59 protein-coding genes and 6 pseudogenes (2 of these 65 running past the window's edge) are annotated in these 55,895 nt (G+C 63.8%); 33 read left to right on the top strand and 32 right to left on the bottom strand.

The window, feature by feature from the left end; all coding sequences use genetic code 11:
- Positions 1-808: the beginning of a cytochrome c/FTR1 family iron permease gene (locus NI18_RS00560; RefSeq protein ID WP_037527278.1), read on the bottom strand. Its footprint begins 1,148 nt before the window's first position; 808 of the gene's 1,956 nt are visible here — the first part of the coding sequence; the start codon lies at positions 806-808; the stop codon falls past the left edge of the window.
- Positions 808-1,434 carry a cation transporter gene (locus tag NI18_RS00555; RefSeq protein WP_037527274.1) on the bottom strand — a complete coding sequence of 209 codons (627 nt, stop codon included), beginning with the start codon at positions 1,432-1,434 and terminating at the stop codon, positions 808-810. The genes NI18_RS00560 and NI18_RS00555 overlap by 1 nt, the downstream gene beginning before the upstream one ends.
- A 76-nt stretch (positions 1,435-1,510) precedes the next feature.
- On the opposite strand from NI18_RS00555, the gene NI18_RS00550 reads away from it, so the two are divergent.
- Positions 1,511-1,930 carry a helix-turn-helix domain-containing protein gene (locus tag NI18_RS00550; RefSeq protein ID WP_084214890.1) on the top strand — a complete coding sequence of 140 codons (420 nt, stop codon included), beginning with the start codon at positions 1,511-1,513 and terminating at the stop codon, positions 1,928-1,930.
- Here the strand turns inward: NI18_RS00550 and NI18_RS00545 are convergent.
- Positions 1,890-3,059 (bottom strand): aspartyl protease family protein, encoded by a 1,170-nt coding sequence (locus NI18_RS00545; protein ID WP_306286132.1) that lies wholly within the window; start codon positions 3,057-3,059, stop codon positions 1,890-1,892. The two genes, NI18_RS00550 and NI18_RS00545, sit on opposite strands and share 41 nt — an antisense overlap.
- 677 nt (positions 3,060-3,736) lie before the next feature.
- Between NI18_RS00545 and NI18_RS00540 the strand changes: the two genes are divergently transcribed.
- From NI18_RS00540 to NI18_RS00460, 21 genes and pseudogenes are all read left to right on the top strand, one after another.
- The gene (locus tag NI18_RS00540) at positions 3,737-4,048 is read left to right on the top strand and encodes a hypothetical protein (protein ID WP_306286131.1); all 312 of its coding nucleotides are present in this window, start codon (positions 3,737-3,739) and stop codon (positions 4,046-4,048) included.
- A gap of 599 nt (positions 4,049-4,647) precedes the next feature.
- Entirely contained in the window at positions 4,648-4,773 is a 126-nt protein-coding gene (locus tag NI18_RS26095) for a hypothetical protein (protein ID WP_306286130.1), read from the top strand.
- Between the two features lie 127 nt (positions 4,774-4,900).
- Positions 4,901-5,167: a hypothetical protein gene (locus NI18_RS00530; protein ID WP_306286129.1), complete on the top strand. Its 267-nt coding sequence runs from the start codon at positions 4,901-4,903 to the stop codon at positions 5,165-5,167.
- Positions 5,168-5,192: 25 nt separating this feature from the next.
- Positions 5,193-5,675, top strand: a complete 483-nt coding sequence (locus tag NI18_RS00525; RefSeq protein ID WP_037527268.1) for a hypothetical protein — start codon at positions 5,193-5,195, stop codon at positions 5,673-5,675.
- 11 nt (positions 5,676-5,686) lie between these two features.
- Entirely contained in the window at positions 5,687-6,115 is a 429-nt protein-coding gene (locus NI18_RS00520; RefSeq protein WP_128082001.1) for a winged helix DNA-binding protein, read from the top strand.
- 678 nt (positions 6,116-6,793) lie between these two features.
- Positions 6,794-8,128 carry a plasmid replication protein RepC gene (gene repC, locus NI18_RS00515; RefSeq protein WP_037527266.1) on the top strand — a complete coding sequence of 445 codons (1,335 nt, stop codon included), beginning with the start codon at positions 6,794-6,796 and terminating at the stop codon, positions 8,126-8,128.
- 265 nt (positions 8,129-8,393) lie between these two features.
- Entirely contained in the window at positions 8,394-9,017 is a 624-nt protein-coding gene (locus NI18_RS00510; protein WP_306286128.1) for a replication initiator protein A, read from the top strand.
- A 37-nt stretch (positions 9,018-9,054) separates the two neighbouring features.
- Positions 9,055-9,297 carry a hypothetical protein gene (locus NI18_RS26090; RefSeq protein WP_306286127.1) on the top strand — a complete coding sequence of 81 codons (243 nt, stop codon included), beginning with the start codon at positions 9,055-9,057 and terminating at the stop codon, positions 9,295-9,297.
- A 177-nt stretch (positions 9,298-9,474) separates the two neighbouring features.
- Positions 9,475-13,694, top strand: a pseudogene (locus NI18_RS00505) (strawberry notch-like NTP hydrolase domain-containing protein).
- Between the two features lie 124 nt (positions 13,695-13,818).
- Complete coding sequence (locus NI18_RS00500; RefSeq protein WP_306286126.1) at positions 13,819-15,540, top strand: ParB/RepB/Spo0J family partition protein; 1,722 nt, start codon at positions 13,819-13,821, stop codon at positions 15,538-15,540.
- 11 nt (positions 15,541-15,551) lie between these two features.
- Positions 15,552-15,881 (top strand): hypothetical protein, encoded by a 330-nt coding sequence (locus NI18_RS26085; RefSeq protein WP_306286125.1) that lies wholly within the window; start codon positions 15,552-15,554, stop codon positions 15,879-15,881.
- A gap of 137 nt (positions 15,882-16,018) precedes the next feature.
- A complete protein-coding gene (locus tag NI18_RS00495; RefSeq protein ID WP_037527264.1) occupies positions 16,019-16,942 on the top strand; it encodes a zincin-like metallopeptidase domain-containing protein in 924 nt (307 codons plus the stop codon).
- On the top strand, positions 16,939-17,358 hold the full coding sequence (locus tag NI18_RS26080) for a hypothetical protein (RefSeq protein WP_306286124.1): 420 nt from the start codon (positions 16,939-16,941) through the stop codon (positions 17,356-17,358). Before NI18_RS00495 ends, NI18_RS26080 begins: the two co-directional genes overlap by 4 nt.
- Positions 17,334-17,909, top strand: coding sequence for a phosphoadenosine phosphosulfate reductase family protein (locus NI18_RS26075; protein ID WP_306286123.1), 576 nt, complete (start codon positions 17,334-17,336; stop codon positions 17,907-17,909). Before NI18_RS26080 ends, NI18_RS26075 begins: the two co-directional genes overlap by 25 nt.
- Positions 17,906-18,115 (top strand): hypothetical protein, encoded by a 210-nt coding sequence (locus tag NI18_RS00485; protein WP_037527263.1) that lies wholly within the window; start codon positions 17,906-17,908, stop codon positions 18,113-18,115. The genes NI18_RS26075 and NI18_RS00485 overlap by 4 nt, the downstream gene beginning before the upstream one ends.
- A gap of 72 nt (positions 18,116-18,187) precedes the next feature.
- On the top strand, positions 18,188-18,823 hold the full coding sequence (locus NI18_RS00480) for a hypothetical protein (protein ID WP_037527261.1): 636 nt from the start codon (positions 18,188-18,190) through the stop codon (positions 18,821-18,823).
- A 24-nt stretch (positions 18,824-18,847) separates the two neighbouring features.
- A complete protein-coding gene (locus NI18_RS00475; RefSeq protein WP_052148879.1) occupies positions 18,848-19,114 on the top strand; it encodes a hypothetical protein in 267 nt (88 codons plus the stop codon).
- Positions 19,115-19,601: 487 nt separating this feature from the next.
- The gene (locus tag NI18_RS00470) at positions 19,602-21,578 is read left to right on the top strand and encodes a reverse transcriptase domain-containing protein (protein ID WP_052148878.1); all 1,977 of its coding nucleotides are present in this window, start codon (positions 19,602-19,604) and stop codon (positions 21,576-21,578) included.
- Between the two features lie 42 nt (positions 21,579-21,620).
- Positions 21,621-22,010: a hypothetical protein gene (locus tag NI18_RS00465; RefSeq protein ID WP_198526912.1), complete on the top strand. Its 390-nt coding sequence runs from the start codon at positions 21,621-21,623 to the stop codon at positions 22,008-22,010.
- Entirely contained in the window at positions 22,003-22,266 is a 264-nt protein-coding gene (locus NI18_RS27675) for a hypothetical protein (RefSeq protein WP_347574773.1), read from the top strand. Before NI18_RS00465 ends, NI18_RS27675 begins: the two co-directional genes overlap by 8 nt.
- Positions 22,260-22,982 carry a hypothetical protein gene (locus tag NI18_RS00460; protein ID WP_347574772.1) on the top strand — a complete coding sequence of 241 codons (723 nt, stop codon included), beginning with the start codon at positions 22,260-22,262 and terminating at the stop codon, positions 22,980-22,982. The genes NI18_RS27675 and NI18_RS00460 overlap by 7 nt, the downstream gene beginning before the upstream one ends.
- Before the next feature lie 419 nt (positions 22,983-23,401).
- Here NI18_RS00460 and NI18_RS00455 read toward each other — a convergent pair whose 3' ends face one another.
- On the bottom strand, positions 23,402-23,710 hold the full coding sequence (locus NI18_RS00455) for a hypothetical protein (protein ID WP_128082000.1): 309 nt from the start codon (positions 23,708-23,710) through the stop codon (positions 23,402-23,404).
- 246 nt (positions 23,711-23,956) lie between these two features.
- Here NI18_RS00455 and NI18_RS00450 point away from each other — a divergent pair, with 246 nt between their 5' ends.
- Positions 23,957-24,916, top strand: a complete 960-nt coding sequence (locus NI18_RS00450) for a DUF2493 domain-containing protein (protein ID WP_037527258.1) — start codon at positions 23,957-23,959, stop codon at positions 24,914-24,916.
- A gap of 1,157 nt (positions 24,917-26,073) precedes the next feature.
- Positions 26,074-26,484 carry a single-stranded DNA-binding protein gene (locus NI18_RS00445; RefSeq protein WP_037527256.1) on the top strand — a complete coding sequence of 137 codons (411 nt, stop codon included), beginning with the start codon at positions 26,074-26,076 and terminating at the stop codon, positions 26,482-26,484.
- A gap of 81 nt (positions 26,485-26,565) precedes the next feature.
- Here the strand turns inward: NI18_RS00445 and NI18_RS22810 are convergent, their stop codons facing one another.
- Positions 26,566-26,988, bottom strand: coding sequence for a response regulator (locus tag NI18_RS22810; RefSeq protein WP_306286122.1), 423 nt, complete (start codon positions 26,986-26,988; stop codon positions 26,566-26,568).
- Between the two features lie 193 nt (positions 26,989-27,181).
- On the opposite strand from NI18_RS22810, the gene NI18_RS00435 reads away from it, so the two are divergent.
- Positions 27,182-28,381, top strand: a complete 1,200-nt coding sequence (locus tag NI18_RS00435) for an IS256 family transposase (protein WP_037527251.1) — start codon at positions 27,182-27,184, stop codon at positions 28,379-28,381.
- Between the two features lie 677 nt (positions 28,382-29,058).
- Here NI18_RS00435 and NI18_RS00430 read toward each other — a convergent pair.
- Complete coding sequence (locus NI18_RS00430) at positions 29,059-29,343, bottom strand: MerR family transcriptional regulator (RefSeq protein WP_306286121.1); 285 nt, start codon at positions 29,341-29,343, stop codon at positions 29,059-29,061.
- A gap of 69 nt (positions 29,344-29,412) precedes the next feature.
- Here NI18_RS00430 and NI18_RS00425 point away from each other — a divergent pair, with 69 nt between their 5' ends.
- From NI18_RS00425 to NI18_RS26070, 3 genes are read left to right on the top strand one after another with little or no spacing between them, the layout of a single operon-like run.
- A complete protein-coding gene (locus tag NI18_RS00425; RefSeq protein WP_037527249.1) occupies positions 29,413-29,787 on the top strand; it encodes a mercuric transporter MerT family protein in 375 nt (124 codons plus the stop codon).
- 8 nt (positions 29,788-29,795) lie between these two features.
- Positions 29,796-30,080, top strand: coding sequence for a cation transporter (locus tag NI18_RS00420; protein WP_037527247.1), 285 nt, complete (start codon positions 29,796-29,798; stop codon positions 30,078-30,080).
- Positions 30,077-30,325, top strand: a complete 249-nt coding sequence (locus NI18_RS26070) for a GDCCVxC domain-containing (seleno)protein (protein WP_306286120.1) — start codon at positions 30,077-30,079, stop codon at positions 30,323-30,325. Before NI18_RS00420 ends, NI18_RS26070 begins: the two co-directional genes overlap by 4 nt.
- Before the next feature lie 293 nt (positions 30,326-30,618).
- Here the strand turns inward: NI18_RS26070 and NI18_RS00415 are convergent, their stop codons facing one another.
- Both NI18_RS00415 and NI18_RS26065 read right to left on the bottom strand, forming a co-directional pair.
- Entirely contained in the window at positions 30,619-30,927 is a 309-nt protein-coding gene (locus NI18_RS00415) for a hypothetical protein (protein ID WP_037527245.1), read from the bottom strand.
- A gap of 171 nt (positions 30,928-31,098) precedes the next feature.
- Complete coding sequence (locus NI18_RS26065) at positions 31,099-31,221, bottom strand: hypothetical protein (protein WP_306286119.1); 123 nt, start codon at positions 31,219-31,221, stop codon at positions 31,099-31,101.
- A gap of 302 nt (positions 31,222-31,523) precedes the next feature.
- On the opposite strand from NI18_RS26065, the gene NI18_RS22800 reads away from it, so the two are divergent.
- Positions 31,524-31,649 (top strand): Abi family protein, encoded by a 126-nt coding sequence (locus tag NI18_RS22800; protein ID WP_198526911.1) that lies wholly within the window; start codon positions 31,524-31,526, stop codon positions 31,647-31,649.
- Positions 31,650-31,684: 35 nt separating this feature from the next.
- Here the strand turns inward: NI18_RS22800 and NI18_RS22795 are convergent.
- The 6 genes and pseudogenes from NI18_RS22795 to NI18_RS00380 form a co-directional block, all read right to left on the bottom strand.
- Positions 31,685-32,925 (bottom strand): IS3 family transposase gene (locus NI18_RS22795; RefSeq protein ID WP_128081999.1). Its coding sequence is split into 2 segments (ribosomal slippage): positions 31,685-32,578 and positions 32,581-32,925, totalling 1,239 coding nucleotides; the frame shifts between segments, so codons are not numbered across the junction.
- Between the two features lie 554 nt (positions 32,926-33,479).
- Positions 33,480-34,226: pseudogene (gene arsH, locus NI18_RS00400) on the bottom strand (arsenical resistance protein ArsH).
- A complete protein-coding gene (locus NI18_RS00395; protein ID WP_037527226.1) occupies positions 34,226-34,549 on the bottom strand; it encodes a YnfA family protein in 324 nt (107 codons plus the stop codon). Before NI18_RS00395 ends, arsH begins: the two are co-directional and overlap by 1 nt.
- Positions 34,546-35,830, bottom strand: a pseudogene (locus NI18_RS00390) (arsenic transporter). The gene NI18_RS00395 and the pseudogene NI18_RS00390 overlap by 4 nt, the downstream one beginning before the upstream one ends.
- Positions 35,830-36,273, bottom strand: coding sequence for an arsenate reductase (glutaredoxin) (gene arsC / locus NI18_RS00385; protein ID WP_037527223.1), 444 nt, complete (start codon positions 36,271-36,273; stop codon positions 35,830-35,832). Before arsC ends, NI18_RS00390 begins: the two are co-directional and overlap by 1 nt.
- An 11-nt stretch (positions 36,274-36,284) precedes the next feature.
- The gene (locus tag NI18_RS00380; protein ID WP_037527221.1) at positions 36,285-36,617 is read right to left on the bottom strand and encodes a metalloregulator ArsR/SmtB family transcription factor; all 333 of its coding nucleotides are present in this window, start codon (positions 36,615-36,617) and stop codon (positions 36,285-36,287) included.
- A 77-nt stretch (positions 36,618-36,694) separates the two neighbouring features.
- Between NI18_RS00380 and NI18_RS24010 the strand changes: the two genes are divergently transcribed.
- Together NI18_RS24010 and NI18_RS00370 are read left to right on the top strand one after the other, a co-directional pair.
- Positions 36,695-37,111, top strand: coding sequence for a hypothetical protein (locus NI18_RS24010; protein WP_128081998.1), 417 nt, complete (start codon positions 36,695-36,697; stop codon positions 37,109-37,111).
- Entirely contained in the window at positions 37,108-37,290 is a 183-nt protein-coding gene (locus NI18_RS00370) for a hypothetical protein (protein ID WP_037527217.1), read from the top strand. Before NI18_RS24010 ends, NI18_RS00370 begins: the two co-directional genes overlap by 4 nt.
- A 36-nt stretch (positions 37,291-37,326) precedes the next feature.
- On the opposite strand, the gene NI18_RS00365 is transcribed toward NI18_RS00370, so the two are convergent.
- The 15 genes and pseudogenes from NI18_RS00365 to NI18_RS27670 all read right to left on the bottom strand — a co-directional run bounded on the left by NI18_RS00365 (position 37,327) and on the right by NI18_RS27670 (position 51,387).
- Positions 37,327-37,572: a hypothetical protein gene (locus NI18_RS00365; RefSeq protein WP_128081997.1), complete on the bottom strand. Its 246-nt coding sequence runs from the start codon at positions 37,570-37,572 to the stop codon at positions 37,327-37,329.
- 52 nt (positions 37,573-37,624) lie between these two features.
- Positions 37,625-38,542: an NAD(P)/FAD-dependent oxidoreductase gene (locus tag NI18_RS00360; RefSeq protein ID WP_037527213.1), complete on the bottom strand. Its 918-nt coding sequence runs from the start codon at positions 38,540-38,542 to the stop codon at positions 37,625-37,627.
- 80 nt (positions 38,543-38,622) lie between these two features.
- Positions 38,623-39,093, bottom strand: a complete 471-nt coding sequence (locus tag NI18_RS26060) for a DUF305 domain-containing protein (protein WP_052148877.1) — start codon at positions 39,091-39,093, stop codon at positions 38,623-38,625.
- On the bottom strand, positions 39,090-39,776 hold the full coding sequence (locus NI18_RS00350; RefSeq protein ID WP_037527212.1) for a transporter: 687 nt from the start codon (positions 39,774-39,776) through the stop codon (positions 39,090-39,092). The genes NI18_RS26060 and NI18_RS00350 overlap by 4 nt, the downstream gene beginning before the upstream one ends.
- On the bottom strand, positions 39,764-40,144 hold the full coding sequence (locus NI18_RS00345) for a hypothetical protein (RefSeq protein ID WP_198526910.1): 381 nt from the start codon (positions 40,142-40,144) through the stop codon (positions 39,764-39,766). Before NI18_RS00345 ends, NI18_RS00350 begins: the two co-directional genes overlap by 13 nt.
- Before the next feature lie 29 nt (positions 40,145-40,173).
- Complete coding sequence (fliE, locus tag NI18_RS00340) at positions 40,174-40,530, bottom strand: flagellar hook-basal body complex protein FliE (RefSeq protein WP_037527334.1); 357 nt, start codon at positions 40,528-40,530, stop codon at positions 40,174-40,176.
- Positions 40,531-40,589: 59 nt separating this feature from the next.
- Positions 40,590-43,073 carry a heavy metal translocating P-type ATPase gene (locus tag NI18_RS00335; RefSeq protein WP_037527207.1) on the bottom strand — a complete coding sequence of 828 codons (2,484 nt, stop codon included), beginning with the start codon at positions 43,071-43,073 and terminating at the stop codon, positions 40,590-40,592.
- Positions 43,066-43,683, bottom strand: a complete 618-nt coding sequence (locus tag NI18_RS00330) for a cation transporter (RefSeq protein WP_052148876.1) — start codon at positions 43,681-43,683, stop codon at positions 43,066-43,068. The genes NI18_RS00335 and NI18_RS00330 overlap by 8 nt, the downstream gene beginning before the upstream one ends.
- Positions 43,680-44,051: a hypothetical protein gene (locus NI18_RS00325; RefSeq protein WP_084214887.1), complete on the bottom strand. Its 372-nt coding sequence runs from the start codon at positions 44,049-44,051 to the stop codon at positions 43,680-43,682. The genes NI18_RS00330 and NI18_RS00325 overlap by 4 nt, the downstream gene beginning before the upstream one ends.
- Complete coding sequence (locus NI18_RS21895) at positions 44,048-44,545, bottom strand: SRPBCC domain-containing protein (RefSeq protein ID WP_052148875.1); 498 nt, start codon at positions 44,543-44,545, stop codon at positions 44,048-44,050. The genes NI18_RS00325 and NI18_RS21895 overlap by 4 nt, the downstream gene beginning before the upstream one ends.
- Positions 44,546-44,605: 60 nt before the next feature.
- Positions 44,606-47,832, bottom strand: a pseudogene (locus NI18_RS00315) (CusA/CzcA family heavy metal efflux RND transporter).
- Positions 47,833-47,836: 4 nt separating this feature from the next.
- Complete coding sequence (locus NI18_RS00310; protein WP_037527202.1) at positions 47,837-49,009, bottom strand: efflux RND transporter periplasmic adaptor subunit; 1,173 nt, start codon at positions 49,007-49,009, stop codon at positions 47,837-47,839.
- Positions 49,006-50,318, bottom strand: a pseudogene (locus NI18_RS00305) (TolC family protein). The gene NI18_RS00310 and the pseudogene NI18_RS00305 overlap by 4 nt, the downstream one beginning before the upstream one ends.
- Positions 50,319-50,467: 149 nt before the next feature.
- Positions 50,468-50,707: a hypothetical protein gene (locus NI18_RS21890; RefSeq protein WP_306286118.1), complete on the bottom strand. Its 240-nt coding sequence runs from the start codon at positions 50,705-50,707 to the stop codon at positions 50,468-50,470.
- Positions 50,708-50,739: 32 nt separating this feature from the next.
- A pseudogene (locus tag NI18_RS27670) lies at positions 50,740-51,387 on the bottom strand (cation transporter).
- 70 nt (positions 51,388-51,457) lie between these two features.
- Between NI18_RS27670 and NI18_RS00290 the strand changes: the two are divergent.
- Positions 51,458-51,850, top strand: a complete 393-nt coding sequence (locus NI18_RS00290) for a helix-turn-helix domain-containing protein (RefSeq protein WP_037527198.1) — start codon at positions 51,458-51,460, stop codon at positions 51,848-51,850.
- 321 nt (positions 51,851-52,171) lie between these two features.
- Here the strand turns inward: NI18_RS00290 and NI18_RS00285 are convergent, their stop codons facing one another.
- The 3 genes from NI18_RS00285 to NI18_RS00275 all read right to left on the bottom strand — a co-directional run bounded on the left by NI18_RS00285 (position 52,172) and on the right by NI18_RS00275 (position 55,612).
- Positions 52,172-52,555, bottom strand: coding sequence for a MerR family DNA-binding protein (locus NI18_RS00285; RefSeq protein WP_037527196.1), 384 nt, complete (start codon positions 52,553-52,555; stop codon positions 52,172-52,174).
- Positions 52,552-54,882 carry a heavy metal translocating P-type ATPase gene (locus NI18_RS00280; RefSeq protein WP_306286137.1) on the bottom strand — a complete coding sequence of 777 codons (2,331 nt, stop codon included), beginning with the start codon at positions 54,880-54,882 and terminating at the stop codon, positions 52,552-52,554. Before NI18_RS00280 ends, NI18_RS00285 begins: the two co-directional genes overlap by 4 nt.
- Before the next feature lie 361 nt (positions 54,883-55,243).
- Entirely contained in the window at positions 55,244-55,612 is a 369-nt protein-coding gene (locus NI18_RS00275) for a hypothetical protein (protein WP_052148874.1), read from the bottom strand.
- A gap of 279 nt (positions 55,613-55,891) precedes the next feature.
- On the opposite strand from NI18_RS00275, the gene NI18_RS22785 reads away from it, so the two are divergent.
- Positions 55,892-55,895, top strand: partial view of a hypothetical protein gene (locus NI18_RS22785; protein WP_084214899.1) — the 5' portion only. Its footprint extends 212 nt past the window's final position; the window shows 4 of its 216 coding nt (coding positions 1-4); the start codon lies at positions 55,892-55,894; its stop codon lies off the right edge, out of view.

Genomic DNA, 55,895 nt, shown 5'->3' with positions numbered 1-55,895 from the left:
CGTCGGCCTTGGCTTCGCCGATTGAGGTGGCGAGCGCAGCCGGGGTGAGCGCGACCAGCGTTTTCAAATCCGGAATACGTCTACGAAGCGCCGCGTCCGACTTCCACAGCCGCGCGCCTTCTCGCGCCTGTTCGTCGGTAAAGGCAAAGCTGCCAGCGCGGAACGCAGCCGCCCAACGCTGATCGTTCGGCAGATCAGCGAAGCTCTGCATCGCCGTCCCGTCAATGCCCTGCGTCACCACCTGATAAAGCGCGAACACACTCCGTTGCCGGGCGCGGGTTACATCGGTGAACGCAATCGGAGGCGTGGAAAGCTTGGCTGCGTCAGGACCGTGCCCGTTCCCTGTCATGCCGTGACAAGCGGCACAGGTCTGCTGGAACAGGGCAGATCCCGATGCGAGATCCGGCACCTTGTCGGGCGCGAGCGGCACCGGATAGGCGCGCAGCAGATCGGCCGCGAGCCCATGCGCGAGGGTAGCGACCTGTTCGGCCGATCCCTTGCGGCCAATAAGCGCTTGGAGGTTGGCGGCGCCTTGAATGAGGCTTTGCCGTTCGGGCTTTGCCGGCAAGCTCAGAAGCCGTGTCGAAACCGATGCGGCAAACTCATTCATTTCGGAATATTCGGACTTGCTCTTGATCCTGCCGGCCTCAACGGCACCACCATAATCGACCGCCACATAGTCGAGCAGCCGCCACGCGGTTTGCACATCAGCCGGATCGGCCATCGCCGCGGTGGGGACGAGCAAGGCAACTATCGTGGCCAAAAACCGAACCAAGAGCAGCGCCCTGATCACGTCGAGGAAACGCATTATCGCTGCCCTCGTTCGCGCAACGCGCCTGTGACAATCTCATAAGCCGAGTGCAGGAACAGGAGTGCGATTACACCGGCGACCGCCAAGTCCGGCCAGGCGCTCCCCGTCCAAGCGACCAGCCCGGCAGCGGCGATCACTGCCACATTAGCGAGTGCATCGTTGCGGCTGAACAGCCAGATCGCACGGACGTTGGCGTCTCCTTCCCGGAAGCGTGCAAGCACCAATGCCGAGGCGACATTGATTGCCAGAGCGACGACGCCAATCGCGCCCATCAGCTCGGCATCAGGTGCGGTAGCGTTGAGGGCTCGCCAGATCGCTAAGCAGATCACGCCCACTCCGAGAGCCCCAAGAAACAGCCCTTGCGAGAGGGCAATATTAGACCGCGCCCGGGGCGCCCAGGCGAGTGCAAGCAAGCCAAGGAGGCTGATCGAGCCGTCGCCCAGAAAGTCGAGCGAGTCCGCTTTCAGCGCCTGACTGTCGGCGATAAATCCGCCGAATAGCTCGGCAACACCGAAGCCGAGGTTGAGCACCACGACGATCAGTAGCGCGCGACGGTAGGCTGGATCGTGTTGCGCGCGAGCCGGTTCGCCGGCGCAGCCGCAGCTTGCTTCATTGGAGGTCATAGCGTCCCCCTACATGCTACAGTAACTGTAGGATCAAGCGGAATCTGCGATCAGTTCGCATTAGCGGGATGACACTATGACGATTGCACCCATGATGATCGGCCAGCTTGCGCGACAGACCGCGACAAAGGTGACGACAATTCGCTTTTACGAGACGATCGGGCTGATAGCGGCCCCGCCGCGAACCGCGTCCGGACGTCGGACCTATGCCTCTGGGGACGCGCAACGGCTTCATTTCATCCGCAATGGCCGTAGGCTCGGCTTCTCAATCGACGAGATACGCTCGCTGATCCACCTGGCGGAGAACCCAGCCCAGGATTGCAGCGCGGCATCTGCCATTGCCGCCCACCACCTTGCTGATGTGGAGAGCCGTCTTGCGCAGCTCGCATCCTTACGCGACGAGCTAGCGGCCCTTACCCGAAGCTGCACGAACGAACAGATAGCGGATTGCCGGATTATGCATGCGATTGGTGAGGTCCGTGCGCCAAAGACTTAGTAATAATCCGCAAGTCGGAGCTGACGGTCATGACCGGCCGATCCTTGAGTTTTATGACCGTTCCGGATGGCATGAAGCGCCATCGCCAACGCGCCCCGTGTGTGTAATCCGCATCGATCGGGAAGCCATTCACTGCAACGATGCGGTTTCCGGGTATCCAACCGTCTTTCCCCGCAGGGCTGTTCGCCGCCACATGGACGACGTCGAGGCCCGTTGGGGAAGCTGCGAGCCCGAGGCCGCTTCGATCCTTCAACATGGGAAGGCGGTGTCCGGAGGCAGGTGGGCGGAGCCATACAAACCCGGCAGTCACATCAAATATGGCGTCGAACTGATCAATTAACGGCAATCCGATATTGCCGACCGTGCTGGTCGAGAGCCAGTTGCGGTTTCCCAACGTCGGAATGTTCTCGGCAGAGAGCCCGCCGATAGTCAACTTGGGCGTTGTGAAAACGTCGACGGTAGCAACACCTTCGACACCCCCAAGCGCCGCAGTCGATGTCGCTCGCCCGCGAGTCAGGTCATGCGCATCGACATAAGCCGAAGACAGCATGAGCGCCGCAGAGCTGCCAAGGTCGATCATAAGCGGCACCGCGCTCAAGCCTCCGATCGACGCAGAGACATACAGCTCCTGCTTCGCACCATGCCCCAAAGCGACCGGCGTCCAGTCTGCACCGCCCGGGAAACTGCCGGTCGGCATGAGTGCGAAGCGCCGATGCCCGAAATCCAAAGCTATGCAATTGTCGATGAACATATCTGCGCCAAGCAGCATGTTGATCCGTCTTCCGAACGCGGCTGACAGTGCGCCCAGATCCGCTACCACTGCGAACGGTAGTCGACGTGTTCGATGCCCGAGCTGCACCTCAAAATCATGGATCAAGCGGACCGCAGCTTTCCCGCCCAAACCGCTTATCGTGCGCCGTTCGCCGTCCGCCATCCCGAGTGCTCGCGCCAACGACACGTCGATGATGGACGCCCCGCTCCCGCTATCCAGCACCGCCTCAACTGGCGATCCCGCTACCCGAGCCTTCACCAGCAACGTGTCGCCCGTTGCGACTTCCAGGGGCTGCCAGTCAGGAGATAGCGGACCAAAACTCCACTGGCCAAAGAGATGCGGTGCGATGGTCGCCAAGCCAGGCCTGCCCACAGCTGCAGACACACCGAAACCCAACAAACGGCCGATCAACGAGCGCCGGGACGCGCGCGGGGTTCCCGGTTGTGCAAACAACACAAAGCGATCTCCAACCCTCGGTCGACGGAAGGTGTAGAAGTCGCCTACAAGCTACAGTCACTAGAGGAGCAAGCGCTTCTGTGCCTCTGTGCCTCTGTGCATGGTTGCGGCTGCCCATAGGTAAACAGCGGGCGCGACCCTACGGGCACGGCTCTATCGACGCAGTGGCGTCCACCGAGCCGCCCCTGGCGTCTCGTCCCATATAAGTGACGATCCTCGCGTGAGGTGTGCCACGTGGCACACCCGTGGACGCGCAGCCCAAGAGCAATACCGGATTGACGTCAAATTCGGCAACGAGCGCGACGTCAGCCTCCAGAATGCTGGGTTTGCTTGGATTTGCAATGACAGCGTGTTTTCGCCTGAGCCTTGTGCCATAGCGGTTTGGCTTAGGCATGGCTTGAACACCATCCTTGGCCCGCATGTGCGGTCGAATGCTGGGTCCCCGATTTCCGTCGGGCGGCCCGCGAAATACAAGACCTTGCTACCGCTTGTCGGTGCGGGGAATACGTGGGGCGTGGTTACCAGTGTTCCCGCGTGTTCAACCGTCCCGGCTACGGGCGGTTGATGGAACGCGCGCCATGTCCTTGATCAAAAGTTTGTTTACGAGGTTCCGCCGGCGCCAAAGCCCTTCACAGGGTTTCTCCGGCAGCGGTTCGGGAATACTTCAGATCGAAGCGCTGGTGCAGGCACATGGCGACTGGCTGGCCCTTCTGGCCACGATACTGGAACGCGAACACGTGATTTCAGGCGCCGAACTCGCCCGCACCCTGTCCGAATTTGCCGCGCATACAGCCGAGGATCGCCCTGCTGAGGGACAGATCCTTTCCTACTGGGCCTCGCGCTTGAACGACACAGCTGCAACTCTTGGCGAATTTCCGTCCGTTCACTAGGGCTTCAATCGTGCTGAGTGGCGGCCGCTTCTGATCGCCGAGGTGCGCATGGGTTCGGCCCGCTTCGAAACGAGAACTCGGCGAGGCGTCGTGGGCGCTTAAACGTGACCTCTTCGTCGCGTTCGAGCGCCGACTCAACCCATTCGCGATGTCAATTTGATCGACGGGGCCCGTCAGGAGTTATCGGTGATCTGGAGCCGAATCATTCCGCGTCGCGAGTATTTTCGAGAGCATGCTGATTAACGAACCGGGCAGACGTCCTGCCGACCAGACGCCCCCAACCCCGGCGCCCGATGCAAGCGCACCGGATCGCATTGCCCGCCTGACCGATCGTCAACGGTCTTATCTTCGCCTTGTGCTTCAGAACCGCAACTCGAAGGAGATCGCGGCGGCTACGGGTAGCAGCCACCGGGCGGTCGATAAGCAGCTGTTAAAGGCCAATAATATCCTCGGTGTGCCAACCCGTTTTGATGCCGCGCGGCTTCTGGCGGAGCACGACGGAGGGGTAGAGCCTTTACCCCCTGCAAACGACCTACCTTCCGCGCCACCAACGTTCCCGCTTCCCCTCCCCGTTGCCGACCGCTGGGGCGGCAGCGAATATGCTCACCTGGAAGCAGGTTGCCTTCTGGACCGCGATCATCTCGATCGTGACCCCCCTGGGCCTGACTGCGGCCGGCATGGCGATTGTAACGCTGCTTCTCCTGCTCGGGCTAAAACCACTGTGATGGGCGCTCGGAGCCCAAGGAGGCCTTATGCAATCCCTTTCGAACACAAGCCGGATCGTCGCGGACGAGCTGCGCAGAGCGGAGCGATCGATCAATCTAGCCACACGCGATACGGCGCAATTTTTTGGTGACCACGCTGGAGGCGACGGAGGCGCACAGCCTATCCGCCGCGATGACGCAGCGCACGGTGAAGGCGACGGTCGCGGCGCTGTCGGCCCTCGTCGATGGTCAGGATCATATGGCAATGCGAGCACATCTGTTTGTCGAGAAAGTCGGTCGCCAACTGGGTCTGACGGAGACGAACTGGGGCGAAAATTTACCGAAGCCTTCATCTGCTTCGCTCGAGGAGATCGCTCTTCCGCCGATTGTCGAGGTCACGTCAGCGCAAGGGTAACGGCGGGCGGGCCGGGAGAAATCCCATGAGCGCCCAGATAATCCTCGCGGTCATCTTCAACGTCGTCATGGTCGGCGTGCTGCTCTTCGCAGTACTCCGAGGAGGCAGGCCCGAGCGATTCGGCGCGCTCATCAACATGGCGGGGTTCGCCACGACTACGGCTATTCGATTGATCGTGGCGAGAGAAGGCTGGGCTCCAGGTGAGGTATCGATCCTAGTCATTGATGCGGGCGTCGCCGCCGGCTTCTATTGGCTGGGCGTGACGACGACCCGCTTCTGGCCGATCTGGGCTGCAGGGTTTGCGGTAGCCGACCTCTTCATGAGCATCTTCGGCGCCCTGCTGCCACGCGTGCCGCTCTTTGCCTACCACACCGGGCTTGGGATCTACGCCTACCTCGCACTCGGCGCGCTTGCGCTCGGCACGTTCCGCTTGCCGGCGAACGCCGAGCCCTACATCCGAAACGGATCAAGACGATTATGGGTGCAGCATCTGAAGGAGACGACCTGATCGACGTCGTCGTGCGGCTGCCGCGCAAGGCGATCGAGGACACTTTGCTGTCTATGCCGCCAGACGCGAGAAACCTGTCCGAGCGCAGGCTTGCCGAGGCCAGGGCGGTGTTGGTCGGCCGGCGTAGGCGGGCGACCCACTTCAACGGGGTCCGCTTCTATGATCCGAGCTGGGACATGATACTGGAGCTTTACGTGGCCACGTGCGAGCGGCGCCGCATCGCTGTGTCCCAGCTTTGTAAGCTTAGCGGAGGCTCGACGACCACCGCTTTGCGCCATATCGAGCATCTCGAGGCGCTTGGATACATAGTCAGGCAAACGGATCCCGATGACGGACGCCGCCTGATCGTCGGCACGCTCACTCCCCTTCTTGCGGCTTCGGAGCAGTGGCTCGATCTTCAGATCGCCGAGTCTCGAATACAGGATCGGAGATCGGGCTGACGATTTCTACGGGGCACACTCGACTCCGTTCTTTCGGTCACCAATGACATATCGAACGACCGAAAAAGTCCCATTCGATCTATCGCTAGGACAGAAGGCGGCAGCCAATTTCGAGCCTGAACTTGCAGTCCCTCGCCGCCTTAACTGCAATTTTCCCGCCACGCCTACCCGGCGCGGCGCTAAGGAGGATGCTCCCCTTCTGCGCTACATGGCACGTGAGACACCCAAATCGCCCGATTCTCACGCCGTTACCGAAAGCACGAGCGAGAGCGCCACGGCGTTACCGATAGCACGTGTCTCGGCGGCACGGCGTTATCGATAGCACGAGCGAAGATCGACGCTTCGTTACCGATAGCACGTGATTATTGCCCATTCCGTTACCGATAGCACGATTCATCGCGCACGACCGACCCGCCAGCGATGCTTAACAATCGACGTTGTGGATCGGCTCAACGCTGACCGCCGCCGTCCACCCGGGCGGGCGCCACAACGATCAAGGGGACGCTGTGCGGACATGAAAAACCCGGCGCGAGGCCGGGCTTTTCGGGACGCCTGCTAGGGCGGATGTGAGAACCCTCACTTAGCTGGCTTCCTTTCATATTGCTACCCCAAAGCGCCGACCGTGGCGCCACGGTGTCGCTTTGTTTGCACGGGCTCCCCTCCCAGGGAGAACGAACAATGGTTGCTGCCCAAAGCCCCGGCCGGGGACTTCGCCGGTTTGACGAGCATGCCGCCAGGGCGACGAAGCTTGTCGACGAATTTTGCGGGCTCGAGACTGGAATGGCGCCTTCCAACGCGCTTGCGGCGCTCAAACGGGCGGCTCCTTACATGGGCGTCCCCCTGCGCGTGGTCTCCGTCATCGATCTCCTGTTTGCCTGGACGAAGCCGCAGGACTGGCAGGGTGGACAGATCCCCGTCGTTTGGCCGTCGAACGACCTGCTCGCGCAAAAGCTGGGCGTAACCGTCCGACAGGTTCAAAAGCTCTTGAATCAGGCACAGGCCTTCGGTCTGGTCAGCTTCCGGGATAGTCCGAACGGTCATCGTGGTGGACGCCGCGGGGCCGACGGCTTCATCACGTGGGGCTACGGCATCGTGCTCGCTCCGATCGGGACCAGGCTTCAAGAATTTGCTGCCCGCGCGGCCAAGGGAGCCGCAGAGGATGCGGCACTGACAGTGCTCCGCAAGCGCCTTGCCGCTGCCCGCAGGAATATCAGGGCTCTGGCTCAAACGGCATTCGACGCCGATCTTCACGATTTGAAGGCGGGTGACGATCTCGCGTTGGCGTTGATGGCCACCGACCAGATGCGTTGCGTCCGCGATGCCGGCCTTCTGACGGCCTGCGTGGAGCAGATCGAAGAGCGGGCGCGGCGTCTTGCCGGGGCTGTTTCGGCCAAGATTGCCGTCCCCAATACGAGTAGCGATCAGAATGATAGTTCATGCTGGGATGGACCTGAAGACATCCACTCTACAACTACAAATCAACTCCAATCTGCTAAAGCAGATACCCGTAGTGGCTTGGCGAAAAAGAGTAGTGGGAATGGGGACGCCCTCTCCTCTCAACCGCAAACTGCCATCGACGAGGATCTGGAGAAACACGGTGTCGATCCGGAATTCATGATGTCGATAGCGCCGGAGCTCTGTTCCGGTCTGCTCTACCGCGATGGATCGTGGGGCGAGGTGGTCGCCACCGCGGAGCGGCTTGCGGGCCAGTCGGGGATCAGCACTAACGCGTTCAAGGAAGCATGTCGCATCATGGGCCAGCGAGGTGCTGCTGCCTCCGTCATCGCCACCATCCAAAAATACCGGCGCGGCGAGGTTCAGCGGCCCGGCGCGTATCTCCGCGGAATGAGCAGCAAGGCTGGCAAGGGCGAATTGAACCTTGGACGGACGCTCCACGGCCTCAAGGACACGAGCCGCGCCGTCGCCATGCGGGGGATGTCTGATGGAACCGATGCGACGCCGATCGGTAGCCTGATGTCGCGGCTGGTTTCTCGGGGAGCCGGACTACGATGACGGGATCTCGCCATCTTTTCAAAGGCCTGGAGCTCGTACTGCACACCTGGTCTTTCAAAGGCTTTCACGGCGTTACCGATAGCACGAGTCCCGACCGAGTTTGCGGTGACCCGCACCTACCGAAATGTGAAACACACCCCGATTTACCAGCTAAATCGCTCCAAATCCTCGTGCTATCGATAACGCGGTCGCTTATCCGACTGCAGGTTTGCGGCCGATCCGCTATAAGCGGCCTTTCAAAGTGAAGCTGGTGGGAGCCCCGACGATGGATTCGCGAGAAGTCGCTCTCACCCAGGGCAAGCTGTTCGACTATCTCGACAGCCCGCTGCACGGCAAAGTCCGTGGCGAGCAGAGTATCATGGACTTTCCACTGTTCTCGTTAGCGAAGCGGCCTCAGATGGAGGCCATGACCTACGAGATGGACGGCGTCAAAATCGAGATCAAGCCCAGTTCGAGCGGTATCGCGACGATGTGGGATAAAGAGGTGCTGATCTACGTCCTGTCGTTGATGGTGCAGCATATTGGTCGGACCGGGGGTGAAGTACAGAATGTCTTCACCTTCAATGCACATGACTTCTTCCGGGCGACCGGCGTCGGACGCCCATCGAAGCGTGATTACGATCGCTTCATCGAAGCGCTCGGTCGTCTGCAGGGCACGCAGATCCGCACGAACATCAAAACTGGCACCGTGGGGACGAAGGGCTTCTTCTCCTGGTTCGCGGAAGCGCAGGCGACCACTCGCGAAACGGCGAGCGGCGTCGATCAACTCATGCCGGTCCGCGTCCAGCTCTGTGACTGGCTCGTCCGCGCGGTCTCGCGTGACAGCCGTATCTATGACTACCACAACGACTATTTCCGTCTCGGCCCGATCGAACGACGCCTTTTATGAATTGGCGCACTGCTACTGTCGTGATGAAGAATATGAAATGCCTCTGGAAATGCTGGGTGCGAAAATCGGCTCCACGTCGCCGCTCCGCACGTTGAAAAGTCAGCTGAAGAAGATCGCGGCCGAGAATAAAATGCCCAGTTACTCAATCGAAGTGCGGGAAGTTGTTCCGGAAGTCCCTGCGCGGGATAAACTAGGCCGACGGGTCGGGAAGCCCGAGACGGTCGTCGTGATGAAGCCCAAGGATCGTTTGACAGGAGGTCGAGCCGCGTTGGCCGCCTGATATAGATCCATATGCCTGACGTCCTGCGCGACTAGCTGCGGCAGACGCGTCCCGTCCGGCTTTGGAAGATGGCTTAGCGGTAGCGATGCTTCGTCGGGCACAAGGCGTTCAGAGGAGAGGGAGCCTTCGGCTTGTTGCTCCGGTGATGATCACCGGGCGACAAGAAGGAAGCCCTCGATGCGCACCTCAGCCGCAGCTCTCGAACTCGACTTCACCGAACCCTCGATCACGGCCGCCAAGGCGGTCGCCGACACCATCGCCAGGAATGGTTCGCTCCAGCGCGACACGCTGCTGTGGGTCATGGAGCAAGCCTATGGCGGATCCTCGGCCGACGGTCGTTGGTCGCTACGCGACGCTTACGACATGCTCGAACTCGCCGAGGTCATGCACCTAGCGAAGGCCGACCTGCCATCCACTCCGGGCGATTGCCTTGGCGCACTGACCGCGCTGGTCGCCGGCCTGCCCACGCATACCGTTCGCAGCGAAGAGCAAATCGAGCTCCAGCAATTCTCCACCCCTGCCCCGATCGCCTACCTCGCTGCGCTCGCCGGTAGAATCGCGGCCACGGATCTGGTCCTCGAACCGTCTGCCGGGACAGGCCTGCTCGCCGCCTTCGCGCACCGCGCCGGTGCGCGCCTGATCCTCAACGAGATAGATCCGGCGCGCGCTGAGATGCTCGCTGCCGCGTTCCCGGGCGTCGCTGTCACGCGGCACGACGGCGAGCTGATCCACGATCTACTCGAACCAACGATTCGGCCAACGGCCGTCCTCATCAATCCTCCCTTCTCGCGCAGCATCGGTCGCCACGCCGACCGCCAAGCAGCGTTCCGGCATCTTCGCGCCGCCTTGATGCGTCTCGGCACCGGAGGCCGTTGCGCCGCCATCCTGCCCGGCCGCGTCGATACATCGAGCCGCGCCTGGGCCAAGGCGACCGAGGGCTGCACGCTGACGCTGCACCTCGAACTGCCGGCGAACGCCTATGCGAAGCATGGCACCAGCCAGACCGTGAAGATCATGGTGTTGGAAAAAGGTACCGGCATGCGGCCGAACTGATCCGCTGCGCGACGCTCGCCGAGGCGCTCGCGGCGATCGCGGCAAAGGCCGCTTCCCCCGTATCCGCGCCTGTCCCGCGCACCGCCTCGCTGCTCGCGCGCCCTGCAGGGCGCAGCTCGCTGCTTGGCGGTCTCGCGAATAAACCGCGCCTGAGCGCACCGCCCGCAAAAGCCGCGCGGTCGCAGACCGCGACCCCGATCGATTACACCGTGTTCGCCGAGCCACTCCCGACCGGCGAGTCTGTCGGTGTGTACCTGCCATACCGGCCGAGCCGGATCGCGATCGTCTGCGCATCGGCGCATCCAACCGCTCTGGTGGAATCGATCGCCATGGGCTCGATCACAGCGCCACGGCCGACCTACATCCCCACGCTCCCGCACGCCGTCGTCGATGCGAAGACGCTCTCCGACGCGCAGCTCGAGACGTTGATCTATGCCGGCGACGCCTTTGAGCGCGACATTCCCGGCCTGTTCAAACCTGTCGAGGAGGGGCTCTCGATCGCACCGTCCGAGGATGGCCGCCCATACCGGACCGGCTTCTTCCTCGGTGACGGCACCGGCGCCGGCAAGGGCCGCCAGGTCGCCGCTATCATCCTCGACCAGTGGCTGCGCGGCCGTCGCAAGCACATCTGGGTCTCCAAGACCGAGACGCTGCTCGAAGATGCGCGTCGCGACTGGACCGCCGTTGGCGGTCTCGCGCTCGACATCCAGCATCTCAACCAGTGGAAGCTGGGCTCGCCCGTAGGCGCGGCCGAAGGCGTGCTGTTCCTCACCTATGCGACGCTGCGCTCCAATCGCGGTGACAAGGGAACGCGGCTCCAGCAGATCCTTGAATGGGTTGGCGACGACTATGACGGCATGATCGTTTTCGACGAGGCGCACGAGATGGCCGGTGTCGCAGGTGGCGAAGGCAGCTTCGGCACCAAACAAGGCTCCGACCAGGGCATCGCCGGCGTCCGTCTCCAGAACCTCCTCCCGCGCGCCCGCGTCCTCTACGTCTCCGCGACCGGTGCATCCGACGTCAACAATCTTGCCTATGCAACGCGGCTTGGCCTGTGGGGTCCGGGCACGGCGTTTGCCGATCGCCGGACCTTCGTCGACTCCCTGCGCCGGGGCGGTATCGCCGCGCTGGAGCTGATCGCGCGCGACCTGAAAATGCAGGGCCTCTACGTCTCGCGCGCGCTGAGCTTCGCCGGTGTCGAATACGATATCCTCCAACACAACCTCACACTAGACCAGATCGAGGTCTATGACGCCTATGCCGATGCGTGGGCGATCATCCACAGCAACCTGCGCGCGGCGCTGGACGCGACCCGCGTGACGGACAGCTTCTCGAACGACACCTATAACAGCGGCGCCAAGGCGGCCGCGCTGTCGATCTTCGAGTCCACCAAGCAGCGTTTCTTCTGCCAACTCCTGATCGGCATGAAGCTGCCCTCACTCGTTCCCGCGATCCGCGCCGATCTCGCGCGCGGCGAGAGCGTGGTGATCCAGCTCGTCTCGACGTCCGAGGCGATGCTTAACCGGGCACTGGCCGCGCTGACCGTCGAAGAACGCGCCAATCTCGACATCGAGCTTTCCCCCCGCGAGTTCCTCATGTCGTACCTCACGGCCGCCTTCCCGGTGCGGCAGATGAAGACCTTTGTCGACGAGACCGGCAAAACCCGTTCCGAACCAATGTCGGACGAAGACGGCCGCCCCGTCTTCAGCCAGGAGGCGCTCGAGATGCGCGACAACCTCCTCGAGCAGCTCTGCGCACTGCCCATCGTCGGGTCCGCGCTCGACCATATTATCGGGCATTTCGGCACCGATGCGGTCGCCGAGGTCACGGGGCGTAGCCGTCGCGTCATCATGGACGCGCACGGTCGCCAGCGCGTCGAAAGCCGCTCGCCCCGTACCAACTTGGCCGAAACCGACGCCTTCATGCGCGGTGCCAAGAAAATCCTGATCTTCTCCGACGCTGGCGGCACCGGGCGCAGCTATCATGCGAGCCTGACGTGCGAGAACCAGTCGCGCCGCAATCACTACCTCCTCGAGCCGGGCTGGCGTGCTGACGCCGCCATCCAGGGGCTCGGACGCACGCACCGCACCCATCAGGCGATCGCACCGCTGTTCCGGCCGGTGTCGACCGACTGCCGCGGCGAACGTCGCTTCATCTCGACGATCGCACGCCGGCTCGACAGCCTAGGCGCGCTCACCCGCGGGCAGCGCCAGACCGGCGGTCAGGGCCTGTTCGACCCCCGCGACAATCTCGGAAGCGACTATGCCAAGGAATCACTCGAACAGTGGTTTCGCCTGCTCGCCAATGGCAAGCTTCGCTCGACCACGCTTGACCAGTTCCAGAAGCTCACCGGCCTCGAGCTGGAGGGCGAAGGTGGCGGCCTTAAGGAAGATATGCCGCCCATCCAGCGCTGGCTCAATCGCATCCTCGCGCTGCGCATCGCCATGCAGAATGCGATCTTCGACGAATATCTCGGGCTGATCGAAGCCCGCATCGAAGCGGCCAAGGATGCTGGCACGCTGGATCTCGGTGTCGAGAGCATCAACGCCGAGCGCATCACAATCCTCGACCGTAGCGTCATCCGTCGTGACGAGACCAGCGGTGCCGAGACCGAGATCCTCCGGTTGGAGACCGAGGAACGCTACAAGCCGCTCGCGCTCGCGTCCGCGTTGCAGATCCTCGACGAGGACTCCCGTCCGATGGTGAACCGGAAGTCGGGCAAGGCCGCGATTCGGAGCAGCACTTATTCGCTGACCGACGACGATGGCGAGATCGTGCGCCGCTACGAGCTGGTCCGCCCCACGCGTACCGAACGGATGCGTCAGGATCTTCTTGTCGAGACGATGTGGGAGGAGGCGAGCGAGGAGGAGTTCTCGACATTGTGGCAGGCCGAGGTCGAGGAGATGGCGGGGAAAACCCGCACCAATACGCTCTACCTCGTCACCGGCCTGCTCCTACCGGTATGGGACCGCCTGCCCGACGATCACGTCCAGGTCTGGCGCTTGAACACCGATGACGGCCAGTCCTTCCTTGGCCGCATCGTCCCTGCCCCGCTCGTCGCCAAGCTCGCGGACGCTTTCGGCATCGCGGCGACCATCACCGTCTCGGGTGCCGAAAACGCCAAGCACGTCATGACGAGCGGCGAGATCGCGATCGTGGGCGCATACAGGCTGAAGCGCAGCCTGGTCGCCGGCCAGCAGCGCCTCGAGCTACTCGACTGGCCTCACACGCGACTGCCTGAGCTGAAGGCCGCCGGGTGCTTCACCGACATCATCCAGCACAAGACGCGGATGTTTGTACCCGTGGCCAGCGCTGCAGCCGTGATCGACCGCATCATCGCCTGACGAACCAACGACTTCCTCCCCGCTCGATCGAAGGGAGGGGAGGGAGCCTTCGGCTTTGTGAGCTTGATGAGCAGGCTTGCGCGACCGTCTGACGCGGCGCGCCAATTCCAGATGGAGACGACCGGTGATCCAGTCCGTGAAGGTCAAGAACCTTTCGCTGTCGAAAGACAATGTGCGCAAATCCAACCGCGAGGTCGGCATCGACTCCCTCGCCGCTAACATCGCTGCCCAGGGGTTGTTGCAGAACCTCGTCGTTACCCCGCTCAAGAAGGCGGGCACGTTCACCGTCAAGGCAGGCGGTCGCCGCCTTCGGGCGCTTCAGCGCCTGATCGAACAGGGCGCCCTCCCCGCTGACCACACCGTCCCGGTCCTGGTACTGAGCGATGACGACAACGCGACCGAGGCGAGCCTTGCCGAGAACTTCCAGCGCGTGCCGATGAACCCGGCCGACGAATGCACCGCGTTCAACTTCCTGATCCAGAAGGGCATGACCGCCGAGGACGTCGCCAAGCGTCAGGGCGTCACCACCCGCTTCGTCGAGCAGCGTGTCCGTCTCGCGGAACTGGCACCGTGCGTCTTTGAGGCGCTCGCGGCCGGCGAGATCACCCTCGGCGTGGCGCAGGCTTACGCCGTCACCACCGATGTCGACCGTCAGGCCCGCGTGTTCACGCAGATGAGCAACTCGTACTATGGCGATAATCCCGACAATATCCGCCGCGCCATCCTCAACGGCACCGTCAAGGCGAACGACGCCAAGGCCCGCTTTGTCGGTCGCGATGCCTATGTCGCCGCAGGCGGACGTATCGAGGGCGACTTGTTCGCGACCGAAGGCGATGAGAACTGGATCGACGTCGACCTGATCGAGATGCTCGCCGCCAAGAAGCTGGAAGCGGCCGCTGCCGAGCTGGCGCAGGCGGAAGGTCTCGCGTTCGTAACGCCGATCGCGGCGACGCACGTTCCCTACGACCTCGAGCGCCAGCTGCACGAGTTTCACGCCCCTGCCCGCGCCCTCACCGAGGACGAGACCGCGCGTGTCGAAGTTCTGTCGGCCGAGAACGACACGCTGATCGACCAGCTCGAGCAGGAACTGCCCGACGGCAGCGCCGAAGCCGAGGCGGCGAACGCGCGCATCGAGACGATTGAGCGGGAACTGGAGACCATCGAGGACGCCCGGCACGAGATCGATCCGGCGCTGAAAGCGCAGATCGGGACGTTCGTCTATATCGGGGGCGATGGCGAACCTCGCGTCCACACCCGCCTCTTCAGCGAAAAGCCGGTCGTGGATCCGAACGCCCCGCCCAAGGAGTCGGGCGGTGCAACCGGGGACCGCGATGCCGGCGACGCCGAACAGGGTCCGAAGCTCAGCGCCACGCTGGTCGATGAACTGGCGACGCAGCGCCGCCAGATCCTCGTCGCTCATATCGCCAGCGACCCGGGACTCGCACTCGACCTGACCATCTTCCTGATGGCGCAGAACGTGGTGTTCGAGCAGGCCCACATCCCGACCCACTCGACGCTGAAGTCGAGCGCCGCGGGCTTCCCGATCTTCGCCTTCCGCGACGAGGGTTCGATGGCGTCGCAGACGATCGACGACCAGCGCCAGCGGCTCGACACGAGCTGGGCGGGTCTGCCGACCATGACCGCGCGCTTCGACACCTTCCGGGCGCTCGACGACGAGGCCCGGGGCGCTTGGGTTGCATACTCGATAGCACGAACTCTCGAACCGACGCTCAACGTCGCCGAGGGCTATCGGAGCAACGGCTTCCACGACCATCTCGTCGCCTCCTCGACATTCAGGTCGAGAATTGGTGGCGCCCGACGGCCGAGAACTTCTTCGGCCGGGTGAAGAAGACCGTCATGCTCGACGCGCTCGAGGAAATCGGAGGCCCGATCCTGCGCGGCCGCTACAAGGACGCCAAGAAGGGCGACCTTGCCGGCACCTGTGCCTCGCTGTGCAACGGTCAGGGAATCGTCGAAGCCGAAATCCGCGAGAAGGCGACGGCCTGGTTGCCCGACGCGATGCGTTTCGAGGGACAAGAGAAGGCGGCGCGCACGCCGCTGCGCTCCAGCTTCGTCGATGACGAAACCGGCATCGATCCGGACGACGACGAGGATACCGATCTCGACTCCGGTGACGACGCAGTGATCGATCACGAGGAAGAGGAGGATTTCAGCCAAGCGGCCTGACGCCGGCTTGCACGTTTCGAGGCAACTGGGGGCGGCACTTCGCGCAAGTGTCGCCCCTCTTTTTGTGACCCGGCACCGCCCTTCCAGAGGGGAGGATGCCCACGCGGGTTTGCCTCAATTCAATCAGGAGAACGATCGTGGCACAGACCACCGACAAGCCCTCGCCTGCCGACATCATCACCAACACCATCATCGACAAGCTCGAAGCCGGGGTCCGTCCCTGGGTCAAGCCGTGGCGGCCCGGCCTTGGCGGCCGTCCACTCCGCGCGACCGGCGACCCCTACAAGGGCATCAACTGCTTCTGGCTGTGGCTGTGTGCCGAGGGCTCAGGCTACAACTCGCGCACCTGGATGACGTACAAACAGGCGCAGGCCCTTGGCGGCCAGGTCCGCGAGGGCGAACGCTCGCAGATCGCGATCTTCTACAAATCCTATAGCAAGACCGTCGAATCCGTCGTCACCGGCGACACGACCGACGAGATGCGGCGCGTGCTGCGCTCCTACGCCGTGTTCAACTGCGACCAGATCGACGGGCTGTCTCCTGACTTCTACCCGAGCCCTGTCAGCATCGTGCCCCCGGCCGATGCGCTCCACGAGCGCGCGCAGCGCTTCCTCGATGCGCTGCCGGCAACCGTCCACACGCGCGGCGATCGCGCGTTCTACGACCGCACCGCCGACAGCATCACGATGCCGCCCGTCGAGCTATTCTCGACCCGCGCCTACCACGCCGCCACGCTCGCCCATGAGGCTGGCCACTGGACCGGCCATCCCGACCGGCTCGATCGCACGTTCGGCAAGCGCTTCGGCGACGACGCCTATGCGTTCGAAGAGCTTTGCGCTGAGATGACCTCAGCGCTGCTAGGTGCCGATCTCGGTCTGCCGACGTCGCATATGGACGACCACGCCGCTTATATCGGTTCGTGGTTGAAGGTGCTGCGCAAGGACAGCCGCGCGATCATGACCGCCGCTGCGAAGGCCGAAGCCGCAGCCGGCTATCTGCTCCGCGCGACCGGGCTCGACGCCTCGGCCGAGATCGAGGAACAGAACCGTGAAGCGGCATGACCGATCCGGCCGCCCTCCCCGACCTCGGCGCCTACCGGCGCTTCGTCGTGGCGTTCAGCGGCGGCAAGGACAGCCTTGCCGCCCTGCTCCACCTCCTCAATCTCGGCGTGCCGGCACACGCGATCGAGCTGCATCACCATGATGTCGACGGCCACGGCCCGACCTTCATGGATTGGCCGTGCACCCCCGCCTATGTCCGCGCGATCGCCGAGCATTTCGGGATCGCGCTCTACGTCTCGTGGCGCGAGGGCGGCTTCGCGCGCGAGCTGGTGCGCGACGACGCGCCGACCGCGCCGATCGCGTTCGAGACGCCGACTGGCATCGGCCGTGCCGGGGGCAACGGCCCTGCCGGCACGCGCGGGCTCTTTCCCCAGCGTCTCCCGATCTTCGGGTGCGCTGGTGCAGCCCCGCTCTGAAGATCGACGTCCTCGCCGCCGCGATCCGGAATCAGCCGCGCTTCCTCGATGGCCGCACGCTGGTCATCACCGGCGAGCGCGCCGAGGAAAGTCCCTCGCGTGCGCGCTATGCGACGCTTGAGCCGCATCGCACCTCCACCCTCGCGCGTGCGGTCGATCATTGGCGCCCGGTCCATGACTGGACCGAGCGCCTGACCTGGGACGCGATCTCGCAAGCGCGCATCCGCCCCCACCCGGCCTACGTCCTCGGATGGGGGCGTCTGTCGTGTCGAGCCTGCATCTTCGGCTCGCCCGACCAATGGGCGACACTCCGGCTCGTCTTCCCTGCCGCTTTCCGACGGGTTGCGGCTCGCGAAGTCGCGAGCGGGAAGACGATCCATCGCTCGTTCACCGTCACGCAACTCGCTGACCGCGGCACGGCGTTCCCGGCTGCGACGCTCCATCCCGACGAATTGGCGCAAGCCGATGATCCGGTCTGGCGTCTCTCGATCCTGGCGGATCGCTGGACGCTCCCCGCCGGCGCATTCGGCGACCATGCAGGAACGCCATGAACGCCGCCACGCGCGTCGATCTCATGGACCTGCTCGGTCCCACGCGGGAAGACCCGCTGTGGGAAGCCGAGAAATCGGGATGGCGCTGCTTCGTCATGGGCAACGACCGATGCCATTATCGCCGAGGGAGCAAGCTCCGCACGGCTTGGCAGTCCGGCTATGATGCAGCCTCACGATCGCCCGATCCTGTCGGCCGGATGCTCTGACCAAGGCCCCGTCCACAGAGGAGAGGGAGCCTTCGGCGTTTTGAGCGCGCCCTGGCGCTCAGGAGGTCCGCCATGCTCTACGACACCCACTACCGCCACAACGAGGCGCTTTCTCCCGACGCTCTGGGCACCCTGCCCGCAGCGCTCCACGCCCTAAACGTGGGCGTCGACGACTGCCGGCGTGCCGGCAAGCCGATCGACTGCGATGCGTCGATCCTGCTGCTGATCCGCAACCTGGCGTCCGTCGCCGAACGTGGTGCGCCCAGCACCAACGAACTGCGCCTGCGCTGTGCGGAAGACCGCAACAGCGTCATCGCCGGATCCGCGCTGCTCGACATCGCCGGCAACAGCGTCGCCGGCGATGCCGGTGCTAAACGGACCTTCCATCGACAGGCACGCCTCGCGCTTGCTTCCCTCGCCGAGGCCATCGGCCTCGAGGCGCATGACATCCGCATCGACACCGACATGGGCGGGATCGCGGACGACGGAACGACCGAGCTGCGCCACGCGGACCTCTCGATCCGCGTGCGGCCGCACAGCTTCCTCCCCGACAGCGAGATCACCTTCAACCGCTGCCGGGGCGGCGAACACGCCGGCCCCGTTCAACGCGCGCCGATCGCCGAGCTGCTGGACGTGAGCACGTTCCAGCGCCGGCTTACCGCGACGGTTGGCGACGTTGGCGCTCCGCGCCTCGCCGCTGCCGCCTGATTCTCACATCACCGGAGACTTATCATGGGTTGGCTCTTTATGCGCGATATGGGCGGCTACGCCACCCCGCGCTCGTATCTCGACAACCAGTTCACCTACCGCCGCGACACGCATCGTCTGACCGTGCTGGCGTCCGCCATGGTCGGATCGACCTACTACGCCGCTTGCGAGCGCCTCGCGGACGACGCCGAACGGATCGTGTTCGGCATCGTCTGCCTCACCAAGACCAGCACCGGCGCGCGCGACGGCTGCACGTTCGGGTACAAGGATAGTGCGCCGTTGTGGCGCTGAAAGGAGTATCAGTAATGATGAGGTAAGTTGAGGAAACCTCTGCCCGCCAAGCTAACCTTGGGTTCGAAAGACCTGAAATCCGGAAACGGACAGGGGACAACAGCATGCTTGGAGTAAGGCCGAATGCGTTCCAGTCGTAAAGGAGCGATGCCGGTCAGGGCAAGACGCGTAAGGTGAAAGCTACACTGCTTAAATCCCAGTCTGCAGCGTTTTATATAGCGGAAGCTGGCGAAAGCGACTGACACGCCAGTCCCGGACGATGGCAAGAGTCTCATGTCTTGGCTCTTTGCTCCTCAGCCCGTCCGGCGCGCCTCTCGTCGAGGGGTTTAGTGGATGAACGGGACACCTAACCGCGTCGTATCTCCGATCAGTGTAACTACGGGATGCCCTAAACAGGCGGCTTCGGCCGACCTGCATGGGTACGGAGCCGCCATAGTACTCAAACGCCCGGGGTAATGCCTGGGACAGCTTCCCAGTCGGGGAGACGGTGCATCCGCATAAGGAACGGGCGACCGGGCCGAAAGCGGAGACCGCCGGGGGAAGGGCGGCAGTTGCGATACTTCAACCGAAATCATGGGGTGTGCTGATGCTACCTGAAACTGTGATGGCCCGGTTGGAGGCCATTCCGACGCTGGCAGCGTCGGGCAAACGAGTAAATGGGCTTCATCGTCTGATGGGGTCTCGGCTTCTCTGGGAGCAGGGACTCAAGAAGATCGTCTCCAATCGGGGGGCGATGACGCCGGGTGTCGATGGCGAGACCTTCGCGGACTTCGGTCCGGAAGACCTCGACCCATTGATCGCCAGTGTGGTGGCTGGAGCCTACAAACCGAAACCAGTGCGTCGGGTGTTCATCCCGAAGGGCAAGGGTAAGCGGCGTCCGCTGGGGATACCCACGCGCGACGACCGCCTCGTCCAGGAGGTGGCGCGCCAACTCCTCGAAAGGATCTATGAGCCGGTGTTCTCGAACGCCTCGCATGGATTCCGGCCGAGGAGATCGTGTCACACGGCGCTTGAACACGTTAAAGCCGTCTGGACGGGCGTGAAATGGCTTGTTGACGTGGATGTCGCTGGGTTCTTCGAGAACATTGACCATGACGTCCTGCTCAAGCTGTTGCGGAAACGGATCAACGATGAAAAGTTCGTTGGCCTGATCGGTGACATGCTGAAGGCGGGCGTCATGGAGGGGCGGACGCATAATCCGACCTACAGCGGCACTCCACAGGGCGGGATCGTGTCTCCAATCTTGGCAAACATCTACCTGCATGAGCTCGATGAGTTCATCGCAGGCCGGATAGCCGCCTTCGAGAAGGGAAAGGTCCGTGCCACGAACCCGGAGTACGGGAGAGTGGCAGCACGCATCGCTAAAAGGCGAGCGCGGCTCAAGCGTCTACAGGCCAGCGATAACGCTGACTTGGCAGCGATCGAGGTCTTAATCTCCGAGATCAAAGCTTTGTCGAAACAGATGCGTACCTTGCCGTCGCGAGACGCCATGGACGCCGGATATCGCCGACTTCGCTACTGCCGGTATGCTGATGATTTCCTTATCGGTGTGATCGGTAGCAAAGACGATGCACGACGTATCTTCGCGGAGGTTGGGTCGTTCCTGACCACCGAGTTGGCACTGAGCGTATCCGAGGAGAAAAGCGGTATTCGAAAGGCGAGCGATGGAGCTGCCTTCCTCGGTTACGAGGTGCGAACCTATACGGGACGTCAATGGACAGTGCGGAGCCAGCGCGGCTCGCAGCACTTCAGCCGTCGGCCTCCGTCAGAGGTGATGCAACTCAGCGTTCCTTGGGAGAAGGTATTCGGGTTTGCCGCAAGGAAGGGGTATGGTGACATGGCTGTATTGAAGGCCAAGCATCGAAACATCCTTCTTAGCTGTAGCGATGTCGAGATCGTCCTTGCATATAATGCCGAACTACGGGGGTTTGCGAATTATTACGCCTTGGCGAGGGACGTGAAGCAAAAGCTCAACAGGCTGGAGTTCATCCAACGCTGGAGTATGTTCAAAACCATGGCCAGCAAGCACAAGAGTAGCGTACGTGCTGTTGCCGCCCGCATGAGGTCGGGGCAGGAATATCGCGTCGACTATTTGGTCGACGGCCAGCCTCGGTCGGTTAAGGTCTGGAAGCTGATGTATTTGGACCGTGGGTGGGTAGATAAGGCCAAGGTGGATATCCCACCGCGGACTCAAATCTATTCCCATTCACGGACGGATTGGGTCGATCGTCAGAACGCCAAGCAATGCTCGGCGTGCGGGCGGACGGACCGTCCGTGTCAGGTTCATCACGTCGAAGGGTTGGCCGATATTGCACAACGTGGTTTCGCTGCGGAGATGAAGGCTGCGCGGTTACGCAGGACGAGAGTCCTGTGCGACCTGTGTCATGTTGACCTACACCGTGGACGCTTGTCCGATACCCGGAACATGAATGGTATTATCGCAGCGGAGAGCCGTATGCAGTGAAAGCTGCACGTACGGTTCGGCGGGGGGGTCAGGGCTGACTCTTTGAGCAGCACCAACCCTACCCGACTGGATGAAACGGTCGGGCCGAACGAGAGCGAGTGTCCGGCTGCGATCCTCGACGAGCTGACCGCCACGGACAGCGAATATGCCTTGGCCTGGCGCGCGCGGTGCCGCGCCAACCTGCTCGCGAAGAAGCTCGACCGGGCCAAGCCGACCCCGAAGCCTGGGCAGATCATCATCTTCGATGAGCCCATGCGCTTCAGCGACGGCAGCGACCGCAGCCGCTTCGAGGTGGTTGCTAACCCCAAGGGCAAGACGCCGCTGTTCCGCGACCCGGAAAGCCGCGCGATCTGCCGCATCCCGGCGTTTCGCAAGCGCGCCTACCGCATCGTTCATGCGGCGATCATCGTCCGGGATACGACCAATGGTTGATCGCCCGCCCGTCATCGCGGCCTGGGGGGTCGGCGTCGACTCCACCGCCATGATCGTCGAACTCGCCGAACGCGGCGAGCCCATCGACATGGTTCTCTTCGCCGATCCCGGCGCCGAGAAGTCAGCGACCTATGCGTTCATCCCCGTGTTCAGGGCCTGGATGTCGGAACGAGGCATCCCGTCCGAGATCGTCCGCTACCAGCCCCGCAACTTCAAACACTGGCCGCCCTATGCGGCATCGCCGAGAACATGCTGACCAACGCCACCCTGCCCTCCGTGGTCTTTGGTGGGGGGTCGTGCAGCCAGAAATGGAAGGCGGCCCCGCAAGATGCCTGGACCGCCCAGTGGGAACCGGCGCGCCGCTGCTGGGACGCAGGCGGGCGCGTCGTCAAGCTGATCGGCTACGACGCCTCTGGACGCGACACGAAGCGTTACCAGCACGCGGTCGGGTGCGAGGATCCTCGCTACGCATACCGCTACCCCTTGCGGGAATGGGAATGGGCGCGCGCCGACTGCGAGGCGCGCATCGCGCGCGCCGGTCTCCCCGTCCCGCCCAAATCGAGCTGCTACTTCTGCGGCAGCATCAAGCCCGACGAGGTGCTGGAGCTTTCAACCGAGGAGCTGCGCATCATCGTATTGATGGAAGCACGAGCCAAGCCTCGCCTCCGCAATGTCGAGGGCCTGTGGCGCAGGCCGGTGCTTGGCCGTCGCGGTGCGACGCCGCGTCCCGGCAGCATCACCGAGTTCATCCGCGATCGCGGCCTCCTCTCACCCGCCGAAGTCGACCGCATCATCGAGGACGCGCCGACCGCGCTACTCGATTTTCAGGCCGCGCAGGCCGCACTTCTCCCTGAGCAACGCGTCCCGATGGGGCGCTGGCTCAACGACTTTCATCGCGCGTCCGACGCGCTGGCCGAAGACTATCACCATGGTACTGAGATTCCGGCGAACTCTGCACTGAACCAGCACTGACTGCCTGTGGCGTCACCTTTGCCGAGGGACACGAGGACCACGGATGGACGATGGCGCTGTAGGTTCTGGCGCATCTCGATCGCGATTGGAACGTCGGCGATCACGCTCGCGAGATCAGCAGTGTCCTCTCCGCTGGTCGCTTCGAGGCCCGCGTTCACGATGGCTGGCCCCCTCTCGCCTTTTCGGTCGAGCGTCCTCGCTACGAACGACCCGAACCGCTTGGGTCACCCATTTTGCCAACCTTCAGGAGCCGGGTTCCATGATGACCTTTGCCGGCCCCTGAGCGAATACCCTGCCCATTACCGTGCGGAAATCACGGTCGAGGCGGAAGATGTGGTCAGCGCTTGCCGCTCCGCTTGTCGATGCGTCGCATACGACCGACCGGTGGAAGAGCCTCGATACGGAGCATCCCACTTATGTCAGCGCTTGTCGCTGAAGGTGCGGTCGTCGATCCTTGGCGCTTTGTCCCCGATGGCGGCGATGTCTCCGTCCTGCCCGTCCCGGGCCTGTTCTCGCAAGCTGCGGCGTGCGCGGGCTATGCCGCGACCCGGTGCGAGGATCTGGTCGACCAGCTCCGCATCATGATCGATGCGATCGGCGCCGATGGAGCGCCCACGGATCACCCCAGCGGCCATGGTCCGCTTGTGTGCAACGGGGCAGGCACTTCTCGAAGACGTTGCGACGTTCGGGTTGAGCCCCACTTCAACCGTAGCAGCAAGCGTGGTCACGTCTTCGCCCGACGCCACCTGACGCCCGACAGCCTTCCGCCAGAGGGATGCGGCACATGGGCGGCCGCGAGACCCCCGCAACCGCAAAATCCGGGCCGAGTTGCCGCTTTGCGGCTGCCCGCACCATCCCGGTTTTGCGGTTTCCCTGCGCTTCGCTCCGGTGCGGGCGCCTCTTATTCGGCCGCCCAGGAGGTGCGCATCCGGCGGATAGGCCGCCGGCCTCGATCAGATGAAGGGCTTGACCCCATGACCACTTCCCTCGCTGCCGCACTCTCCGCTCTGGAGCTTGGACACCTCGAACCCCGCGCCGAAGACGTTTCGGGCATGTGCCCGCCCTCGACCGACGCACTGGAGCAGACCACCACCGCCATCTGGAGCGACCTGTTCGCAACCCTCCAGAATACGTCGCTCGAACGCGACATCGAGGAGATGGGCTGGGGCCTGGTCAACCTCTTCCACCGGGCCGCGGCCAAGAAGCACGCGACGATCGACCGACTCACCGACGAGATCAGGCTCCTCCTGGCCGAGCAGGACGGTTCGGAGATCAACACCGCCAACCTCGAGGACAAGATCGACCTTGCCAAGAAGATCGAGGAAGCCGCCACCTGCTACGAACACATGCGCGACACCGCAGCGGCGCATTACATCCGCGAGACCGGCCGTTCCTGGATCCCGTCGACCGGCAACCGCATTTCGCTCGGGGTAACGTCGGCAATCGTTGATGGACGCGCCTTCCTTCAGGCTCGCCGGGAGCGGGTCCGCGACGCCAACACGGCACAGGGCACCCCGGTCGTGTTTGCCGGGGGACGGCTGACCTTCCGGACCAACGAGGACATGAAGTCGTTTGGCGACAATCTGCTGCGTACCCTGGGTGCGGTTCGGGAGCGCGTCGGCGACATGTATCTCGTCCATGGCGGCGACATGAAGGGGATCGAGCGCATCGCAGCTTCGTGGGCCGAACAGAACGGTATCCAGCAAGTCCGCTTCGGTCTCGATCGCAAGCTGGGTGATCGTGCCGGCTTCCGTCGCAACGAGCAGATGCTCTCGCTGAAACCTCGCTACGTCATCGCCTTCCAGGGTAACGGCGTGACCGAGCGTCTGGTCATCGACGCCAAGAAGGCCGGCATCCGCGTGGTCGATCGTCGCGGCCCGCTCGGCACCCCGCCCGCAGCTCAAAACGCTCAGCGCAAGCGAGAGATCGGCTGAGCTTCGGCTCGGCCGCTGGCAAAGCCAGCGGCCTCGCCCTTTGCGGCCTCCCCGCAGAAATCCACTTACTTCCACCCCATCGAGGAGCAAACCGATGCCTCGCCCAAACGGTTACAGACGGCTGCGTAAAGCTGGCGCTTCGCGCTTCGGCTGACGGCGACACCTACCACGTCGTCATGACGGACAACCACAGCGCTCCTCGCGCGCGCGGAACGAGGCTTTTCGAGACCGTCGCCGACTCCGGCCCCGGCCCCGGCCTCCCGCCCGAATGGTGAGGAAGCGGATCGCGCTATCGATGCCATGATCGGTCGTGCAGGCTTTCCAAGGCGAACAGCCGAGCGGTGATGACTGGTTCCTAAGGGCAATCTTGCGAAGGTTCGGGTGAATAGTGTCGCGACCAGCGCGCTATTCCGCTTCGCTCCACCCAGCCCCTAGCCGGTCTTGGCCTGTTCGGGTGACGCTCGACTGACGGGGCTTATCGCGCCCAAATCGCGATTCCGACGCGGAGCGGTTCCTTGGGGCGAGGCCGGAGCCTGCCCCGGGGGCCGTGTTCCTCCCGGACAGGACGCACGCCACCTCCACCGCGTTGGTCTCTGCGCCGGCTTCGCCGCGTTGTGCCAGGTGGGATGCACTGCCGGCAGGCACGTCAGCCGCGCTTGGTTCCTGCCGTCCGGGGGACGCTGCGCAGCACGAACCCCCCATCGTCATCTCGACACGCACGACGCGCGCGCGCCGTGACGGCGAAAGGCGGCACCAAGGTCCACGCCGCAACCATCATCCTTCACGACAGGCACCGGCGCAGGGGGCGAGCACCAGCGAGGGAGGGGGTCAGAGAGCGCCTGGATAGCGGAACTACGCACAGTGACACTGCCGGACGAGCGACGCGACAAGGGCGTCCTGCTTCACGGTTCCATGTCCGTTGCCCGCCGGTGGGGGTCCATCCCCTCTCTTTCCTGAACGACCTAATCCGGCCGTCCACCCCCTCCAACCCGCGATCATTCGGGCCGAGTTGCCGTGTGCCACGGCTGCCCGCACCACCTCGGATCGGGTTCCCCTGCGCGTCTTCGCGCTTTCGGTGGAGAGGGCGTCCTGGCCGTCTTTTTTGGTGTTCAGTCGAGGGGACGGACCCCCCGGCGAGCAAAAAAAGGAACCTCGAAATGCAGAACCTCGTCATCCTCGCCGGCAACGTCGGCGCCACGCCTGAAGTCCGCACCACCCAGGGCGGCACCAAGATCACCAACTTCTCCCTCGCCACCTCGCGCCCCAAGCGCGACCAGGACGGCAAGACCATGAAGGATGGCGAAGGTCGCCGGGTCGAGGACACCGAATGGCACCGGATCACCTGCTTCAACGGCGTCGGCAAGACCGTCGCGCAGTATGTCGAGAAGGGCCAGAAGGTCATGGTCCGGGGCCGCATCCACTACACCCGCTGGACCGACGATCAGAACATCGAGCGCTACGGTGTCGAGATCATCGCCGACGAAGTGACCTTCCTCTCCTACGGCAAAAGCCGCCAGGAACGCCAAGGCGCCGCGCAGGACGATGAGGCGGATGACGTCCCCTTCTGAGGGAGGCAGTACGGGCCCGGAGCTGACGCTCCGGGCCTCTTTTAGCGTTCACCGGCCAATCAGGACCGCAAGGTCATAAGTTCACGAAGACGCAGCTACACCGCGCGCTTGAGCTGTTCGAGTTGCTTGTTGTCCGGCAGCTTCTCCGTGAGATGTTGCTGGAGCATGCGATCGTCGAAAAGGCTTGCCGATGCACGTTGCTTTGTCGGGCATGTCCCACGGACATGGCGTCACGTTGCCGCTTGTGAGCACGATCTCGATCCAGGGCCAATACTCGGCAACGTAATGGGTTCGCGCGAACCCGTCGCTGTCGCCGGGCATCGCCACGTCGGAGAACATCAGCGTCACACCGTCGGCCTCATCGCCCAGGAAGGCCTTAGCCTCCTCGCCCGTACCCGCTTGATGAAAGTGAAAACCCGCTCCCTCCGGAATGTCGCACGCATGCCTGAGAATGAGCGGATCGTCGTCGACTACCAATGCATAGAGGACGGTAGGGATCGCCATCAGTCTAAAGCCTTATCATAAAGCCGGGTAGTCTGGGTGGTCGTGTCCCCGCTGGTGGTGTAGCTCAGCGGTAGTGAAGCTGACCGGCCGCGCGCCATCCCCGAGCGCTGTAGCGGCCGGTCAGGTTCACGGGTGGCCATCGAAGATCTTCGGATAGGTTGGGGTTGCGAAACTCAACTAACGGAGACCTTCGATGACCGATGATACGATGAACCTGCAGGCGCTGGTGGGAAAGAGCGCGGATGCAGATTTCCTGCGCGAGATGATCGGCTTTGCCGCGCAGCGGCTCATGGACCTGGAGGTCGGCAACCTGACCGGCGCGGGTTATGGCGAGAAGAGCAGTGACCGCCTCGCGCAACGTAACGGTTACCGCGAGCGGGACTGGGAGACGCGGGCCGGCACCGTTGAATTGCGCATCCCCAAGCTGAGGACGGGCAGCTACTTTCCCGCCTTCTTGGAGCCCCGGCGCCTTTCAGAAAAAGCGCTGACCGCGGTGGTCCAAGAGGCGTACATCCAGGGCATCTCGACCCGTTCGGTCGACGACCTGGTGAAGGCCATGGGTATGAGCGGCATCTCGAAGAGCCAGGTGAGCCGGCTTTGCGAGGAGATCGACGTCCGCGTGAAAGCGTTTCTTGACCGGCCTATCGAGGGCGACTGGCCGTATGTCTGGGTCGACGCCACCTATCTGAAGGTCCGTCGGGCCGGTCGCATCGTCTCGGTCGCGGTCACCATCGCGGTCGGCGTGAACGGTGACGGCAGGCGCGAGGTGCTCGGCATGGCGATCGGTGCGTCGGAGGCCGAGACGTTCTGGACAGACTTCCTCCGCGGCCTCGCACGGCGGGGCCTACGCGGCGTGAAACTCATCATCTCGGATGCCCACGAGGGCATCAAAGCTGCCGTCTCACGCGTGTTCAGCGCCACGTGGCAGCGGTGCCGCGTACATTTCGCGCGCAACGCTACGGCCCATGCCGGCAAGAGCGGGCGGCGCGTCGTCTCGGCCTTCATCGCCACCGCGTACGCACAAGAGACGCCCGAAGCCGCCAAGGGTCAGTGGCGCAAGGTCGCCGATCAGCTCAGGCCCAATGTCCCCAAGCTCGCGAAGCTCATGGACACTGCCGAGGAGGACGTGCTCGCGTACATGTCGTTCCCGCCACAGCATCGCACCAAACTACATTCGACCAATCCACTTGAGCGCCTCAACGGCGAGATCAAGCGGCGCACCAATGTCGTCGCATCTTCCCCAACGAGGATGCCATCACCCGGCTGGTCGGGGGCCATTCTGCTCGAGCAAAATGATGAGTGGGCGGTTCAGCGGGGGCGCTACATGACACTGGAAAGCGTGACGCAATTGAGCGATGATCCCACCGTCACGTTGTCGTCCATGGCGGCGTGATCGACCCGGCCATGTCCGGAGATCAAAGCGGCTACGCCGCTGAAGCTACACCACGCGGTGGGACACGATCTCTTCCGCAGGAGCGACGAGGATATTCGAGCTATGGCAAGGGCGCAGCTTACCGCAACCAGTACTTCGGTTCGCGACCCGAAAACGGGTCGTTTTCAAATGGTTCGCGGCGTTGGTGCGCTCAGCGGCCGCCTTACGATGGAAAAGGGCGTAGATCTTACCAAACCGATCGCGTCCCAGGTGTTGAAGTGCGGCAGATCCCGCAAGAATGCTGCTCCGAACCTGTAGAGACGCCTCGTCGACAATAATTAACACGCTTGCCGGCCGGTCGATAATGTCGAACGAATGCGCGGTCGGAATAATCAATTAGCAGGCGGGGCCTGCCCTTTGGTCTGCGCTTTACGCTGCTCTGTGCCGGCGCCCCGGACCTCCAATAGGCTGCCGCCTTCGCGGGTGACAATCGCTAGGCCGACGCTGGTTGCCCTGGCCGGGCGGGCGTAAGGCACGGCTTGGCATTATAAGAACAGGTCATTGACCCTCCGGTCCGGCCTGTAATGCCTCAAGGATAGGGCAGCCCAAACCGTCCCCGCCGTGCTCACATCGCGCAGAGATCGCGACCAACGTCTTCTCCAATCGCGCCAAGTCGCGCAGCTTGGCGCGCACGTCGGCTAGGTGACGCTGAGTGAGCGCATGAGCTTCGCCGCAGGCTCGGATCCAGATCCGCCTAGACTCAGAAGCCCTCGCAGCTCGTCGATCGAGAAGCCGAGTTGACGACCGCGTAGGATAAACGCGAGTTGCGCCTCGTCGTCGGCCGAATAGAGGCGGTGTCCTGACTCTGTTCGATCCGGCGCGTTGAGCAGGCCGATTTTCTCGTAATGACGCACGGTCTCGATGTTGCATCTGAACCGCCGGGCAACGTCGCCGCGCTTCCTGGACCGTCCTCCAAACGCCATCGAAATACCTCTTGAACCTGTAGTTACTACAGACCCTATAATCTTTTCATACGAGAATCGGAACCTAGAATGGATCGACCATCAGCACCCGGCAGCCTCGGTGATCGCCGTGCCGGCTGGCTTGCCGCAGGCGGCATCGCGGGCGCGCTGCTTGCGTCGTCCTGCTGCGTGCTGCCTCTCATTCTCGTCTTGGTCGGCGTCAGCGGTGCGTGGATCGGCAATCTTGCTGTACTCGAGCCCTACACCCCGCTGTTCGCGGTCGTGACGTTGGGGCTGATCGCAGCAGGTCTGTGGCACGCCTATCATGGGCAGCCAACCAGATGCGCTGAAGGGGCCTGCGCCAGCACCCGTCGCCGGACGTTCACCCGGACAGTGCTCTGGCTTGGTGCCGTGCTGGTCATTCTCGCGCTTACCACCCGGTGGTGGGCACCCATTTTCTACTAGGAATTCCGATGAATCGACATCTTGTTCTCACACTCGCTGCGTTCTGCCTGCCCACAGCGGCCGTCGCCGCCCCTGAACGCAGCGCCACGTTTGCGGTCAGCAATCTCACATGCCCGACCTGCCCGATCGCGGTGAAGGCGGCGATGGGACGCGTGCCCGGCGTCAGCCATGTTACCGTGGACTTTTCGAGCAAGATCGCGACAGTAAATTACGACCCGGCGCGCGCGACGCCGGCTGGGATCGCGGCGGCCGCGACCAAGGTCGGCTATCCCGCACGGATTGCGACCCGATGAGCCGGGGGGCTTACGCGACGGCGATCGAACCAAAATCGACGATTACCTGTCCGGAGTGCGGACACGTTGAAACTGAGACGATGCCGACCAATGCGTGCCAATTTTTCTACGACTGCAAGGGTTGTGCCGCGGTGCTCCGGCCGAACGCTGGCGATTGCTGCGTCTACTGTTCGTTCGCCGACGTCCCATGCCCGCCCATTCAGGAAGCGCGGCTGACCGGGGGCGCGGCGAGTTGCTGCGGCTAGAGTTGCCGAAAAGAAATCAACAAGCACCAGGAAATGAGTTGCCGCTGAGTGGCACTGCTTGAGATCAGACAAACCAAGGGCCGCCCGTTTTGGGCGGCCCCGGCCTGTTAGTACCCTCTCGGGAAACGGATACGCCCGATAAGCGACCGCAGGTTCAATCCATATATAGGGCAGCGGAGGAGAACAACCGCGATACCTGCCTTGCGGCCCAACGGTCCGGCGAAACTGATCGCCAGGGCCTTTGTGCTTCTCTTAGGTCTCGCGAACTTGGCGGATCAATTTGATCGCCGGTGTCAACCCACCGCCTTGAAAGCACCATCGACCAAGCTGCCTCGCTCGACCTTACCGTTGAGCTTGCGGATCATCACGTCGGGATTGTCGCTGTCGAGCGAATAGAGGGGCACGTCCTTCTTGGCGTAAAGTCGGACACCGGCTTTTGCCAAACGTCCCGTTACCCACTCGAGCGCTTGGGTGCTGACCTTCACGTTGTGCTGGACCACCGCCTTGGAAGGCGCGGGTGCAGTCACCGTCACGCTTCCGAAGCGGGTCTTGCGCCTTCTTACCTTGCGCTTGCCGAGCTTAATGATCGCATCGGTCGCCATATCCTACCCTCCTGCGGCTAGGTTAAATCATCATCTCAGAATAACGCCTGTCTCTCTCCGCTACAGCAGGTCGCTTGATCGACGTCGATATCAAAGCACTTTCCACGATCGCCTCCGAAAGGCACCCAGCAGACGTTGCAGGTGTGCCACGTGGCACACTCTTCTCTTCGATCACGCCTGTCTGGCGATATGGCGAGCGTTCATCAATGCGACCAAATGGCCGATCAGCAGCCCATCTTCGGGCGCGATGTTCAAGGCGGTTCCGGCAACGTTGAGTTGCAGGAGCGCGGACATCCCCGGGGGAAGCTGAAAAACTGCCTCGCTGACCGGCTTTCAAATCTTATTTGAACCCTGATGCACCGACGCCTATATCGGACGCAACATGGCCGTCCCCTCTGTTGCCGCTGGCATCAAGGGGCGGCCTTCTTCGTATCTGGGCCGGATGCTTGCGCCCTATACGATGCCCTCTCCTTAGTTTTGCCGATCAGATCGCGCTTCTCAAACCGACGGCTTGGTCGTGCCGATATGGATGGCAGTCGAGGCATGGAATTTCGAAACCTTGTCCTGGTTGCTCGAGATGGCGCATCCCAACGATCGTGCGCCACCGGCAAGCGCTACGCCTTCTTCCCAACACGCTGGTGAGCTGGATCAAGACGCTCGCGTTCGTGCGCAACGCCAGCGCGCATCATGCCCGTCTCTGGAACGCAGGCATCATCAATTAGCCGTTGGTGCGCAAGCCGTTCGAGTGTTGTTGCCCCTAAAGGCCTGACGGGGCCTCGCGGGTTTGTGCGATGTACTCGCGGGGTGAACGATAGCCCAAGGCGCGATGCGGATGCACCTCATTGTAATGCGCCAGCCATCCTGGGAGCTGCTCGATGACTGTCTGAGCGTCCGGCCTGGGGTTCACGCGGACATAGTCGCGCTTGAGGGTTCGGACGAACGCCTCGGCCATGCCGTTCGACTGCGGGCTGCTGACCGGAGTGGTGCGCGGCAGCAGGCCGATGTCGCGGGCGAAGGTGCGGGTGTCGCGGGCGGTGTAGCAGCTGCCGTTGTCGGTCAGCCACTCGATGGGTTTGGGCAGGCGGTTCACGGGTCCGTAGCGGTGCTCGACGGTGGCGACCATCAGGTCCTGCACGTCCTCGGCGGTGATGCCGCCCGTCGTTGCCACATGCCCCATCGCTTCCCGGTCGCAGCAGTCGAGCGCGAAGGCGACGCGGACCTTCTCGCCATTGTCGCATGCGATCTCCAGCCCGTCAGAGCACCAACGCGTGTTGCGCTGGTCGACGGCGATGCGGCCGTCGTGACGCCGTTCCTCGCGATGTTCGCCATCTCGCCGGAGCAGCAGCCCATGCACCTTCATGACGCGGTAGACGCGCTTTGGATTGGGGCTTTCGCGCCCGGTCTTTTCGGCCTGCCGGCGCAGCAGGGCATGCACGCGACGATAGCCGTAGGTCGGCAGATCGGCGACGAGCAACCGGATGTTGGCGACCAGTTCCGCGTCCGGCAGCGGCGGCCGTCCACGCGGTCGCGGAGGCGGTCTGTTGCGCATCGCGGACAGATGCTGGCGGGTAATGCCGAGCGCGTCGGCTACCTCGGTCACAGACCATCTCCCGGCAACGAGGTCGAGCGCAGCAGCAGTTTTTTTGGGCCTGCGGCCCGGGACACGGCCTCGCGGAGCAGTTCGTTCTCCATGGCCTTCTTGCCCAGCAGCCGCTGCAGTTCGCGCACTTGCGCCTCCAGCGCCCGGTACTCTGACGCCGGCACCACTTCCTCGCCGGCTGCCGCGGCGGTCAACGCTCCCTGGTTCATCAGCCTGCGCCACGTGAAGACCTGGCTGCCGCTGATGCCGTGCTGGCGGGCAACGAGCGACACGCTCATCCTCGGCAGATACGTCTCCTCGACGATCCGGACCTTCTCCTCCGGTGTCCACCGCCTCCGGCGCTGCACACCGGAAAGGACCTCGCCGTCATTGTAACGCCTGGTCGTACCGTCAGTCATATGCCTCACTCTTATCCAAGAGCGAGATCCTGTCAGGTCAATTAGGGGGCCACCTCATCGAGGCACCGCAGCTCGTGCATATTGATGGCGATCTGGAGCGGCGCACGCGTGTTTATCGTGCCGCGGCCGTGGCCAGCTGCTTCGTCAGGCGGATCAATCCCGGGACATTCTGCCGTCCCGCATGAAAGGCGCACTGGGAAGCGTTCCCTACAGTACCGTTCGCGAGACCCTTCCAAAGCGGTTTCTTGGCCGGCTGGATCGCAGAAGCGATCTGGGCCCGATCCAAGGGGTTTGCGGCACGACTCTGCCGGAGCCGGCTTTATCGGCACATTTCTGCCAACCGAGCCACCGTGCCGGCGTCTCAGCCCTGACGGGTTACGATCCTCCCGTGAGGTGTGCCACGTGGCACACCTATGGCCCCGCGCCCATGCGCGGCACTGAGCCCGTCAACCGCCGCAGCCCTCCCCCGGAGGCCCGCCAGCGCAGGGACCACCAAGTGGCTGCTCGCCGAGCGTCGTCAGCATTCACGTCGACTAGCGCTAAAATCTGTCAGGCTATCCTTGGCGGGCGGTCGCAATGCTCGACAGATCCGTCGCCGTGTCGATCGGCACGCCAGCTTCCTTCCGTTCCGAGTAGCGATCGACGAGCTGGACCGCATGAGGGTGCAGCAGCACCGTGAACCGCACCAGTTCCTCCATTACGTCGACAATCCGGTCATAGTAGCTGCACGGCTTCATACGCCCGGCATCGTCGAACTCGTTGAACGCCTTGGCGACGCTCGACTGGTTCGGGATCGTGACCATGCGCATCCAGCGGCCCAGCACCCGCAGCGTGTTGACGCTGTTGAACGACTGCGACCCCGCCGACACCTGCATGACCGCCAGCGTGCGCCCCTGGGTTGGGCGCATCCCGCCCATCGACAGCGGCAGATGATCGATTTGCAGCTTCATGATGCCGGTAATCTGGCCGTGCCGTTCGGGGCTGCACCACACCTGACCTTCCGACCACAGCTACAGTTCACGCAGCTCGTGGACGGCCGGATGGTCGTCGCCGGTGACCTGATCGGGCAACGGCAACGCCGAGGGATCGTAAATGCGCGTTTCGCATCCGAAGAATTGCAGCAGTCGAGACGCTTCCTCGACACACAGCCGCGAGAATGACCGCTCGCGCAAGGAACCGTAGAGCAGAAGGATTCGTGGCGGTGGATCACTAGCGCCGAAGCCAAGAGCAGGCCGTTCGATCGCGTAGCGCCGATCAAGCGCGGGCAGATGGTCGGGGTCGGAGGGTGTTCGTACAGGCATCAGGCGGTTCGTGGTCCCAAAAGGATGATGCAGGTGCCGATCAGACAGAGAGCCGCTCCGCCGACATCCCAGCGATCGGGCCGCACGCCCTCGACGGTCCAGAGCCAGGCAAGCGATGCGCAGATGTAAATGCCGCCGTAAGCGGCATACGCCCGTCCCGCGGCATTGCTGTCCACGCGGGTCAGGAGCCATGCGAACAGGATCAGTGAGACGACGCCGGGAGCAAGCCACAAGGGTGACTTTCCCATGCGAAGCCATGCCCAGAAGGCAAAGCATCCGGCGATCTCGGCAAGCGCCGCGCCGATGTAGATCAGGGCTGTCATCCGATCGTGATCCTCAATGCCAAGGCGGCAAGCGTGACCAGCAACACCGGCACGGTGAGCGTCACGCCAACACGGAAGTAATAGCCCCATCCGATCCGCACACCTTTCTGGCCGAGGACGTGAAGCCATAGCAGCGTCGCGAGAGAGCCGATCGGCGTCAGCTTGGGGCCGAGATCGCAGCCGATGATATTTGCATAGATCATCGCTTCCTTCACCGCGCCCGTGGCTTGGGTGGCGTCGATCGATAGCGCGCCCACCAGCACGGTCGGCATGTTGTTCATCACCGATGACAGGACGGCCGCGATCACGCCGGTGCCGAACGCCGCGCCCCACACGCCGCTTTGAGCGGTGCGATCGAGCAGGACGGCCAGATGGTCGGTCAGGCCCGCGTTCCGCAGGCCGTAAACGACTAGGTACATGCCGAGAGAGAAGATCACGACCTGCCACGCGCGCCGCGCAGCACCTTGCCGGTTGGGATCACATGGCCCCGCCCCGCGATCACCAGCAGGAGGATCGCGCCGGCAGCGGCGACGGCGCTGACCGGCACGCCGAGGGGTTCGAGCAGGAAGAACCCTGCGAGCAACAACGCCAACACGATCCATCCGGCGCGGAAGGTCGCGACGTCGCGGATCGCTTCGCGGGGCGCACGCAGCGCGCCCACGTCATAGTCTTCCGGTAAGTCGCGCCGGAAGAACAGCAGCAGCGCGCCGAGCGTGGCGACGATCGATACCAGGTCAACCGGCACCATTACGGACGCATATGTGCCGAACCCGATCTTGAAGAAGTCGGCCGACACGATGTTGACGAGATTCGACACGACCAGCGGCAGGCTGGCCGTGTCGGCGATGAACCCGGCCGCCATGACGAACGCGAGCGTCGCCTTGTCCTTGAAGCCTAGTGCCCGCAGCATGGCGATGACGATCGGCGTCAGGATCAGCGCGGCGCCGTCATTGGCGAACAACGCGGACACCGCCGCGCCGAGCAGAACGATCAGTACGAACAGCCGGCGACCATGCCCCCGGCCCCAGCGCGCGACGTGGAGCGCCGCCCATTCGAAGATCCGGCTTCATCAAGCAGCAGGCTGACGATGATGATAGCGACGAACGTCGCGGTCGCGTTCCAGACGATTCCCCACACCACCGGCACGTCGGAGAGCGAGACGACCCCGACGAGCAGCGCGATCGCTGCGCCCCCCAACGCGCTCCACCCGATTCCGAGGCCCTTGGGCTGCCAGATGACGAACGTGATCGTTGCAACGAAGATGGCGAGGGCGAGCAACATCAGGCGATGCGCTGACCCGAGGCGTCCACGACCTGTTCGCCGTCTTCCTTGGCAAACGCACCCTGTTGCGGCTCGGGCAGTAGATCGAGGACCGCTTCGGAAGGTCGGCACAGCTTCACGCCGAGCGGCGAGACGACCAGCGGCCGGTTGATAAAGACCGGATGCGCCGTCATTGCGTCCACCAGAGCGTCGTCAGACAATGACGTGTCGCCCAGGCCCATCTCCGCATAGGGCGTGCCCCTCTCACGCAGCAGATCGCGGGGCGTCATACCGGCACGATCGATCAGCTCGACCAGCAGTGCACGCGAGGGCGGCGTCTTCAGATATTCGACCACATGCGGCTCGATGCCCGCATTGCGGATCATCGCCAGCGTGTTGCGCGACGTGCCGCACTCGGGGTTGTGATAGATCACGATATCGAAGGCCGTGCTCTCGGTGGTCATTTCGCGTCCTTTCAGCAGCAGGGGGTGAGTTCGGCTAGGAGCGGCGCGCACAGTTCAGGCGAACCGGCGCAGCAATCCTTGACGAGGAACAGCGTCAGCGCGCGCAGCCCGTCCAGATCGGCCCGGTAGATGATCGAGCGGCTATGCCGTTCGGAATGGACTAGACCGGCACGCGCGAGAATACCAAGGTGCGCTGACATAGTGTTTTGCGGGACGTTGAGCTGACGAGCTATATCACCCGCAGCCAAGCCATCAGGTTCATGGCGCACCAGCACCCGGAAGGTATCAAGGCGGGTGCCCTGCGCGAGCGCGCCCAAGGCGGAGATTGCTAATGAGTTTTCCACATATCCAGCATAACGGATGCGTGAGTTTTGGCTAAGAGTTTCCTGCGGCCTATGGGTACGACCCCTACGATCACGTCATGAGCAGCAAGGCCTATCCTGCATTCCGGATTTTGCGATATTCCGCCTTCTTCCTGATGGCGCTGATGTTGCTTGTCCGGCTCGGGCCGCTCTGTGAGACGATGGCGATGGCGATGGCGATGGCGATGGCGATGGCGATGGCGGCGACACCCGCTGCATCCGCGATGATCGATTGTGCCAGTGAATCTAAACAAAACCCGGCCAAGAAAATCCCACCGTCCGCCTGTGCCATGCCTTGCGCGGCGGTTGCTGGCGAAAGCGTCGAGCCAATCAAATCGATATTGTTCGGCAGGCTGGCCCCATATTCCCGGGAGCAAGCTACCCTTTTCGGCCAAACCAGCGCACCGCGACACCCCCTCCGCAAATCGTGTGAACCCGATCAATTTCACATGCTAATTTCCGGAGAATACCAATGACCAAGTTCAAGTTCATCAGCGCCGCTTTCGCCCTCACGCTCGCGACCGGCGCTTTCGCGGCCGTGGCGAACTGTTGCACCGACATGGCGTGCTGCAAGGATGGCGCTGACTGCTGCGATCATGGGGACAAGGCCAAGGGCGGCGACCATGCCGGCCACGCCATGCCGAACATGAAGTAACAAGTTAGCGGGGGGCGGTTGTCCGCCCTCCGCCATTCAATCCTTGCCAGTGGTGCGAGGGGCAGGCCGCTGCATTCGCGGCCCCCGTTTTACCCCCTCGCGCCACGGGCGCATCGTCGAGGGCAGTGAAAGGCACAGCGTTGCCGCTCTCCCGCGGATCGCATCCTGCGTCCGCCCCATGTCGCGCGCTATCTGGCCGACCGTCTGGCGTGCGTCGATCCGCTTGCGCAGTTCGACGTCTGTCTCGTCCGACCAACGCTGGCCATAGTTATGGGTCAACATCCGGGAGTCCATGGCGGGTAAGGCTGATAATCTTTCTTAAATCGATTTTCGCTCAGCGGGTATGGCCATCGCGCTTGCGAAGGTCATTATGCAAAGTTGTCGCGGCAATAGCTGCATGGCCCATGGCGACGCTTATCTGATCCAGCGACATGACGATGTCACCAGCAGCATAAACGCCCGAAATGCTGGTGCGCTGTTTGGTATCGACCACGATGCAGCGATCGTCGCTCAGCTCGGCACCGAGCTGCTGCGCAAGGGCGTTACTGCTGTCCGAACCGAGCGCTGGGTAGATCGTGTCAAACTGCAATTCTGTCTCATCGGCCAGACGCAGCGTGACGTGTTCTTCAGAGAATTCGATTTGGTCGAGCGCACTTGGCGCGACAGCGATACCTGCCTCCTCCAGCGCCCCGCGGTCGCAAGCCTCAAGTTCGAAATCCTCGTGCGCCACTAGCGTTATTCGGTCGGAGAACGTACGGAGAAACAGCGCCTCGGCGACGCCATGCGTGTCCGCGCCGATGACGCCGATAGCCTGGCCAGTCGCTTCATAACCGTCGCAGATCGGGCAGTAGCGCAGCAGGCCGCGATCCAGCGCGTCGCGATGGACCGCAGCGTCGATCGAGGGGCGTCGGTTCTCGACTCCCGTTGCGATCAGGATCGATCGCGCGAACAGGGTTATCCCAGCCCCGTGAGCGTCGAAGTCATCGGCGTTTTGTGCCACCGTGTCGATGCGACCGGTCACGATCGTAGCACCGTAGCGTTCGGCCTGTTCGCGCATCCGGTGTAAAAGGTCTTCACCCGCAATCCCGTTCGGAAAACCGGCGTGGTTGTGCGAACGCGGTATCCATTTCGCCCGGCTGTTTCCCTCATCGACCACGATAACGCGCCGATGATAGCGTGTGAGGTAGATCGCGGCGGTCAATCCTGCTGGCCCCCCGCCGATGATGAGCGCATCGCATCGATATTCCGTCACGCCACCCGGCCCATCGGAGCCCGAGTGGGCAATGGGGCACAGGGGTAGCGCAGCGTCATCGGAATGACTGCGAGCCATCATCAGGAGCCCTTTCCGGCAGCTCGACGCTCGGCAAGCCAGGCCCGCATCGTCGTGATCTCGGCCTGTTGTGTTCGGATCACCTCCTCCGCCATTTCCCGAATTTTCGGATCGGTGCCGTTGGCGATCTCGGCACGCGCCATCTCCACTGCACCTTCGTGATGCGGGATCATGCCGCGCAGGAAGTCGGTGTCCGGATCGCCGGTCGATGGCATGACCATGCTTGTCTTATCGTGCGCAGGGTTCGCCCCGTGGATCGCGTCCTTGGCATGCTGCACGTTCGATCCATGGATCGCATCGGTCGGACCGGATTCATTCGACGTGAATTGGTACGAAGGCTTCTCGGCCGAACACGCGGACAGGGCCGCAGCCACGCCCAAAATAAGCCAGCGTGCATTGATTATCGACATTTCATTCCCCTTGCTGGATCGATTGCGGCGCACGTCGGCGCCGTTTGAGGTCAGGCTCGTCACATCGCGATTTCCTCAATGAGGAGGAGCGAGAGGAAGCCGACGAAGAACATTGCGCTGATGAGCGGCGTGTCTGGCTTCTCGTGTGCTTCGGCCAACAGCTCTTCAGTGACGAGAAACAGGAGCGCCATGAGGCCGGAGCACAGGAAGCCCGCGACTACCGGAGGCGACAGGCCAGCGACAGGGATCGCCAGCAATGCGCCGATCGGCAGCAGCAGCGCGAGCGCCGTCACGGTGAGGATGATCTTGAGTTTCGAGGTAATGGATTCGGCGAGTTCCGTTGTCAGCGTTACACCTAGGAACAGCACCTCCAGCGTGAGCGCGACGGTGAGCAGGACGCCCGCCTTGGCACCGGCGACGAACGCAAGGCCCAGCACCAGCCCGTCGACGACGATGTCGATCCCGACCGCCGATATCAGCGTGACCGGTCCCGCAGCGCGGGCTTCGTACGCCTTGAGCCCCAGCATGACCGCGACCCCCGCTGAGCCGCCGATGAAGGTTGCCAGCGGTGAGCCAGCATGCAGCACTTGGGGCAGGATTTCGGTTGCCGCAGCGGCGAACACGACACCGGCAGCGAGGTGCTGCATCGCGGATATAAAGGCGTCGCCGGGCCGACGCCATATCGCAAAGATGCCGCCTAGGATCACGGCAAGCACCGGAATGATCGTATAGGTCAGCGCCAGCATGATTTTCCCCTGAACGACAGATGCTCGTTGATGCCTTGCTTGCCGATCCGCTCGAGATGGAGCCGATCTTGGCCGATCATGACCGTCAGCCGTCCATCGGCAGTCCGGACCTGCGCGCGTGGCACAGTCAGTTGCTCACGATCTTCCCGCGTCGCACCGATGAGGTCGACGACGAAGGTATTGGCACTCAGACCGGTCACGATCGACGTTCTATCTTCACAGGTGAAGACATGCATTCGCATCTCGGAACCGGACGACAACGTGTTGTGTCCATCAGAGTCGTCGTCCTGCCGGACGGGCGAGCAAGCGCCCGCCAGCACGGCGATCAAAGCCATGCCCGCGCGCGTACGCCACATGCCCTTCGGCATGGCCGCATGCACTGTCGCGCGAAGGTGCGTCATCCAAGAGGCATGCTCATGATGTCCCTGTAGGCCGACAGGAGCTTGTTCCTGACCTGAAGCGTCGCCTCGAAGGACACCGAAGCGCGGTTCTGCATCAGCGCCACGGTGGCAATATCGGTGGTCTCGCCGCGCTCGTAGCGTTCGGTGGCGACGTCCTCGGCTTCCTGTGCCGCGTTCACCTTGCCGACGATGCTCTTCAAGGTGTCCCCAAATGTCGCCGGCGCTTCGGTCCGCGGCATGGTCGAAGCCGCCCCAGGCGTCGCGTCTGGCGGCGTCAGGCGGTTGAGCGTCTGACTGCGCGCGAGGATCTGCGCACGGACGGCAAGGACGCCGGATACGGTGGGATCGGACATCACGAACACTCCTTTTTAACCTGCGGAGACCGTATCCGATGGATACGGTCTCCAGAGCATCAGGCGGTTCGCGCCACAACGAACCGATCGCGGTAGGCGAGCAGGCGCAACGCATTCACGACCACGAGCAGTGTCGACCCTTCGTGCATGGCCACGGCCGCCCCGATTCCGAGACCGAAGATCGTCGCAGGGACCAGGATCGCCACCACGCCCAAGCTTACGAAGACGTTCTGCCGGATGATCGATCGGGTCTTCCGCGACAGGCCGACCGCGAACGGCAGATGGGCCAGATCGTCCGCCATCAGCGCGACGTCGGCTGTCTCCAGCGCGACGTCTGACCCCGCCGCGCCCATCGCGATCCCGACGGTCGCATTCGCCATCGCAGGAGCGTCGTTCACCCCGTCGCCGACCATCGCGACCTTGCCGTCGCCCCGCAGCTTCTTGATCGCCTCGACCTTGTCTTCCGGCATCAGGTCGCCCCACGCCTCGTCGATGCCGACCTCGCGGGCGATTGCATCCGCAACCGTCTGGTTGTCGCCAGAGATCATGATCATGCGCGTGATGCCGAGCGAGCGCAGCGTCGCCAGTGTCGCCTTGGCGGCAGCCCGCGGCGTGTCCATCAGCCCGATGACACCCAGGTCGACCTCGCCGCGTCGCACGACCATCGTCGTCCGCCCGCCTGCGCGGAGGCGTTCGACTGCGGCTACCGTTTCATCGGTCAATGCGGCGATGCCGTCCTTACCGAACATCTCGGCCTTGCCGATCGTAACCGGATCGCCTTCCAGCGTCGCTCGGACACCGCGGCCAGTCAGACTCTCGAGATCGCTCGCCTGCGGAAGTGCCACGTCGTTCAGGCGCGTCCTACCGTCCTTCACGATCGCCGCGGCGAGAGGGTGATCGCTCAGGGCCTCCACGGCGACGGCCGTCGTGAGCAGCCGGTCCTCGGCGATGCCCGTCATCGCGACGACATCGGTGATCTTGGGCTGGCCTTCTGTTAGCGTGCCGGTCTTGTCGAAGGCGATGGCGGTCAACGAACCGAGGTTCTCCAGCGGCCCACCGCCCTTTACCAGCACACCCCCGCGCGCGGCGCGGGCTACACCCGACAGAACTGCGCTTGGTGTCGCGATCGCCAGCGCGCACGGGCTGGCGGCGACGAGGACCGCCATCGAGCGGTAGAAGCTGTCGCGGAAGGGTTCGTCGACGACGACCCAGGCGAACAGCAGCAGGACGGCGAGGCCAAGCACCACGGGCACGAACACCCGTTCGAACCGATCGGTCATGCGCTGCGTCGGCGACTTCTGCGTTTCAGCCTCGCTGACCATTTTCACGACCTTGGCGAGCGCGCTGTCAGTCGACAGTCGCGTGACCTCGATCTCGATCGCGCCGCTGCCGTTGATCGTGCCGGCGAACACGCGGCTGGCGGCGTCGACGCGGTCGGGATTGGCCCGCGCCTGGTCCGTATCGGTGACTGCGGTCTTGTCGACCGGGATACTTTCGCCCGTCACTGGCGCTTGGTTGATGCTGCTCGAACCCAGCGTCACGAAGCCGTCGGCGGGTAACCGTGCATCGGGTTTGACTACGACGATGTCGCCGACTACCAGCGTGTCAACGGATATCTCGCTGATCTTGCCTTCGCGGCGGACAAGGGCGGTTTTCGGTGCCAGCTCGGCCAAGGCCTCGATCGCCCGCTTGGCGCGACCCATCGCATAATGTTCGAGCGCGTGGCCGAAGCTGAACAGGAACAGCAGCAACGCGCCTTCCGCCCAAGCGCCCAGCGCGGCCGCACCCGCTGCGGCGACCAACATCAGCGTGTCGATCTCGAACCGGCGCATTCGCAGATTGTCGATCGCTTCGCGGACGGTGAAGAATCCACCTAGAACGTAGGCGATCAGGTAGCAGGCTAGCGGCAGCCACGATGGCGCCTCGGCGACCAACTTCTCGATCGCGAAGCCAATGCCGAGGACGGCACCGCAGCCCAATGCGAAGAACAGCTCGGTATTCGGCCCCAGGATGCCGCCATGATTGTGATTATGCCCCTCCTTGCCATGGTCGTGCTCGCCGGGGGCATGGTCATGGCCGGCGTGATCGTCGCTAACGGCCTGCGGGACGGCTATGTCGCGTTCGAGGACGGCGCCGCGGATCATGGTTTCGTTGGTGCGTTCTCGGTCGAACTCGACCCGCACTCTGCCACTCGCAGCTACCTCAGCCTCCAGAACGCCGGACAGGGCCTTCAATCGATCGCCAAGGGTACGCGCGCGCCGTTGATGCATGGCCCCGATGTCGAACATCGCGTGACCGTAGCGCACACCGATTTGCGCGCCCGCGCCGGTCGCGACCTCGCGAATACGCGATAGCGTAAGCTGGTCTGGATCATAATGGATGCACAATTGGGCGGGCGTCTCGCCAATGGCGGGAACGACGTGCGCTTCACTGACGCCCTCGCGGTCCGTCAGCCGCTGGACCAGCCGCGCGACGCAGGCGTCCGCGGCATCCGGCACGTCGGGCAGGACGACGGCGAGGTCGATCTTGGTCTTCTCAGCCATTCTGATTGTCCTTGATTTTGCGCGCGTCCTGTTTCGCGTCGCGCAGGATCTTGATGCCGCCCCACAATTGGATGGCGGCCGTCGCCAGCCCAACCACGAGGTCCGGCCAGTTCATGCCCAGCCACATGACGAGGACGCCGGCGATCACGATGCCGCCGTTCGAGATGAAGTCGTTAAGGCTGAAGGTCGTCGCCGCGCGCAGGTTGACGTCCTTGTTCTCCAGCTTCTGCAGGAGGCGCAGGCATAGATAATTGATGATGCCCGCCACGATCGACATCCCGATCATGGTCGGGCCGATCGGGTCGCTGCCCTGCGCAAAGCGGCGCGCGACATCGATGAGGACGGCGACTGCGAACAGGAGCAGCATGATGCCGGACACCCCGGCCGCAAGCTGCTTCCAGCGTGCACCGCGCGTCAGCGCGACGAGGCTAAGCCCGTAGACCGCGGCATCGGAGCCGTTGTCGAGACCATTGGCGATCAGCGCGCTGGAATCGCCAATCAGTCCCGTGGCGACGAACGCCAAGGCGAGTCCGGCATTGAGGATCAGGACGATCCAGAGCGTACGTCGCTGGCGATCCGTTGTGCTGGCACTCAGAGTGGGATCGCTCATAACCGGGTTGCCTTCTGGCAAAGTACCGGGCGTTTGCCAGGTGCCTCGATCTTGATCTGGTTGCCGGAGAAGGTCGCGGTCTCCGCATCGCCGACATATTGGAGGCCTTGCAGCGGTGCGGTCAGAACGGCCGCAGGTGCTTTCGCATCGCGTCGTAACTCGACCGTGAGCCCCTGATCCTTGAAGTCGACCAGGAGCGTCTTGTTATCGTCGCATCGATAGGGGTGACGCCCAGGTGCCCTGCTGGCCACGGCGCTGTCCGCGGCGTGGATCTCCTGTTCGGTCGGGGGGCCCTTCTGCGGCTGCTCGGAACAGCCGGCCAATATCAGTACGGCGCCCAGGCCCAAGCCAACATGATACATCGTCATCGCTGCCTCCGTTGATTTCGCGCGCCGATGCGCGCAGTTCCAGTCCGGCTGTTCGGAACCGGGACCGCCGACAGGCGGCGAAGCTGGCGATCCAGGCACCTGTCCGACTGCACGAGGCTCGTCTGGAGCCTGCGGCGCATCAGGGCCCAGAGCGGACGACCGAAGATGCCTGAGAAGCGCAGACTATGGCGCAGGCGGGTTCCGGCGGGATCGCTTTCCAGCGCATAGGCTTCCTCGAACATCAGGAACCTGGCCACGCCGGCCGTCCACGCGAACGCTAGCGGTTTGTCGGCGCGGATGATGTCCGCCTTGGCCGTCATGGACTTGTCGAGCCCGCCAATGCGGAACGTGTAATCGGCATCGCCACCGCAGACCGCAGCGCCGGAAAGCTGGATAAACGGCTTCCATTGCGTGTGACCGGCAAAGTCGGTGAGGACGGTCCAGACGCGTAGCGGTGAAGCATTGAGCGTCGTCACATTGTCGATCGTCATCATGGGCGAACCTCCTTCCATGGAGTGAAGCCTGAGGGAGGGCGCAGGCGCCCTCCCTCACGGTCATGCATGCTGCGGCAGCGCCGTGGCGGTTTCCGCCGTGTCCGCGTCGTCGACCTTCACCGCTCGCTGGCCGAACCGTGCGTACAGCGTCGGCAGCACGAACAGCGTCAGTAGCGTCGCCGAGATCAGCCCGCCGATGACGACGGTTGCGAGCGGCTTCTGAACTTCCGCGCCTGCCCCGCTGGCGAACGCCATCGGCACGAAGCCGAGACTTGCGACGAGCGCGGTCAGACGACGGGGCGTAACCGCTGAAGAGCGCCCGTATGCGCCGCTTCGGCCCGGTCCATGCCGGAGCGGATCAGGTCCTGTACCGAGCTGACCATGACGAGGCCGTTGAGGACCGCGATGCCCGACAGTGCAATGAACCCCACCGCGGCCGAGATCGAGAAGTCCATGCCGCGTGCGAACAGCAGCAACACGCCGCCCACCAGCGCGAATGGTACGCCGGTGAAGACGATCGCGGCATCGCGGACCGACCCCAACGCCCCGTAGAGCAGCAACAGGATCAGCACAAAGCAGGCCGGCACCACGAGCTGAAGCCGCTTACTCGCGGATTCCAGATTCTCGAACTGCCCGCCCCATTCCAGGTAGCTGCCCGGCGGCAGGCGCACCCCGCTGGCAACCGCGGCTTGCGCGTCCGCCACAACGCTGCCGACGTCGCGCCCACGGACGTTCGCCTGAACGACGACACGGCGTTTGCCGTTCTCGCGGCTGATCTGGTTCGGCCCGTCGACGACGCCGATGTCGGCGACGCTGGACAGCGGCACATAGCCACCGCCAGCGACCGGCACCTGCACCTGTTCGAGCAGTCCGAGATCTGCACGTTCTGCGTCCGACAGGCGGATGACGACCGGGAAGCGCCGGTCGCCTTCGAAGATCATGCCCGCCGTTCGCCCGCCGAGAGTGGCGGTGATGGTGTCCTGCACGTCCTGCGCGGTGACGCCGACCCGCGCCATCGCGTCGCGGTTCACCCGGATGTCGAGCATCGGAAGCCCCGTCGTCTGTTCCACCTTCACGTCGGCTGCGCCCTGCGTCTTGCGCAGAATGCCGGCGATTTGTTCGGCGGTGCGGTTCATACTGGCGAAGTCGTCGCCAAACACCTTGATCGCGAGATCGCCGCGAACGCCGGCGATCAGCTCGTTGAACCGCATCTGGATCGGCTGCGTAATTTCATATGCGTTGCCTGGAAATTGCGCGAGCCTGGTTTCCAATCGTTCGACGAGTGCGGCCTTTTCCAGCTTGGGATCGGGCCATTCGGCATGCGGCTTCAGGATGACGAACATGTCGGTCGCGTTCGGCGGCATCGGGTCCGAGGCCAGTTCGGCCGTGCCCGTCTTCGAGAAGACGAACCGCACCTCGGGCTGTTTTGAGACCATCCGCTCGATCGGCACCTGCATCGCCTGGCTCTGCTGGACCGACGTCGCCGGGATACGTAGCGACTGGATGAGCAGGTCGCCTTCGTCGAGCTGGGGGAGGAACACCTGCCCCAGCGTCGTGAAGGCGAATGCCGCCAGCACGAGGCTGACTACGCTGGCGCCGATGGTGATCGACGGCCGCTTCATCGCCTTTTCCAGGCCCGGTTCGTAGCGCTGCTTCAGCCACGAAATGATCCGACCGTCCTCCTCATTCACCTTCCGCGACAGCCAGATGGCAATCGCCGCAGGTACGAAGGTCAGCGACAGCACGAAGGCGAAGAGCAGCGCGATGATGACGGTGAGCGCCATCGGCACGAACGTCTTGCCCTCGACCCCGGTGAGCGTCAGCAGCGGTACGTAGACGAGGATGATGATCGCCTGTCCGTACACGGACGGACGGATCATCTCACGCGCCGCGGTCGCAACGGCCTCCAGCCGCTCCTTGACGCTCAGCAGCCGGCCTTCGTGATGCTGTTTCTCGGCAAGGCGCCTGAGCGCATTCTCGACGATGATGACCGCGCCGTCGACGATGAGTCCGAAGTCGAGCGCGCCCAGAGACATGAGGTTGGCCGACACGCCGAGCCGGAGCATTCCGAACCCGGTCAGCATCATCGTGACCGGAATGACCGCCGCAGCGATCAGCGCGGCGCGGAAGTTGCCGAGCAGCAGGAACAGCACGACGATGACGAGCAATGCGCCCTCGGACAGGTTTTTCGCGACCGTCTTGATCGTCGAATTGACCAGCGCGGTACGATCCATCACCGGCTGCACCACCACGTCGGGCGGCAGCGATGCGTTGATGGTTTTCAACCGGTCGGCGACCGCCGTTGCCACGTTGCGACTGTTTTGGCCGATCCGCATAACTGCGGTGCCGACCACGACTTCGGTGCCGTTCTCCGAGGCCGAACCCATCCGGATCGCCTGTCCCGTGCGGACGGTCGCAACCTGATCGAGCGTAATGGGGATACCGTCGCGGGTTGCGACGACGGTGCGCGCTAGTTGGTTCGCGTTGCGAACCAGCGCGTCCGAGCGGACCGCCAAGCCTTCACCATTGCGGTTGACGAAGCCCCCGCCGACGCTGGTGTTGTTCTTCTCGAGCGCGGTGCCAAGATCAGTCAGCGTAATCTTGAGCGACGCCAGCTTCTGGACGTCGGGAACGACCAGAAACTGCTTGGCGTAGCCGCCGATCGAATCGATGCCGGCTACCCCGGTGACGTTCTTCAGCAGCGGTGTGACGATCCAGTCCTGCGCCGTACGTAGATAGGTCGCCTTGTCCTCGGGCGTCGTCAGCCGCTCGCCTTCCGGCGTGATATAGCTGCCGTCGGGTTGCTGCCCCGGCTCGCCGGCACGGTGCTTGTCGTCCTTCCGGTGCTCGAGCCGGACGGTCCACATGAAGACCTCACCGAGCCCCGTCGCGATCGGCCCCATTTCGGGGTTCACGCCGGCCGGCAGGTTCTCCGAGACGCCCTGCAATCGCTCGCCGACCTGTTGGCGGGCAAAGTAGATGTCGGTGGAGTCGTCGAAGACCGCGGTGATCTGGGCGAAGCCATTACGGCTGAGCGAGCGGGTATTGTCGAGGCCGGGAATGCCGGCAAGCGCGGTTTCGATCGGGAACGACACCTGCTTCTCCACCAGCTCGGGCGAGAGGGCGGGCGCGCGGACGTTGATCTGCACCTGGTTATTCGTGATGTCCGGTACTGCGTCGATCGGCAGCCGGGAGAGCGAAAAGGCGCCGATGACGGCGACGATGGCGGTGAGGAGCAGGACGAGCCAGCGCTTCTCGACCGCCCAGTTTACGATGCGGGCGATCATGACATCAATCCTCGTGCGCCGCTTCGCCCTTGCCGAGTTCGGCCTTCAGGGTGAAGCTGCCAATGGTGGCGATTTGCTCCTGGCCGGTCAGGCCGGAGCGAATGATGACGGTATCGCCGGCCGCGTCGCCGAGCGTTACAGGGGTTGCCTGGAACCCCTTGGCCGTCCGGACGAAGACGACCGACTTGCCCTCGACCGTCTGAACGGCCGTCGTTGGCACGCGGACCGCGGTGCTGCCACCGCTGCCGCTGAGCTGGACCGAGGCAGTGACGGGCTCGCCGACGCGCCACTGACCGCCGCCATTGTCGAGAGTCGCGATGACCGGCACCTGCCGCGTCTGTGAATCGAGCGCAGGCGACACGAAGCTGATCCGTGCGGTCGCCTGCCGCCCCGGTGCCGTCACGGTGACGATATTGCCCGGCTTTACCCGGCCGGCGTCTTCCGGCTTAAGGTTGAGCGCCAGCGACACCCGGCCGAGATTGGCGATGCGATAGAGTTCGCTGTCTGCTGCGACCGTCTGCCCGAGCACGACTGGTCGGGCGATGACCTGACCGCCGATCGGTGCGACGATGCCGAGCCGGTTGAGCCCGCCCCCGCCGCCGCCTGCTGCCGATACCTGACTTTGTGCCTGCCGGTAGGCGATACCCGCCTCCGTTGCCGCGGTGCGCGCGGCGATCAAATCCTGCTCGGGGGACACGCGCTGCGCGAACAGCCGCTGCTCGCGGCCAAGATTGGAGTTGGCAAGCGCGAGCCGAGCACGCGATGCCTCGACCTCACCCTTGAGTTGTGCTGCCTCGCGGCTTTCGATGACGGCGATCGTTTGTCCGCGCCCGACTGATTGGCCGAGGTTCCGGGTCAGCGAGACGACACGTCCGCCGATCGCCGCCGAGACGACCTGCGTCCCTTGCGGGTCGCCTTCGATCGTTGCCGGCAGGTCGATCGTACCCGCGCCACCCGTCAGCGGACGACCAATCTGGACCCCGGCTGCGGCGATCTGGTCCGCCGAGAGCGTCACGGCACCCTCATCGGCATGGGCGGCTTCGTTACCGCCGGCCTCGGCGCTGGCCGTGGTTTCGTTCCCGGCAGTCTCGTTGCCGCCTTCGGGTGCGCTACCGCAGGCCGCGAGCAACAGGGCAAGGCCGAACGGCAGAACGCCGCCCGTCAGGATGGTCTTCATCGGTCGGTTCCCCCGGTAATGGTTGTCGGTGCAGGCGCGGTCAGTCGCTCCAGTCGCGCACGGCTATTCTGGTAGTTGGCGAGCGCGTCGATCGCGGCGACGCGAGTCTCGGCGAGCGTGCGTTCGGCATCGAGGAGATCGAGTTGGCCGAACTTGCCTTCGCGGTAGCCGATCCGCGCGATCCGGGCGGCTTCGGCTGCTGCCGCCAGCGCTGGCCCGACCGCGGCCCGCGCCGAGGTCGCGGCATTGGCGGCTTCGGCCTGGGCGTCTGTGATCGCCTGCTCGACGTCAAGCGCGGTAACACGCCGGACGGCCTCCGCCCGTGTTCGCTCGGCCGTCGCCTGCGCGATGGCGGCGCGGCCATTGTTAAAGATCGGAATCGGGATCGAGATCGCGAACACCGCGGCGGTGTCGTTGGTCGCTTCCAGTCGCCGGAGCGCCGGTCCGATGTTGATGTCGGGCACGCGGTTCGCGCGCGCGAGCCGGATGCCGGCATCGGCAATGGCGAGATCGGCGTCCGCTGCCGCCAGCGCCAGCGTGCCGGCGGTCTGAGCTGGTGCTGCCGGGCCGAAGGTCGCCGGCGGTAGCCGATCGAGCAATCCGGCATCGAGCGTGCCGTCGATCGGACGACCGAGACGCCGCGCAAGGTTCGTCCGCGCGGCTTCGGCGAGCCGAGTGAGCCGCTCGACATTGGCATCGGCGTTGATGCGCGCGACGTCGGCGCGTTGTTGTTCCAGTGGTGACGCACGCCCCGCCTGGACGCGGACGGAGGCGCCGCGCAGCACTTCGGCCGCGATCCGCGCCTGGTCACGCGCCGTCACCAGCCGCCGTTCTGCCGCGATTGCGTCGACATACAGCTGCGTGACCTGCACGCGGATGTCGGCCGCAACGATCGCGCTTTGGAGCTGCGCGCGCGATAACTGCGCGTCGGCGACGCCGACGCGGGCACGACGCTTACCGCCCAGCTCGATCGGGATCGCGACCCCTAGCGTCGTCTCCGCGCTCCGTACGCCCCTATAGGGACCGGAGCCGACGACGTTCTCGACCTGTCCTTGAAAAACGGGGTTGGGTCGCAGGCCGGCTACAGCGCGGGCCGCCTGTGCGGCCTCGATCGACGCCGTGGCAGCAGCACCCGAGGCGCTGACCCGCCCGCGGCCGACACGGCCTGATCGAGCGAGAAGCCGGGCAGCGGTTGTGCCGCGGTCGGCGTTTCGGCTGGGGTAGTCGCCTGTGGCGACTGCCCCTGTTGCGCCTGCGCGATCGATGCGCAGGACGCCGCGGCCAGGACGGCCGCGAGCATTGTTTTCATGGAATATCGATCCTGACAGAACACGTCGTGCCGGCAAATGCCGGCGAGCGGGTGTCGTCAGGCTGCCGGTGGCCTCAACGCAGGGTCAACCACATGCGACGCAATGGCACTGGCAGGTGTAGGAAACGGACGCAGGCCGCCTACACGGGCTATCGACGCAGCGTATCACTTGCCGGCACATCCAGTGTTTGACCGTGGCAGGTGGCATGGTGGTGCGGCACCGCCTTATCGGCATCGCCTTGCGATTGATCGGCGTCGCCGTCGCTATGCACTGTGCCGCTGCACTCGATAGTCACCGGCCCCGGAATTTCGCGCGCATGCACGGTCGCCGTCATCACCAGGGACGACGCGATCATGACGAGCAAAAAGGACCAGAGCCTGCGTAGCATTGCAGGTCGTCTAGTCGAAATACGCCCGAGTGTCATCGCAAGACTTCCGCCGCTACCGGCCGGGCCTCTCGCCATGCCGGGATCGCTTCGGCGAGAACACGCCACGCTGACCGCAGGAAGATGAGCGCGATGACGCCGCCCACCGCGATATCGGGCCATGCCGCGCCGGTCATGGCGACCAGCCCTGCCGCGATCAACACGCCGACGTGGAGGCGACGTCGTTGCGCGAGCACTCGAAAGTGCTGGACATATTCACGTTCTCAGACCGGAAGCGCCACAACATGGCGAGGCAGGTCAGATTGGCGACCAGCGCGGCGCTGCCGAAAGCCAGCATCAGCGAGGACGAGGGTGGCACGCCGTTCACGATCTTGTCGAAGATCTCGAACACCACTGCTATACCGAACACGAGGATGATGCCACCTTTGGCAAGCGCCGCGCCGGCTTCCCAGCGCGGGCCACGGCTCAGCGCATAGAGCTCAGCGCATAGACGACCGCATCGCCGAGCATGTCGACCGAATCCGCCATCAGCGCCGACGAGCGGGCGAAGACGCCTCCGCGAATTCGGCGACGAACATGACGAAGTTGATGACCATGACGGCGATCAGCACGCGCCGCTGAGCGGCCTTGCGGCCGAGCTGCGCGATCGTATCGCTTTTCCTGGAACAGCAGTCGTCCGCCATCATACCACTCGATTTGCGTGTTGAACCCCCATATGCACCCTCATGTCACTAGAGGGTCAAGGGCTCGCGCATGAAGATTGGGGAAATCGCGAAACTAACCGGCCTGAAGGTTGAGACCGTACGCTATTATGAAAGCGAAGGGTTGATCAGCGCGCCTCGCCGCAATGGCGGGAATTACCGCCTGTACGACCGGTCGCACGTGGAACGCCTGACATTCATCAAGCGCTCGCGTGACCTCGGCTTCACGCTCGATCAGGTACGCGACCTGCTCCGCCTGGCGGACGATCCGCGCGGATCTTGCGATGCGGTCGACGAGATGGCGGTGGTGCATATTGAGGAAATCGATCGCAAGCTCGCCGACCTCCATGCGTTACGTGACGAGGTTGCCACATGGGGTCGCTGTGACGCGACGACGATCGCCGAATGCCGGTTGATCGACGCTTTATCTTCACGGCTACCTTGAGCGCTGGCCCGACATTATCATCCGCGATATCTTTGTTCACTCTCCTGAGGCCGGGTCAAAGAGAAGCCGGCCACGATGGCAATTGCTACCAGGAGATATCTAGTTGACCGGTCAGCATGGCACACGCTGGACCGCAGAGGCCGATGCCGCGCTACGCCGCCGCGTGGCGGCCAGACAGACCATCGCACAGATTGCGCGTGAAATGGGGCGAACGATGGACGCGATCCGCGGCCGGGCGGCGACCTTGCGGATCACGCTTCGCTCTTCGCAACGACCTTGGCGGGACGGTGTTGCTCGTCGTCCTAGCGAGTAGGCGCAACCTCATGCTTCCATGCGCCGGAGAATTGGACAGTCCGGTCGATCATCGCCGTGGCAGCGGTTTACCAATTCTAGCAGCGTCGATCGCATATCTTCGAGCGTAGCCGCCTTACGCCCAAGTTCATCAGCGCGCGCTTGAGCGAGCATTTTTACTTCGCTGCTCGAACGGCTGCGATCCGACCAGAGGCCAAGTAGCGTCCTGATCTCCTCGATTGGAAACCCAAGATCGCGGGCATTGGCGATGAAGCGAAGGCGATGAACGTCGGGGTCGGCATAGTCGCGGTAACTCCCACGCCTTGCCGGCGCGGGCACGAGACCGATCTTCTCGTAATGGCGGATCATGCGCTGCGAGACGCCGCTGGCGTCCGATGCCGCCCCGATATTCACAGTTTCACCGTGTTCAGCCGGAGCGCGTTGAGGACCACGGTAAAGGACGAGAGAGCCATCGCCGCGCCAGCCAGCATCGGCGACAGAAGGATGCCGGACACTGGGTAAAGCACCCCGGCCGCGACCGGCACACCGATCCCGTTGAACAGGAACGAGAAGAACAGGTTTTGGCGGATGTTTCGCATCGTTGCACGGGCTAGCTTGCGGGCGCGCACGATGGCTGAAAGATCGCCGCGCGTGAGCGTCATGCCTGCGCTTTCGATCGCTACGTCTGTTCCGGTTCCCATCGCGAGCCCGACGTCGGCAGCGGCCAGTGCGGGAGCGTCGTTGATCCCATCACCAGCCATTGCGACCTTGGCACCACCCGCTTTCAGTTCGCCGATGATCCGTGCCTTGTCTTCCGGCCGCAGATCGGCGCGAACATCGTCCAAACCGCCCACAGCGCGCGCAACCGCGTCGGCCGTTCCCCTGTTGTCGCCCGTCAGCATGATGACACGCAGCCCCTCTGCGCGAAGCGCTGCAATGGCATCGCCCGCCGAAGCCCGAACGGGATCAGCAACCGCGAGCAAGCCGGCGAGCGCGCCGTCAATAGCGATCAGGATGACGCCGGCCCCTTCGCTTCGATGACGATCGGCCGCAGCGTCGAGCAGTTTGGGATCGGCGCCGACCCTGTTCATCTGTGCCGCGTTGCCGATCACCACCGAACGGCCGCCTGCCGTGGCACTGACACCCATCCCAGTTTGCGAGGCGAAGTCGGCAACCGTGCCGAGTTGTAATCCGCGTTCTTTGGCGGCGACGACGATCGCATGGGCGAGCGGGTGCTCGGACTGGCCTTCGACCGCAGCGGCGAGCGCAAGCACGTCGTTCTCTCCGACGGTGCCGGTTGCCTCGATCGCGATCAGCGACGGCTTGCCCTCGGTAAGCGTGCCCGTCTTGTCGATGACCAGCGTGTCGACCTTATCGAGCGCCTGCAGGCTTTCGGCGTTCTTAACCAGCACACCGGCCTGCGCGCCGCGACCGGTGCCGACCATGATCGACATTGGCGTAGCAAGCCCGAGCGCGCACGGACAGGCGATGACCAGCACGGCAATGGCATTGAGGAGGGCATGACCCATACGTGGCTCAGGGCCGACCAATGACCACACCACGAAGGTCGCGATCGAAATCAGCACGACGAGCGGCACGAACCAGCCCGAGACCCGATCGGCGACCGCCTGTATCGGGGCGCGGCTGCGCTGCGCTTCCGCGACCATCCGGACGATGCGCGCGAGCATCGTATCCGAACCGACCGCTTGGGCTTCCATAACGAGGCTCCCCGTGCCGTTCACCGTTCCCCCGGTGACCGCGGCGTCGACTTCCTTGAGGACGGGAGCCGGCTCGCCGGTGAGCATGGCTTCATCGACCGAGGAGCGACCCTCGACCACCACGCCGTCGACCGGGATCGCCTCGCCGGGGCGAACCCGCAGCCGATCTCCGGTCGCCACGTCGGCAAGGCCGACCTCTTCCTCCGAGCCGTCAGACCGCAGCCGTCGCGCTGTCTTGGGAGCGAGGTCCATAAGGGCGCGGATCGCGCGCCCCGTCGCTGCCCTGGCGCGCAATTCGAGCACCTGTCCGAGCAGCACCAGCGTCACTACGACGCCGGCAGCCTCGTAATAGACCGGGACCATGCCCCCGTGCATCCGGAACGTCGCAGGAAAGATGCCGGGCGCGAGCGTTGCGACCAGGCTGTAGAGGAATGCCGCACCGACGCCGATCGCGATCAGCGTGAACATATTCAGATGGCGGGTGCGAAGCGATGTCCACCCCCGCTCGAAAAACGGCCAGCCTGCCCACAGCACGATCGGCGCGGTCAGCGCGAGCTGGACCCAGGGCGAGGCGGCAGGGCTGACGACGTGCAAGCCCGTCATTTCGGCAAACATGGAGACGATCAGCAGCGGGATCGTGAGTGCGCCGGCTACCCACAAACGGCGCGTGAAATCGACCAGCTCGGGGTTTGGAGTATCGTCGAGTGAGGGTTCTTCAGGCTCTAGCGCCATGCCGCAGATCGGGCACGTCCCCGGCCCTTCCTGGCGGACTTGCGGGTGCATCGGGCACGTCCACATCGCACCCGGGGTCGCCATCGGCTCAGGCTTTGGCTTATCGCCGAGATAGGCGTTTGGGTTAGCGACGAACTTGGTCCGGCACCCGGCGCTGCAGAAATGATATTCGTGGCCGGCGTGCTCGGCATGGTGCGCCGTCGTCGCCGGATCGACCGTCATGCCGCACACCGGGTCCGTCACCTTGGCCGCACCGTCGGGCACCTTAGTTCCCGAACAGCAGCCACCCATTTTGCCGTGTTGTTGGACTTCCACCGGCGCGGTCGACGCCCCCGAGCAGCACGACGAGGGCTCAGCAGCCGGTTCGGCTAGCTTCGCTGAGCAGCCGCAACCCCCGGCTTGGGAATGAGAATGAGGATCGTTCATGGCGTAACTCCTTCGACCCGAAGCCATGTAGGGTCTGACATCGTGTCAAGGTCAACCCCCGCCCATTCTCGACCCCACTTAAGTGATACGCGCCCGCGACCCGTCCCCCTTGGCGATCTGTTGGAGGAGAGACGGTCGGCAAACTCAACGGTCGCTACATCGCGAGCGGGTAACTAGCCGCTCGCGATGGCACCAGCGACGTGCCTCTTTTCAAGGCACGATGCGGCTAGCGAACGGGTCGTTCGAGCTCGACGATATCATGCAGCTTCACGCCGCCAGTGAGCGGGGATGCAGTCGCAAAATGGTCGTTCAAGGTAGAATTGATGCGGACGGTGCCGATTTCGGTCCGCGTAAAGCTCGCACCGCTTCGCGGCCCGGGCCGCGACACATTGCGATAGACCTTGAGAACCTGACCGGCTTCGGCGCCGTCTGCCCGCCCGATGCACACGACAAGATTCTTGCCCGACACATCCACCACGCTTCCGCGCATGAAGAAGGTGTGGCCGATGCCGGGCGCGGCGATGGCCGGCTGCACTGCGCCCATGAGGGGCGCGGCGAGAAATGCGGCTGCAATCAAAAAGCGGCGTGCGGTCATGAAGAATTCCTTGGATTTGCGGGATCGCCTTGCAAGATTCCCCGTCTTTTGGACCGGCGACCGGACACGATGAAGCGTCGGAAAATACGCAGGCCGAGAATTTGTGCCTGCCGCCCTTGGCAGCGACGGCCGATCGCTACCCGTTCAAGTTGACGCGATGGCCTGGGCAAGCTCTGCAATTCAGGATCACTGCGGTATGTAAATCCCGAGTCTTCTTAGCTCGGTCCTGCGATCGTATCGGTGGGAGAGTGTCCCGGAACCATCGTCGAGGATCTCGCTATGA

This window comes from Sphingomonas sp. Ant20, from assembly GCF_000783375.1.
Taxonomy (GTDB): Bacteria; Pseudomonadota; Alphaproteobacteria; order Sphingomonadales; family Sphingomonadaceae; genus Sphingomonas; species Sphingomonas aerolata.
This window is presented reverse-complemented; position numbering and strand designations above follow the sequence as displayed.

Excerpts from the sequence above, each read along its gene's own strand:
- NI18_RS00555 (WP_037527274.1), bottom strand. The coding sequence starts at position 1,434 with ATGACCTCCAATGAAGCAAGCTGCGGCTGCGCCGGCGAACCGGCTCGC.
- NI18_RS00550 (WP_084214890.1), top strand. The coding sequence starts at position 1,511 with ATGACGATTGCACCCATGATGATCGGCCAGCTTGCGCGACAGACCGCG.
- NI18_RS00540 (WP_306286131.1), top strand. The coding sequence starts at position 3,737 with ATGTCCTTGATCAAAAGTTTGTTTACGAGGTTCCGCCGGCGCCAAAGC.
- NI18_RS26095 (WP_306286130.1), top strand. The coding sequence starts at position 4,648 with ATGCTCACCTGGAAGCAGGTTGCCTTCTGGACCGCGATCATCTCGATC.
- NI18_RS00525 (WP_037527268.1), top strand. The coding sequence starts at position 5,193 with ATGAGCGCCCAGATAATCCTCGCGGTCATCTTCAACGTCGTCATGGTC.
- repC (WP_037527266.1), top strand. The coding sequence starts at position 6,794 with ATGGTTGCTGCCCAAAGCCCCGGCCGGGGACTTCGCCGGTTTGACGAG.
- NI18_RS00510 (WP_306286128.1), top strand. The coding sequence starts at position 8,394 with ATGGATTCGCGAGAAGTCGCTCTCACCCAGGGCAAGCTGTTCGACTAT.
- NI18_RS26090 (WP_306286127.1), top strand. The coding sequence starts at position 9,055 with ATGCCTCTGGAAATGCTGGGTGCGAAAATCGGCTCCACGTCGCCGCTC.
- NI18_RS26085 (WP_306286125.1), top strand. The coding sequence starts at position 15,552 with ATGCTCGACGCGCTCGAGGAAATCGGAGGCCCGATCCTGCGCGGCCGC.
- NI18_RS26080 (WP_306286124.1), top strand. The coding sequence starts at position 16,939 with ATGACCGATCCGGCCGCCCTCCCCGACCTCGGCGCCTACCGGCGCTTC.
- NI18_RS00485 (WP_037527263.1), top strand. The coding sequence starts at position 17,906 with ATGAACGCCGCCACGCGCGTCGATCTCATGGACCTGCTCGGTCCCACG.
- NI18_RS00480 (WP_037527261.1), top strand. The coding sequence starts at position 18,188 with ATGCTCTACGACACCCACTACCGCCACAACGAGGCGCTTTCTCCCGAC.
- NI18_RS00475 (WP_052148879.1), top strand. The coding sequence starts at position 18,848 with ATGGGTTGGCTCTTTATGCGCGATATGGGCGGCTACGCCACCCCGCGC.
- NI18_RS27675 (WP_347574773.1), top strand. The coding sequence starts at position 22,003 with ATGGTTGATCGCCCGCCCGTCATCGCGGCCTGGGGGGTCGGCGTCGAC.
- NI18_RS00460 (WP_347574772.1), top strand. The coding sequence starts at position 22,260 with ATGCTGACCAACGCCACCCTGCCCTCCGTGGTCTTTGGTGGGGGGTCG.
- NI18_RS00450 (WP_037527258.1), top strand. The coding sequence starts at position 23,957 with ATGACCACTTCCCTCGCTGCCGCACTCTCCGCTCTGGAGCTTGGACAC.
- NI18_RS00445 (WP_037527256.1), top strand. The coding sequence starts at position 26,074 with ATGCAGAACCTCGTCATCCTCGCCGGCAACGTCGGCGCCACGCCTGAA.
- NI18_RS22810 (WP_306286122.1), bottom strand. The coding sequence starts at position 26,988 with ATGGCGATCCCTACCGTCCTCTATGCATTGGTAGTCGACGACGATCCG.
- NI18_RS00435 (WP_037527251.1), top strand. The coding sequence starts at position 27,182 with ATGACCGATGATACGATGAACCTGCAGGCGCTGGTGGGAAAGAGCGCG.
- NI18_RS00430 (WP_306286121.1), bottom strand. The coding sequence starts at position 29,343 with ATGGCGTTTGGAGGACGGTCCAGGAAGCGCGGCGACGTTGCCCGGCGG.
- NI18_RS00425 (WP_037527249.1), top strand. The coding sequence starts at position 29,413 with ATGGATCGACCATCAGCACCCGGCAGCCTCGGTGATCGCCGTGCCGGC.
- NI18_RS00420 (WP_037527247.1), top strand. The coding sequence starts at position 29,796 with ATGAATCGACATCTTGTTCTCACACTCGCTGCGTTCTGCCTGCCCACA.
- NI18_RS26070 (WP_306286120.1), top strand. The coding sequence starts at position 30,077 with ATGAGCCGGGGGGCTTACGCGACGGCGATCGAACCAAAATCGACGATT.
- NI18_RS00415 (WP_037527245.1), bottom strand. The coding sequence starts at position 30,927 with ATGGCGACCGATGCGATCATTAAGCTCGGCAAGCGCAAGGTAAGAAGG.
- NI18_RS26065 (WP_306286119.1), bottom strand. The coding sequence starts at position 31,221 with ATGTCCGCGCTCCTGCAACTCAACGTTGCCGGAACCGCCTTGAACATC.
- NI18_RS00395 (WP_037527226.1), bottom strand. The coding sequence starts at position 34,549 with ATGACAGCCCTGATCTACATCGGCGCGGCGCTTGCCGAGATCGCCGGA.
- arsC (WP_037527223.1), bottom strand. The coding sequence starts at position 36,273 with ATGACCACCGAGAGCACGGCCTTCGATATCGTGATCTATCACAACCCC.
- NI18_RS24010 (WP_128081998.1), top strand. The coding sequence starts at position 36,695 with ATGAGCAGCAAGGCCTATCCTGCATTCCGGATTTTGCGATATTCCGCC.
- NI18_RS00370 (WP_037527217.1), top strand. The coding sequence starts at position 37,108 with ATGACCAAGTTCAAGTTCATCAGCGCCGCTTTCGCCCTCACGCTCGCG.
- NI18_RS00365 (WP_128081997.1), bottom strand. The coding sequence starts at position 37,572 with ATGTTGACCCATAACTATGGCCAGCGTTGGTCGGACGAGACAGACGTC.
- NI18_RS00350 (WP_037527212.1), bottom strand. The coding sequence starts at position 39,776 with ATGCTGGCGCTGACCTATACGATCATTCCGGTGCTTGCCGTGATCCTA.
- NI18_RS00345 (WP_198526910.1), bottom strand. The coding sequence starts at position 40,144 with ATGCCGAAGGGCATGTGGCGTACGCGCGCGGGCATGGCTTTGATCGCC.
- fliE (WP_037527334.1), bottom strand. The coding sequence starts at position 40,530 with ATGTCCGATCCCACCGTATCCGGCGTCCTTGCCGTCCGTGCGCAGATC.
- NI18_RS00335 (WP_037527207.1), bottom strand. The coding sequence starts at position 43,073 with ATGGCTGAGAAGACCAAGATCGACCTCGCCGTCGTCCTGCCCGACGTG.
- NI18_RS00330 (WP_052148876.1), bottom strand. The coding sequence starts at position 43,683 with ATGAGCGATCCCACTCTGAGTGCCAGCACAACGGATCGCCAGCGACGT.
- NI18_RS00325 (WP_084214887.1), bottom strand. The coding sequence starts at position 44,051 with ATGACGATGTATCATGTTGGCTTGGGCCTGGGCGCCGTACTGATATTG.
- NI18_RS21895 (WP_052148875.1), bottom strand. The coding sequence starts at position 44,545 with ATGATGACGATCGACAATGTGACGACGCTCAATGCTTCACCGCTACGC.
- NI18_RS00310 (WP_037527202.1), bottom strand. The coding sequence starts at position 49,009 with ATGAAGACCATCCTGACGGGCGGCGTTCTGCCGTTCGGCCTTGCCCTG.
- NI18_RS21890 (WP_306286118.1), bottom strand. The coding sequence starts at position 50,707 with ATGCTACGCAGGCTCTGGTCCTTTTTGCTCGTCATGATCGCGTCGTCC.
- NI18_RS00290 (WP_037527198.1), top strand. The coding sequence starts at position 51,458 with ATGAAGATTGGGGAAATCGCGAAACTAACCGGCCTGAAGGTTGAGACC.
- NI18_RS00280 (WP_306286137.1), bottom strand. The coding sequence starts at position 54,882 with ATGGGTGGCTGCTGTTCGGGAACTAAGGTGCCCGACGGTGCGGCCAAG.
- NI18_RS00275 (WP_052148874.1), bottom strand. The coding sequence starts at position 55,612 with ATGACCGCACGCCGCTTTTTGATTGCAGCCGCATTTCTCGCCGCGCCC.